This window comes from Mucilaginibacter sp. OK283, from assembly GCF_900110415.1.
GTDB lineage: Bacteria > Bacteroidota > Bacteroidia > Sphingobacteriales > Sphingobacteriaceae > Mucilaginibacter.
This window is the reverse complement of the sequence record NZ_FODR01000012.1, coordinates 173014-230684: the sequence shown is the minus strand read 5'-3', so window position 1 is coordinate 230684 and position 57671 is coordinate 173014. Positions and strand designations below refer to the sequence as shown.

At 43.3% G+C, this 57671-nt stretch carries 52 protein-coding genes (2 of these 52 only partly in view); 30 read left to right on the top strand and 22 right to left on the bottom strand.

Features of this window, described 5'->3' with window-relative positions:
* From recQ to murF, 3 genes are all read left to right on the top strand, one after another.
* Positions 1 to 1441 carry the 3' portion of a DNA helicase RecQ gene (recQ, locus tag BMX56_RS23950; RefSeq protein ID WP_090652222.1) on the top strand. It extends 731 nt beyond the left edge of the window, so the window shows 1441 of its 2172 coding nt (coding positions 732-2172); its start codon lies off the left edge, out of view; its stop codon occupies positions 1439 to 1441.
* A 189-nt stretch (positions 1442 to 1630) separates the two neighbouring features.
* Positions 1631 to 2041, top strand: a complete 411-nt coding sequence (locus BMX56_RS23945) for a putative quinol monooxygenase (RefSeq protein ID WP_218152481.1) — start codon at positions 1631 to 1633, stop codon at positions 2039 to 2041.
* Positions 2042 to 2197: 156 nt separating this feature from the next.
* Positions 2198 to 3580: a UDP-N-acetylmuramoyl-tripeptide--D-alanyl-D-alanine ligase gene (gene murF, locus BMX56_RS23940; RefSeq protein WP_369829650.1), complete on the top strand. Its 1383-nt coding sequence runs from the start codon at positions 2198 to 2200 to the stop codon at positions 3578 to 3580.
* A gap of 960 nt (positions 3581 to 4540) precedes the next feature.
* On the opposite strand, the gene BMX56_RS23935 is transcribed toward murF, so the two are convergent.
* From BMX56_RS23935 to BMX56_RS23915, 5 genes are all read right to left on the bottom strand, one after another.
* Positions 4541 to 5365: an HNH endonuclease gene (locus tag BMX56_RS23935; protein WP_090652221.1), complete on the bottom strand. Its 825-nt coding sequence runs from the start codon at positions 5363 to 5365 to the stop codon at positions 4541 to 4543.
* A 26-nt stretch (positions 5366 to 5391) separates the two neighbouring features.
* A complete protein-coding gene (locus BMX56_RS23930; protein ID WP_143065518.1) occupies positions 5392 to 6945 on the bottom strand; it encodes a response regulator receiver domain in 1554 nt (517 codons plus the stop codon).
* 55 nt (positions 6946 to 7000) lie between these two features.
* Positions 7001 to 9907, bottom strand: a complete 2907-nt coding sequence (locus BMX56_RS23925) for an ATP-binding protein (protein WP_090652219.1) — start codon at positions 9905 to 9907, stop codon at positions 7001 to 7003.
* Positions 9894 to 10970: a DNA cytosine methyltransferase gene (locus BMX56_RS23920; RefSeq protein ID WP_218152480.1), complete on the bottom strand. Its 1077-nt coding sequence runs from the start codon at positions 10968 to 10970 to the stop codon at positions 9894 to 9896. Before BMX56_RS23920 ends, BMX56_RS23925 begins: the two co-directional genes overlap by 14 nt.
* A gap of 102 nt (positions 10971 to 11072) precedes the next feature.
* On the bottom strand, positions 11073 to 11489 hold the full coding sequence (locus BMX56_RS23915; protein ID WP_090652218.1) for a very short patch repair endonuclease: 417 nt from the start codon (positions 11487 to 11489) through the stop codon (positions 11073 to 11075).
* Positions 11490 to 11631: 142 nt separating this feature from the next.
* Between BMX56_RS23915 and BMX56_RS23910 the strand changes: the two genes are divergently transcribed.
* The 4 genes from BMX56_RS23910 to BMX56_RS23885 all read left to right on the top strand — a co-directional run bounded on the left by BMX56_RS23910 (position 11632) and on the right by BMX56_RS23885 (position 14725).
* Positions 11632 to 12408 (top strand): HNH endonuclease, encoded by a 777-nt coding sequence (locus tag BMX56_RS23910; RefSeq protein WP_090652217.1) that lies wholly within the window; start codon positions 11632 to 11634, stop codon positions 12406 to 12408.
* A gap of 69 nt (positions 12409 to 12477) precedes the next feature.
* Positions 12478 to 12720, top strand: coding sequence for a hypothetical protein (locus BMX56_RS23905; protein ID WP_090652216.1), 243 nt, complete (start codon positions 12478 to 12480; stop codon positions 12718 to 12720).
* Between the two features lie 52 nt (positions 12721 to 12772).
* Positions 12773 to 13072: a hypothetical protein gene (locus BMX56_RS23900; protein WP_090652215.1), complete on the top strand. Its 300-nt coding sequence runs from the start codon at positions 12773 to 12775 to the stop codon at positions 13070 to 13072.
* A gap of 1413 nt (positions 13073 to 14485) precedes the next feature.
* Positions 14486 to 14725, top strand: coding sequence for a YtxH domain-containing protein (locus BMX56_RS23885; protein WP_090652212.1), 240 nt, complete (start codon positions 14486 to 14488; stop codon positions 14723 to 14725).
* Between the two features lie 226 nt (positions 14726 to 14951).
* Here BMX56_RS23885 and BMX56_RS23880 read toward each other — a convergent pair whose 3' ends face one another.
* Positions 14952 to 16520 carry a M28 family metallopeptidase gene (locus tag BMX56_RS23880; protein ID WP_090652211.1) on the bottom strand — a complete coding sequence of 523 codons (1569 nt, stop codon included), beginning with the start codon at positions 16518 to 16520 and terminating at the stop codon, positions 14952 to 14954.
* Between the two features lie 145 nt (positions 16521 to 16665).
* Here BMX56_RS23880 and BMX56_RS23875 point away from each other — a divergent pair, with 145 nt between their 5' ends.
* Complete coding sequence (locus BMX56_RS23875) at positions 16666 to 17022, top strand: VOC family protein (protein WP_090652210.1); 357 nt, start codon at positions 16666 to 16668, stop codon at positions 17020 to 17022.
* A gap of 14 nt (positions 17023 to 17036) precedes the next feature.
* Here BMX56_RS23875 and BMX56_RS23870 read toward each other — a convergent pair whose 3' ends face one another.
* On the bottom strand, positions 17037 to 17879 hold the full coding sequence (locus BMX56_RS23870) for an isoaspartyl peptidase/L-asparaginase (protein WP_090652209.1): 843 nt from the start codon (positions 17877 to 17879) through the stop codon (positions 17037 to 17039).
* Between the two features lie 156 nt (positions 17880 to 18035).
* Positions 18036 to 18956: a cyanophycinase gene (locus BMX56_RS23865; RefSeq protein ID WP_090652208.1), complete on the bottom strand. Its 921-nt coding sequence runs from the start codon at positions 18954 to 18956 to the stop codon at positions 18036 to 18038.
* Positions 18957 to 19211: 255 nt separating this feature from the next.
* Here BMX56_RS23865 and cphA point away from each other — a divergent pair, with 255 nt between their 5' ends.
* The gene (gene cphA, locus BMX56_RS23860; RefSeq protein WP_090652207.1) at positions 19212 to 21839 is read left to right on the top strand and encodes a cyanophycin synthetase; all 2628 of its coding nucleotides are present in this window, start codon (positions 19212 to 19214) and stop codon (positions 21837 to 21839) included.
* A 140-nt stretch (positions 21840 to 21979) separates the two neighbouring features.
* Positions 21980 to 22747 carry a non-homologous end joining protein Ku gene (locus BMX56_RS23855; protein WP_090652206.1) on the top strand — a complete coding sequence of 256 codons (768 nt, stop codon included), beginning with the start codon at positions 21980 to 21982 and terminating at the stop codon, positions 22745 to 22747.
* Positions 22748 to 22866: 119 nt separating this feature from the next.
* Here BMX56_RS23855 and pfkA read toward each other — a convergent pair whose 3' ends face one another.
* The 4 genes from pfkA to BMX56_RS23835 all read right to left on the bottom strand — a co-directional run bounded on the left by pfkA (position 22867) and on the right by BMX56_RS23835 (position 26999).
* A complete protein-coding gene (gene pfkA / locus BMX56_RS23850) occupies positions 22867 to 23844 on the bottom strand; it encodes a 6-phosphofructokinase (RefSeq protein WP_090652205.1) in 978 nt (325 codons plus the stop codon).
* 143 nt (positions 23845 to 23987) lie between these two features.
* The gene (locus tag BMX56_RS23845; protein ID WP_090652204.1) at positions 23988 to 25751 is read right to left on the bottom strand and encodes a protein-disulfide reductase DsbD family protein; all 1764 of its coding nucleotides are present in this window, start codon (positions 25749 to 25751) and stop codon (positions 23988 to 23990) included.
* 18 nt (positions 25752 to 25769) lie between these two features.
* Positions 25770 to 26222: a protein-disulfide reductase DsbD domain-containing protein gene (locus BMX56_RS23840; RefSeq protein ID WP_090652203.1), complete on the bottom strand. Its 453-nt coding sequence runs from the start codon at positions 26220 to 26222 to the stop codon at positions 25770 to 25772.
* A 3-nt stretch (positions 26223 to 26225) separates the two neighbouring features.
* On the bottom strand, positions 26226 to 26999 hold the full coding sequence (locus tag BMX56_RS23835; RefSeq protein ID WP_090652254.1) for a biotin--[acetyl-CoA-carboxylase] ligase: 774 nt from the start codon (positions 26997 to 26999) through the stop codon (positions 26226 to 26228).
* 47 nt (positions 27000 to 27046) lie between these two features.
* Between BMX56_RS23835 and rsfS the strand changes: the two genes are divergently transcribed.
* The 7 genes from rsfS (at position 27047) to BMX56_RS23795 (ending at position 34639) form a co-directional block, all read left to right on the top strand.
* Positions 27047 to 27421, top strand: a complete 375-nt coding sequence (gene rsfS / locus BMX56_RS23830) for a ribosome silencing factor (protein ID WP_090652202.1) — start codon at positions 27047 to 27049, stop codon at positions 27419 to 27421.
* A 90-nt stretch (positions 27422 to 27511) separates the two neighbouring features.
* Entirely contained in the window at positions 27512 to 29608 is a 2097-nt protein-coding gene (gene ftsH, locus BMX56_RS23825) for an ATP-dependent zinc metalloprotease FtsH (RefSeq protein WP_090652201.1), read from the top strand.
* A 56-nt stretch (positions 29609 to 29664) separates the two neighbouring features.
* Positions 29665 to 30315: a LutC/YkgG family protein gene (locus BMX56_RS23820; protein ID WP_090652200.1), complete on the top strand. Its 651-nt coding sequence runs from the start codon at positions 29665 to 29667 to the stop codon at positions 30313 to 30315.
* Positions 30316 to 30553: 238 nt separating this feature from the next.
* A complete protein-coding gene (locus BMX56_RS23815; protein ID WP_090652199.1) occupies positions 30554 to 30907 on the top strand; it encodes a hypothetical protein in 354 nt (117 codons plus the stop codon).
* Positions 30908 to 32098: 1191 nt separating this feature from the next.
* The gene (locus BMX56_RS23805; protein ID WP_090652197.1) at positions 32099 to 32932 is read left to right on the top strand and encodes a sensor histidine kinase; all 834 of its coding nucleotides are present in this window, start codon (positions 32099 to 32101) and stop codon (positions 32930 to 32932) included.
* Positions 32895 to 33539, top strand: coding sequence for a response regulator (locus tag BMX56_RS23800; RefSeq protein ID WP_090652196.1), 645 nt, complete (start codon positions 32895 to 32897; stop codon positions 33537 to 33539). Before BMX56_RS23805 ends, BMX56_RS23800 begins: the two co-directional genes overlap by 38 nt.
* A gap of 29 nt (positions 33540 to 33568) precedes the next feature.
* Positions 33569 to 34639, top strand: coding sequence for a PA0069 family radical SAM protein (locus BMX56_RS23795; RefSeq protein WP_090652195.1), 1071 nt, complete (start codon positions 33569 to 33571; stop codon positions 34637 to 34639).
* Position 34640: 1 nt separating this feature from the next.
* On the opposite strand, the gene BMX56_RS23790 is transcribed toward BMX56_RS23795, so the two are convergent.
* From BMX56_RS23790 to BMX56_RS23780, 3 genes are all read right to left on the bottom strand, one after another.
* Positions 34641 to 35015, bottom strand: a complete 375-nt coding sequence (locus BMX56_RS23790; protein WP_090652194.1) for a ribosomal maturation YjgA family protein — start codon at positions 35013 to 35015, stop codon at positions 34641 to 34643.
* Positions 35016 to 35082: 67 nt separating this feature from the next.
* On the bottom strand, positions 35083 to 35826 hold the full coding sequence (locus tag BMX56_RS23785; protein WP_090652193.1) for a zinc ribbon domain-containing protein: 744 nt from the start codon (positions 35824 to 35826) through the stop codon (positions 35083 to 35085).
* The gene (locus tag BMX56_RS23780; RefSeq protein ID WP_090652192.1) at positions 35826 to 36923 is read right to left on the bottom strand and encodes a Nif3-like dinuclear metal center hexameric protein; all 1098 of its coding nucleotides are present in this window, start codon (positions 36921 to 36923) and stop codon (positions 35826 to 35828) included. Before BMX56_RS23780 ends, BMX56_RS23785 begins: the two co-directional genes overlap by 1 nt.
* Positions 36924 to 36983: 60 nt before the next feature.
* On the opposite strand from BMX56_RS23780, the gene BMX56_RS23775 reads away from it, so the two are divergent.
* Positions 36984 to 37181, top strand: a complete 198-nt coding sequence (locus BMX56_RS23775) for a DUF2683 family protein (RefSeq protein ID WP_090652191.1) — start codon at positions 36984 to 36986, stop codon at positions 37179 to 37181.
* Between the two features lie 23 nt (positions 37182 to 37204).
* On the opposite strand, the gene BMX56_RS23770 is transcribed toward BMX56_RS23775, so the two are convergent.
* Positions 37205 to 37567 (bottom strand): TM2 domain-containing protein, encoded by a 363-nt coding sequence (locus BMX56_RS23770; RefSeq protein ID WP_090652190.1) that lies wholly within the window; start codon positions 37565 to 37567, stop codon positions 37205 to 37207.
* Between the two features lie 243 nt (positions 37568 to 37810).
* Here BMX56_RS23770 and BMX56_RS23765 point away from each other — a divergent pair, with 243 nt between their 5' ends.
* From BMX56_RS23765 to BMX56_RS23740, 6 genes are all read left to right on the top strand, one after another.
* A complete protein-coding gene (locus BMX56_RS23765) occupies positions 37811 to 39469 on the top strand; it encodes a glutamine--tRNA ligase/YqeY domain fusion protein (RefSeq protein WP_090652189.1) in 1659 nt (552 codons plus the stop codon).
* Between the two features lie 130 nt (positions 39470 to 39599).
* On the top strand, positions 39600 to 40313 hold the full coding sequence (locus tag BMX56_RS23760; protein ID WP_090652188.1) for a DUF4397 domain-containing protein: 714 nt from the start codon (positions 39600 to 39602) through the stop codon (positions 40311 to 40313).
* Positions 40314 to 40829: 516 nt separating this feature from the next.
* Positions 40830 to 41315 carry a YbhB/YbcL family Raf kinase inhibitor-like protein gene (locus BMX56_RS23755; protein ID WP_218152479.1) on the top strand — a complete coding sequence of 162 codons (486 nt, stop codon included), beginning with the start codon at positions 40830 to 40832 and terminating at the stop codon, positions 41313 to 41315.
* 11 nt (positions 41316 to 41326) lie between these two features.
* The gene (locus BMX56_RS23750) at positions 41327 to 42148 is read left to right on the top strand and encodes a helix-turn-helix domain-containing protein (RefSeq protein WP_090652186.1); all 822 of its coding nucleotides are present in this window, start codon (positions 41327 to 41329) and stop codon (positions 42146 to 42148) included.
* Between the two features lie 5 nt (positions 42149 to 42153).
* A complete protein-coding gene (locus BMX56_RS23745) occupies positions 42154 to 42657 on the top strand; it encodes a DinB family protein (RefSeq protein WP_090652185.1) in 504 nt (167 codons plus the stop codon).
* Between the two features lie 446 nt (positions 42658 to 43103).
* Entirely contained in the window at positions 43104 to 44207 is a 1104-nt protein-coding gene (locus BMX56_RS23740; protein ID WP_090652184.1) for a WD40/YVTN/BNR-like repeat-containing protein, read from the top strand.
* Between the two features lie 156 nt (positions 44208 to 44363).
* Here BMX56_RS23740 and BMX56_RS23735 read toward each other — a convergent pair whose 3' ends face one another.
* Positions 44364 to 46766 (bottom strand): ABC transporter permease, encoded by a 2403-nt coding sequence (locus tag BMX56_RS23735; RefSeq protein ID WP_090652183.1) that lies wholly within the window; start codon positions 46764 to 46766, stop codon positions 44364 to 44366.
* Positions 46767 to 47152: 386 nt separating this feature from the next.
* On the opposite strand from BMX56_RS23735, the gene BMX56_RS23730 reads away from it, so the two are divergent.
* A complete protein-coding gene (locus BMX56_RS23730) occupies positions 47153 to 47599 on the top strand; it encodes an AAA family ATPase (RefSeq protein WP_090652182.1) in 447 nt (148 codons plus the stop codon).
* Positions 47589 to 48362, top strand: a complete 774-nt coding sequence (locus tag BMX56_RS23725; protein WP_090652181.1) for a tRNA(His) guanylyltransferase Thg1 family protein — start codon at positions 47589 to 47591, stop codon at positions 48360 to 48362. Before BMX56_RS23730 ends, BMX56_RS23725 begins: the two co-directional genes overlap by 11 nt.
* 174 nt (positions 48363 to 48536) lie before the next feature.
* Here BMX56_RS23725 and BMX56_RS23720 read toward each other — a convergent pair whose 3' ends face one another.
* Positions 48537 to 49649 (bottom strand): DUF2911 domain-containing protein, encoded by a 1113-nt coding sequence (locus BMX56_RS23720; RefSeq protein WP_090652180.1) that lies wholly within the window; start codon positions 49647 to 49649, stop codon positions 48537 to 48539.
* Between the two features lie 217 nt (positions 49650 to 49866).
* Between BMX56_RS23720 and BMX56_RS23715 the strand changes: the two genes are divergently transcribed.
* Together BMX56_RS23715 and BMX56_RS23710 are read left to right on the top strand one after the other, a co-directional pair.
* On the top strand, positions 49867 to 50883 hold the full coding sequence (locus BMX56_RS23715) for a sensor histidine kinase (protein WP_143065517.1): 1017 nt from the start codon (positions 49867 to 49869) through the stop codon (positions 50881 to 50883).
* Entirely contained in the window at positions 50880 to 51590 is a 711-nt protein-coding gene (locus BMX56_RS23710; protein ID WP_090652178.1) for a LytR/AlgR family response regulator transcription factor, read from the top strand. Before BMX56_RS23715 ends, BMX56_RS23710 begins: the two co-directional genes overlap by 4 nt.
* Positions 51591 to 51618: 28 nt before the next feature.
* Here BMX56_RS23710 and BMX56_RS23705 read toward each other — a convergent pair whose 3' ends face one another.
* The gene (locus tag BMX56_RS23705) at positions 51619 to 52560 is read right to left on the bottom strand and encodes a tetratricopeptide repeat protein (protein ID WP_090652177.1); all 942 of its coding nucleotides are present in this window, start codon (positions 52558 to 52560) and stop codon (positions 51619 to 51621) included.
* Between the two features lie 112 nt (positions 52561 to 52672).
* On the opposite strand from BMX56_RS23705, the gene BMX56_RS23700 reads away from it, so the two are divergent.
* Entirely contained in the window at positions 52673 to 53491 is an 819-nt protein-coding gene (locus BMX56_RS23700) for a helix-turn-helix domain-containing protein (RefSeq protein ID WP_090652176.1), read from the top strand.
* A gap of 25 nt (positions 53492 to 53516) precedes the next feature.
* Positions 53517 to 54002, top strand: a complete 486-nt coding sequence (locus tag BMX56_RS23695; RefSeq protein ID WP_090652175.1) for a cupin domain-containing protein — start codon at positions 53517 to 53519, stop codon at positions 54000 to 54002.
* A gap of 201 nt (positions 54003 to 54203) precedes the next feature.
* Here the strand turns inward: BMX56_RS23695 and BMX56_RS23690 are convergent, their stop codons facing one another.
* The 3 genes from BMX56_RS23690 to BMX56_RS23680 all read right to left on the bottom strand — a co-directional run.
* On the bottom strand, positions 54204 to 54665 hold the full coding sequence (locus BMX56_RS23690; RefSeq protein WP_090652174.1) for a MaoC family dehydratase: 462 nt from the start codon (positions 54663 to 54665) through the stop codon (positions 54204 to 54206).
* Between the two features lie 373 nt (positions 54666 to 55038).
* Positions 55039 to 56655, bottom strand: coding sequence for an ATP-dependent DNA ligase (locus BMX56_RS23685; protein WP_090652173.1), 1617 nt, complete (start codon positions 56653 to 56655; stop codon positions 55039 to 55041).
* Positions 56652 to 57671: the 3' portion of a ligase-associated DNA damage response exonuclease gene (locus tag BMX56_RS23680; RefSeq protein ID WP_369829649.1), read on the bottom strand. 183 nt of this gene lie beyond the right edge of the window; 1020 of the gene's 1203 nt are visible here — the last part of the coding sequence; its start codon lies off the right edge, out of view; its stop codon occupies positions 56652 to 56654. The genes BMX56_RS23685 and BMX56_RS23680 overlap by 4 nt, the downstream gene beginning before the upstream one ends.

Sequence of the window (57671 nt, the reverse complement as noted above, 5' to 3'; positions counted from 1 at the left end):
GGCCGACGACCTGAAAGCCGCCGGCTTTGCTGCCGAAGCCTACAACGCCGGCCTTAGCAACGAAACCAAAGTGCGCAACCAGGAAGCCTTTTTACGCGATGAGGTGAAGATCATTGTGGCCACCATCGCCTTTGGCATGGGCATCAATAAATCAAACGTGCGCTACGTGGTGCATATCGACCTGCCTAAAAACATCGAGGGCTATTACCAGGAAACCGGCCGTGCAGGGCGCGACGGCCTGGCATCCGAGGCACTCCTATTGTATTCGCCGGGCGATGCGGGTAAACTGCAGCATTTTGCACGCATAGAGGGTAACGAGGCCCAAAGCCGCATTATGCTGAACAAGCTGAACGATATGGTACGCTACTGCCAGCTGCAAAGCTGCCGCCGCCAGTATCTGATGAACTATTTTGACGAAGCCTTCCCGCCCAATTGCGGCTCATGCGATGTTTGCCTTACCGAATTTAAACGCTTTGATGGTACGCTGATAGCCCAAAAAGCCCTCTCGGCCGTGGCCCGGCTCAACGAGCGTTTCGGCATCAACTATGTGATTGATTTTTTACGCGGATCCAAATCCGAGAAGATCCGCGACGAACATAAACACCTTAAAACCTACGGCATCGGTGCCGATATCAGCAAGCCCGACTGGCAGCGCTACATTCGCGAGCTGCTTACTATGGGCTACCTGCAAATGGGCGGCGACGAATACCCCATTGTAAAACTAACCGACCAAAGCGCCGCCGTACTAAAAGGCCTGCAAAAGGTTGAATTTATTGAAAGCGAAACCGTTGAAGAAACCCACACCCACGTACAGGCGCCACCGCATGAAGCCGAATTGCTAAGCCGCATCAAACGCGTACGTAACGATATTGCCCAACATGAAAACGTGCCGGCCTACATCATTGTATCTGATGCTACCCTGGTAGAGATGGCCACCTACCTGCCGCAAAGCCTCGACGAGTTGCGCCTGATCTCGGGTTTTGGCGACGTAAAACTGGCCCGCTACGGGCGCGAGCTGTTGCAGCCCGTGAAAGATTACGCCAAAGAAAAAGGCCTCGAGTCAAAAATTGCCTATAAATCGCCCAAGCGGGAACGCAAGGCGGCGTCCGTCCGTCCGGCACAACCCGTTAAGGCCCGCAAAACAAACGATACCCGTACCGAGTCGCTCAGGCTTTACCAAACCGGCAAAACCGTTGCAGAAATTGCCGCCGAGCGCAGCCTCTCGCCCATGACCATCGAAAGCCACCTCAGCTTCTTTGTACAATCGGGCCAGCTGGAGGTAGAAGCCTTGGTACCCGCCCAAAAAATCCCCGCCATTAAAGATGCCGTTGAAAGCTACGGCTCCCAAATGCTCTCGCCCCTCAAACAAATCCTCGGCGATAACTACAGTTACGGCGAAATTAAAGCGGTAATAAGCTGGATGAGCAGGGTTAACGTATAGATAAACGACCTTACAAAAAGGCAGTTTGAACCATGTTTTTCCAATTCCCCTCTCGAGAGGGGGCGCGCCGGCCTGTGTCGCTGCAGGGGTGTGTTAACCCGCGTTCGCCACCATGCAAACCCACCATCCAATAATCCTGTCCCCCTAACCAATTTTATCCCTAAATTTAACCAACCAATTCAAACTAACATGAAAGCAAACACAGGCTTAATCCGCGCGTTACTATTGGCGGCAATTACTGCTATATTCATGCTTGGCATAACCAACACCACCATGGCACAGCAAAAAAATCAAATGGTAAGGCTGGCAAAAATCCAGATCGACCCGGCGCAGTTAAATCAATACAATGCCGCCCTCAAACAGCAAATGACCACCGCCGTAAGTGTCGAGCCTGGTGTATTAACTTATTACGCCGTGGCCGATAAAACCAATCCCGCGCACATCACCATCCTGGAGATATACGCCGATACCGCCGCCTACCAGGCACATATCCAAACCCCGCACTTTAAAAAATATAAAGAAACCGTTCAGCACATGGTAAAGGCATTGGAGCTGGTTGATGTCAACATGATAGGCTTTGCCAAAAAACCGGGTATGTAGCTTCAGCCAAATCCTCCCCGGCAGGGAGGACTTAAAAAACAACGCCGCTTCAAAAAAAGTCTCCCCTTCCGGGGGAGATTATTCATGTGTTTGTTTTTATTGAATTCATGATTGCTTTCGCAATTTAAAGGGGGCTTTGTTAACTTTACATCACGTATGATTACTACTCAGCAACTTTACCAGCTATACCTGCAGCACCCTGTTATCAGCACCGATACCCGTAAAATAGCGGCCGGCAGCCTGTTTTTTGCCCTTAAGGGCGATAAGTTTGATGCCAACACCTTTGCCCAACAGGCCATTGCCGCAGGCGCAGCCTACGCCGTAATTGATAATCCCGCGTACCAGTTTGGCGATAATTATTTGCTGGTGGCCGATGTGCTTACCGCCCTGCAGGATCTGGCCCGCCACCACCGCCGCCAGTTAAGCATCCCAGTTATTGGCCTTACCGGTACCAACGGCAAAACCACCACTAAAGAGCTTATCAACGCCGTATTAGCCCGACACTTTAAAACCCAGGCCACCCAGGGCAATTTAAACAACCATATAGGCGTACCCCTCAGTATTTTAACCATCGACGCCAGCCACCAGATGGCCGTTATCGAAATGGGGGCCAATCACCAAAAAGAAATCGAACTGCTTTGCACCATCGCCCAGCCATCGCATGGTTTAATAACCAACGTAGGCAAAGCGCACCTGGAAGGTTTTGGCGGGGTAGAGGGCGTGAAGAAAGGCAAAGGGGAGTTGTATGATTATTTTGCAAAGTCCGGAAGTCCGGAAGTCGGGAAGTCCGCAAGTTTGGCAGGCCAACAGGTAGCAAACGCGGTATTTATTAATAGCGACGATCAAACATTGCTTGATATGGCCGCTGCCCGTAAGCTGGGCAACGTGGTGTATTACGGCACCAATACCATCGACGATTTGGTGAGCGGCCAGCTGGTGGAAAACTCGCCCCTGCTAACTTTGGAGTATACCAACAATAAAACCGGCCAAAGCTACACCGTAAAAACCCAGCTCACCGGCGCTTATAACCTGCATAATATTTTGGCAGCCATAGCCATCGGCAGCTATTTTAATATCCCTGCCGAGCAGATAAACGCCGGTATTGAAGGCTATCAGCCTAAAAACAACCGCTCGCAAATTGTGAAAACGGAAAGCAATACCCTTATTTGCGATTACTATAACGCCAACCCCAGCAGCATGCTTGTAGCCATCGAAAACGTTGGCAAACTGCAGGCCCCACGCAAAGTACTCATCCTGGGCGACATGTTCGAGATGGGCCCCGAGTCGGCGGCCGAGCATGCCTCCGTGATCCAAAAAGCGCTGGATACCCCGGTTGACGAACGCATTTTTATCGGGAAAGACTTTGCCGCAGCTGCGCAGTCCATCGACCATGGACTATGGACCATGGGCCAAAACACCTGTTACGCCACTGCCGAAGATGCCATTGCTGCGTTAAAGGCCAGCCCCATCACCCATTCAACCATCCTCATCAAAGGATCGCGCGGCATGGCCCTGGAGCGGTTTGTGGAGTTGTTTTAACGAGGGTGATTATCATATTTAAGTACAATAACCTTTCAAAAAAAGGGCTGTCATGGTGAGCCTGTCGAACCATAGCGGGCAAAGGCCTCTCCGCGCGACCCTTCGACAGGCTCAGGATGACAGGCCTACGCACCTCGAACGTAAAACAACTGTCATCCTGAATTGCACAAGTTTCGCGAATAACCTTTCAAAAAAAGGGCTGTCATGGTGAGCCCGTCGAACCATAGCGGGCAAAGGCCTCTCCGCGCGACCCTTCGACAGGCTCAGGATGACAGGCCTACGCACCTCGAAAGTAAAAATAACTGTCATCCTGAATTGCAAAAATTTCGCGAATGACCTCGTAAAAAGGGCTGTCATGGTGAGCCCGTCGAACCATAGCGGGCAAAGGCCTCTCCGCGCGACCCTTCGAAAGGCTCAGGGTGACAGGCCTACGCACTTCGAAAGTAAAACAACTATCATCCTGAGTTGTAAAGTTTCGCGAATGACCTCGTAAAAAGGGCTGTCATGGTGAGCCCGTCGAACCATAGCGGGCAAAGGCCTCTCCGCGCGACCCTTCGACAGGCTCAGGGTGACAGGCCTACGCACCTCGAAAGTAAAAATAACTGTCATCCTGAATTGCAAAAATTTCGCGAATGACCTCGTAAAAAGGGCTGTCATGGTGAGCCTGTCGAACCATTGCGGGCAAAGGCCTCTCCGCACGACCCTTCGACAAGCTCAGGGTGACAGGCCCACGTAGCTCGAAAGTAAAACAACTATCGTCCTGAATCTATCCCAACAATGCAATAGCAATCCCTTCCCCAAAAAAGTCTTAACTCTTGATTCTTGACTCTTGCCTCTATTCCGTGCGTTCGCCGCTGGTAGAAGCGTCGCCGGGCTTTACATTCATACGCCTGCAAGGCCTTAGGCTCGGGCCGGTATCCATTTCAATCCCTAACGCGAAAAGGGGGGAACATTAGAAATTTATTCATACCACTTAAAATAAAAGTTAGATGTTTCAATATCTTTTCTTCCTTTCTTTAAGTTACAAATAGCGCATAACAATTGAATGTTAGAAACATCATTTATCCCACCATAGAACAATGGTACCATATGATCAAAATGCCTTTTATTATTAGATCTTAAAAGAGCCGTAATATCAGTTCCGCATAAACAACACCGACCTTTTTCTCTAAAATATACCGCTTCCTTACACCAATTAGGAATTGCAACCCTTTTAAGCATTCCCGGTGACTTAAAAAGATTGCCCAAATTACAATCATGTTCCTCGTCAAAAAACCCGCCATCGAGCCCGGTTACATGATCAGCCACTATTTGATTGAACCTTATCAGTAGGTCTCTGTTATTAAAAAGTATGTAAAAAACTTCATGGCTAATTTTCTCACAAAGCTCTTCCAAGTATCCAGCAAGCATTAAATCGTCGTGATATCTTTCTATCTTTAAATAATTTATGGGAGCAGTCTCTTCAAACTCATCAAAACTATACCCAATACCGTACTCATCTAATAACCGTTCTGCATACAGTCTCGGAAGTTTGCCATCTATTTTAAACAACTCAAATACCTTTTCATCATGATTGGTCATGTCTTCATACAGAAATCTGAAGATAATATATTGTATAAATTGATGAAGTGCGCTAAATTTTTGAAATGGCTTTAAAAACTCATAATTATCATTGAAAAAGTCAGATATAAACCCAATTAGCTCAACATCTCCAGTAAGGATATTATCAATGACATTACTGTAATAGTAGGTGTTAATGTATTTGTTTTCCCAAAAACCGTACATTGTCAATTATAGCTGATAACCAATAATTATTTTTTTACAAAATCTACACCTACCCTTATAGGATGCGCAAATGCGTGATTTGCAATTCGCTGAGCATATTGCTGGCGTAAGGTAAATTTATACGTAAGTGTTATTGGTTTAGGTTCACCTTCAAACCAATCTAAAACAGATAGCGTAGAATTTATAATGTTATTGTTAGGTATATACAACTGAAGTGGTTTGACATATATCGGTTTGTGTTTATCTTGTTTTGTAGATTTACCAATACCGGCCCACGATATACAGGTAGCCTCATCGACATATGATATAAATGCTTCGTCACCAAGCGCAATAGGTTCTTGAATCGTTGAGAATTTTTGGCCTTTTACAAAATAAAATTTATTTTTTATATTGTCGTTAGGGTACAAACAATCACAAAGCGGAGTTATACACATTAAGTATGTAGTATTTTCATAATGAAATATGTCTCCAAAATTTATTGTCCTGTCTTCAGATAATATAGAGCCATTATAGAATGTATTAATCTTGGCAATCTCTGAATCACTTGCTTTTGGCTTTTTCGGGGAAATAGACGTTAAAAACGTACTATCTAAAATTGACAACTTCTCACTCCGTAAATTTAACTTTGCGTGTGCCAATAATAGTTCTTTCATAAAGATTTCAAATGGCAAATCTCCGTGAGCGCCTGACATTTGACTGCGATGGTATAAAAATGTTTCAAGAGAAACATTCAGTAAATTAGCGTCAATAAATGAACCTTTTTTCGCAAAAACGTTTTGCATTTCAATACCCAAAAGTTGAGTAAAACTGTTTTGTGATATTGAAACTTGACTTGATAATCTTCGAATTAAATTTTCAGGATCTTTATTGTGATTCTTCTTTATTAAAGTTATGATAGTGTTATTTATGACAATTATTTGATTATTTCTATCTACAATGTCGGGTTGTAAATTTTCAATTTCAGATTTGATTAAATCGCTAAACGCTATTTTTGCATATTTTAAAGCACGAGGTAAATCATTAATGCCCGTTGCTGCTTTTATCTCGCCAATCAGACCCCTGTCTAAATTATTTAGCTCAGGAATAACTCTTGAATTTTTGGAAAGATCGTATAAATCCACCCTATTAAGCACTTTCCTTAGGCCATCTTCGTGCTCTGACAAAGCATCACGGATTTCCTCAAATTGCACAGATGTTCTACCAGAAAAAAAAGAGATTATATTATCGAATACATCAGCGTCCCTAATCGTGGATGTGTATATGGCGCAAAAATGAAGGTGAGATGTGGATACGACATCCGATAATAGCTTTAACGAATATCCTTTACCTACAACGTAGTCCTGATCAAGTTCCCAGTCAAGCAGAACTAAATCTCTATTATCAAAGAGATATTTTTTTAATTCAACATTGCTTATATCGCTGGAATTGAATTTATGAACGGCGAGTGAGGCTCCTCTTTTTTTAAATCTATTTAACAAATTGATTGATAGTCTTTCTTCCGGTTCAAGCACCTTCGGTATTTTCTTATAAAACTCAAGCGCCTTCTCATCGATAAATACAACGGATTTAATCGAATCCATTATAATTTTATTTGCTGTTTGATGATATAACCGGGATGCCATAAATGTGATATATTTAAAAGGTAATAGGTTTAAGTACAAAACAAGCTCCATTTAGCCTATTATATTCGGGGTCATTGGTTGCATAAATATCAAAATAATTATCTGCCAAACTTTGTTTTGACAAATACAATCCGATGCCACGTCCGCCAGGTCTGTTCGAATAAAAAAGGTCGAAAATCTTTTCTATTCGTCGTTCTTCGATTTTTAAACCGGAATTCATAATCAAAATCTCTCCAGTTGCTTTTATATAGTCAAAGAAAATTAACTTCTCGTCTACTGCTCTTAACCAGTAAATCGCATTATTTACAAGGTTAATAAACACTGTATGAATGACAGGCTCTTTGATTTCCAAACTATGATTTAGAAACGCTTTTGAAGCGGAAAAATTGATTGCCTCTTCGTGAATTTTTCTTTCAAAAAAATCCTCAAGGTATTCAAAAAGTGATTTACAAGTTATAGTTTTTGCACTAACGCCCGATATTCGATATAGCGGCGATAATAATCCATATTTATCCTCAAGACTTTTGAAAGACCGTTTTAGATTATTAAAAAGAGAATTTGCTTTTTGAGGCATCTCAGAATCTAATTTGTCTATTACCGAATTGATCTGAGAATAAAGGACATTAAATTCATGATCTATAATCTCTACTGCTATTCCCAATTGCGCTGCATCTCTAGTTTGTTCCCATTGATATTTAATATTTTCATATTCAGCTCGATATGCACCTTGAACTAGCTCTTCATCTATGTCAAATGAAAGCCTCCTTACGTGTTCAACTAACGGAGTAATCTCTGAATTGATCCGCTCAAGAAGAACATCAAATTTTTCTTTGATATTTAGCGAATTGTTAATCACATCTTCTTTCGTCGTTATCGAACGTTCTAAATTTTCTTTACTAAATTTTAAATCGTCTAAAATAGATAATGACTTATTTTCGAATTCTCGAGAAATTGATCGGAATTTATCATCTAAATACCCCTTATTACTATATAGCGCAGCTTCAAGCTCAGCTTGATACCTACTGCACTGTTTAACAAATTCTATTTTTAACTCCTTAATCTGAAGTTCCTTTTGAACCTTTGCTAATAAGCTTTCACTTTCTTTTTTTACTGTATCGTTAAAGTTAACGAGTTCGTCCTCATATTTGTAAAGTCTATCCAGTTGCAGATCCGTTGGCTTATAGGCTTTAGATATCTGAGGAATTAAGTTTTTAAATTCAAGATCAAGCTTTTGAAGCTCCTCCAAAAGATGTTCTAACTCCTGATAGACTATTTTGGAATTATTCAGCTTTAATTGTAGATCTTGAAGCAACCCTTTATAACGTTGCTGATATTCTTTAAATCTATTGGGATATTCTTTTAAGCTCCTTGAGAATGCCTTTTTTGCTTCTGTTTCTCGTTTTTTATCTTTTTTTATTGCTTCAGATTGATCTTTTAACTCGTTTTTCTTATTCAGAAATACATTTTTTTTTGCTTCTGAACTGAAATACTCTTTCGCAAGATCAATAAAGAACGCTTCTAAATCATTTTTGAAAGCACGGTATGGAGCATTATTGATTAGGCCTTCTCTACTAGATTTATCCTTCAAGTATTCGTTTTTATTTCTTTCCAACTCGATGAACCCGAACATGCGTCTGTGGCTAAAAAACCATGTACCGGCTCGCATTGATCTTCTTTTCTCAAATTCTAAAAAATCATATTCTGTCCTACCATATGGTAATATCCTAAATCCATCTCTATAAAGATATAGAGCGCCGTATCGATCAACTTTACTGCTTATTTTGTCATATAATATTCTGTCAAGTTTTGATTCGTTAAAGTTACCTTGCGAATATCCTAACTTAATAGGAAATGCTCCATAATAACTTCTACTATCTTTTTTTCTCGAATTGGAGAACTTGTAAGGAATCGTTTCATTATAAATTTTTAAATTTCCTATGAAGCCACCATTGCCATCAAAGTCACCTTCAATTATGATATCGGCTAAATTGTAATCGTCAGGAGTGAAAAAGTTGCCTTTCTGATTAAGAAAATCCGTATCGTTTCCAACTTCCCTATGAATAGGGAAGAAAGTGTTTATTGGCAACCTTTCACTTTTATCTTTAAATTGATTAGTAAAGCCAGCTAAACTAGTTTGAACAAATGCATTATCATTATTATCGTTAAGATTTATAAGATTAAGAATCTGTTCTTCAGGTTGAAATATTACAAATTTTGTTCCGTGATCATCAACAAGGTCAATAATATCATGCAAGAGCTCTTCCTCAAAAAAATTCGGTAAATTAATTTTTTTAGTATCAGTAACAATAGTATCCCGTAAATCAGTTTGAGCTTTTTCCCATATCAAATTACCATCAGAGTCTTTTGTTTTTTCAAAATTTTTTAAGAATTCTTTCTTCAACGAATCGAATTTTATTCTTAGCTCGTCTATGGTACTTATTTCAAAAACCGGTATTTGTATATCATCGAGGAACAGGTTGAAATTTTCAAGCAGTCGCCAGTCAAAATACATCGCCTGGAGTTTGTACCCTATTTTTTTTGTAAGCATCAACATTGGTGATCCTAAAAAAGCAACTGAAAGTCTTCCTATACCTTTTTCGCCAGCCTTAATTCTTGGTTTTTTCCATAATGTATCAGCTCCCTGTTCGTCGGTGCCACCCGTTCTACTTTTCGAATCTGTACCGAGGACCAACCATTTGTCAAATATGTCTTTATTGGACATACCCTTTCCATCGTCGGTCATTACAAATATCGGCTCAATTAAATCTTTATACCCCTTTAGATAAATTTCAGCGGTTAGGTTGTCTGCATATGCATCAAACCCATTTTTCCATAATTCTGTAATTGCCGTAGGTAAATCGGCTATCTGCCCTTTTCCAAGTAAATCTACAGCTCTCGCTTTGGTCCTAAAGGGTGGCATAGGAATTTTTTTTAATCGCTGATCCTATTGATTGTGCATAAATGGGCGGTACAGCATTGCCAATAATTCTTGCGATAGAATCAATTCCTTTTCCGAAAAATTTATAACCCATCGGAAAAGACTGCAAAACCGCCCCCTCTCTCAAAGAAAGCGCGCGATCTTCTTGTGGATGAACAAAGCGTCCATTCGATATATTGTAAAATTTTGTTGTGATTGTCGGCGATGGTCGATCCCACCATAATCGGCCGAATGTATCTCTAAACGAATCATCTCTTCCCACAAAACAAGGTAGCTGTAAATGAGGGATTCCGGCAAAACCAAATCTATTTCCACCATCTTTTTCCACAAGTAATAATCGTTCCCGATTGATTTCGCCCAACTTCATAACGGAATGCAAAAAAGGAGTAGTATCTGTATGACCAGGTTTGATTTCCGGAAAGCCATTTTCCGGACCTAATACATCTCGTACTGTTCTTTTTTTCCCATCAAGCTTTAATGGTTGAATCTCTTTATCAGTGACTCTATTAGCTATAAGTGTAAACCTCTTTCTGCTCTGTGGAACGCCAAAATCATTTACATTATGCACATTGAAATGTACTTTATAGCCATTTTCTTCTCTTTCAAGCCACTCAATAAAGTCCTGTAATCCACTTTCTTCCTTTTTACGTAACACGCCTGGAACATTTTCGACAACAACGTATCCCGGATTAAAGTATTTAACAAATCTTGTAAATTCTTTCAAAAGATTTTTGGACTTTTCAGATTTGGTTTTTTCTGTATTAATAATGCTCCAAAATTGACAAGGACTGCAGCCAATAAGAATTAACTCGTCGTCATTTTTCTTTAAATTTAATCTTTTTTCAAGATCTTCTTCTTTCAAATCAAAAACGTCTGCTGCAATAAATTCAGCACCAGTAATATTTGCTTCGTATGTTTCTTTACATTTCAATTCATAGTCGATTCCTGCTATTACTTTTATGCCCGCTTGAAGCATTCCATAGCTCATACCCCCGCCTCCGCAGAAAAAATCGACCGCCTTTAAGTTACTATCTTTTTGAGACACAGTTCAGGTTATCTTAAATTTTATACCAAAGTATGGAAAAAGTAAACAAAAATCTATAAATGTATAAAATTTTACATAAATAGCCCCAATAAAAAATTGACTTTAGTGTAAAATTTTTTCTATCAAATTATTTAACGTATTATGAATCAAGGAGCTTTTCAATTCGCATCCCCATACGTCAACGATTTTCCATCCTGATTTTTTTAATGTATCTCGAACCAATCTATCGTTAAAAATATTGCCGTTAATCTTTTTTATCCACCATTCTGTTCGCGTTTTTGGAATAGTGTAATATTTACAGCTTTCATGCCCGTGCCAAAAACAACCGTTAACAAATATTACCGTTTTATATTTTGGAAGAATAATATCAGGCTTTCCCGGAAGCTTTTTGTCGTGTAACCGATAACGATAGCCTTTCGAAAAAAGAAACCTTCGAACTAATAGCTCAGGCTTGGTATTTTTGTTCTTAACCCGAGACATATTATAACTTCTAACTTGAGCTGAATGTATATCGGTCATAAAATAAAAATGAGCTTATTTTAGCGAATGAGTCCCCAATTTATAATGTAATTTATCATATAATGTTTTCACTTACGCAGATTCTCATTGAAATATGTAAATCATAAACAAACATGTATTTTCGAACAGAAGATAACCAACCATGAAAGAAGGCCAAACGCTCTGGACAAAAGAAGAACTAACTTTAGCAATCAACTTATACAGCAAGTTGCTTTTCGGTCAAATACACCAGGGCAATCCACAGGTTAAAGCGTTGGCAGATTTAATTGGCAGAAAACCCGGAGCCGTGGCCCTGAAGCTTGTGAACTTTGCCAGTTTAGACCCTGTTTTACAACAGCGCGGCATTAAAGGCATGGGCAATGCCAGCAAACTGGATAAAGTTGTTTGGAATGAATATTTGCAAAACTGGGACGAGAAATATATGGAGGGGGAAGTTCTGCTCGCCCAAAAAACTCATACGACAGTCGAAAAAATTTACAATATCAATTTAGATGATTACGAGGAAACCGAAGGTCGGGAAACAACCAGGACGGTTAAGGTGCGGTTAAATCAATCCATTTTCAGGGACGTGGTATTATCAAACTATAATAACCAATGCTGCATAACCGGGCTTAGCATACCCGGCCTTTTGGTGGCCAGCCATATTGCGCCTTGGAGCAAGGATAAAAATAACAGGCTAAATCCTCAAAACGGCTTCGCGTTAAATGCCTTGCACGACAAAGCATTTGATAAGTACATGATTACCGTTACCGAGGATTTCAAGATCAAAATCGCCGCATCGTTCTATACCTATAAAGATGTATCGTCCATCAAACAAAACTTTATAGATTACGATGGCAAGCCACTTATTGAGCCGCGTAAGTTTTACCCTAAAACCGAGTTTTTGAGACTGCATAACGAAATTTTCGCAAGCAAATAAAAGGGGAAAAACAACAAATATTCTCTGTAAAAAGCTTGACTATCAAACATATTCATCTTATATTTATGCATGGGCTATCTAAAAAACTTCGGTATCAATTACCAATCATTAACAGAATTGTCAGAGGCTGAATTGATTGCGTTGGTTAACAAAATGTCGCGCAACGACTTGATTGAATGGCTGTCATGGAATGATCCAAACGGCATCTATCATGATGAACCATCTTTAAAAGAATTAGGCGGTATCATGTCGCTTGAAGAAGGGCAAGAAATTTTGCTGCGACAGGTCAGGGAAAGCCGGGTTTTGGCCTAAAAGTTCACTTATCTCCGATTGCCCAATCAAAGTCATCGGCCTAAATTGCCGCATGGCAAACATCCAATTCAACTACCTGTACCGCGATGGCGGCAACTATAAAAAATACGGTTCGGTAGTGTTTGCCAACCCGGGCTATGTGGGCATTCAGGAACTCGCCGCCCTCATCCAATCCAAACTGATCGACCAAACCTGGTTTTACCACCACCACTGGCACCTGCCCGATTTGCGCCCCCCAACGTTCGATACCACCATCGACCCCACCTGGCACGAGTTCGAAAATGTGGCCTGCACCAGCCAGCCGGCGGATATGGCCGTCACGCTGGCCGGTTTTCTGGCTTTGCTGGGGTAGGGTTGTTAGCTGTTCGGAACACTTTTTTAATTCCCTCACCACGGGCTACCGTGTGTACACATCTTTAAAACAAAAGAAAATGTCACGAACGAGGTACGAGGAGAAATCTTCGCCTTGCATCCCCAAAAGCCTATCGAATTGCAGGGCGTTTAAGATTTTTCGCTACGCTCAAGAGATCGTTTCTCCTCTCGCCAACGCTCAAAGTCCACCCCAGTTCGTTCGTAATGACATTTTTCTATTTATTGATAAGTTTCCAAAACATGTGTACACACAGTAGCACCACGGGAGGGGTGCGGCTGGCAATGTGCGCAAAAGCAGGGAGGGGTTTCACCGCGCGACTAAAACTTGCACCTGAACGCCTGATTTAACCCCTACCTCCCCCTTCCCCAAGGAAGGAATCGCACATTCCCCGCTTTTTTATTTCTTCCGAACACCTATGGGGTAAGCTTGTTAGGTGGTAGGGCAGTGTTTGCATATTGCCCCTCCTTCGCAGCTTGCGCCATAGGCGCTACCCGTTTGTAGCCCCGATAACAAAATGATTTGTGCGCCGTAGGTGCTACCTGTACCCCTCTGTAGGTTACCCGCATGTTGGAAGGTAGCCCGCTACGGGGCAAAAAAACGTGGTGGTATGTTGTTGCTACAAACGGGTAGCACCGATGGTGCATAAAACCAGAATTTCGGGCGGGCAGATCATATTGCCGGTGCCGGTAAATTGATGGCGGTAACAATTGAACCAACCCGGCGTTGCACTGATCTGCTAAAACATTTTAGCAAAAAGCGCCTGAAAATTGCTCCGGGGGAACACAAGCCGGTTGGCAGGGCGGGCTTCGGTGCGGCGCCCATCAGAAACCCGGATACCATATCCAAACAATACCCTTACCCTCCCATTTTTTAGGAGCCCGTAAGGGTACAGAAAGTAACCGGCGGTGTTCGGAGCGGGGGCTGACAAGGGTTCGCAGCGCAAAAGTAAGCGTCGACAGGTAGTATCCCTGTTGGCACACACCTGTACTTTTTTTCAAAAACCGGCGCTTTTTTTAAACTTTATCGAATATAAATTGATGATTTGTTATCATTTGCCTGCAAATAATTGCAGTGTTTTTGTCGGCGGGTATAACGCAAGTACCGGCCCTGGTTGGGATTACCGCGCTGTTACATTTTGGTGTTAGCCGCCATACAACAATTGCTATAGGTAAGGGGGGCCAAAGTCACCACGGATTGGGCTTTGGGGGCTGTGCCGCTAATTGGCTTTTGATTTTGAAGGGTTGTCGTTTGGGTTAATTTTCTAATTAATAATTATGCTTTTTATACTTGTTTCTATAAAAAAACAGCGAAATGGCCTTGCTTTTTAATTAAAATAAAACATTCAGCGCTGCGTATTGTTGCCAACACATACACCATACCGGATAAAATGCTATGAAAAACCCATTCAAAACCCAAAAAAATAATGTGCTGGTCCCTGTAGTTATCGGATTAGCCGCTGCCGGAGCCATTGTCTACCTGCTGCTTGCCGATGATACCGCCGATTTGCGTGGCAAAATAACCGACAACCTGGATAAAAGCTGGCGAACCGTCAAAGAAAAAGTACCCGCAGGCACCAAAGCCATTAACAACCTGAAAGACAAAGTGGTAGAAAAGGTTACCAACCTAACCTAAAGCACTCTAATACTCGCAACAAACCATGTTCGCCACACCATACACCCCGAACACCAAAAAAGAGTTAAGTTGCTGATAATGAGCTAATGTAATTTTTAGCGCTTATTACATCCGAACACTTAACTATCTGAAAAACAAAACATTACACTAAAAGCCCCGAACACCCCGTCCATCCCCTACCAAAACCGAACAGCAGTGCCGGGGGCTTTTAAAAAATATCTATCTGCTAAAATCCTCTTGCCGGTTGCGGCTTAGGGAGTTCCTTGCGTGGTATCATTTCCTGGCGCTGGCTGGTGTTGTACACAAATGATGCTATGATGGTAGCGGCTTGTTTCAGGTCATCTTCAATCAGGCGGTCGTAAGTATCCTGGTTGCTGTGGTGGGTGCGCGAGCCGTAGTCAATAGCATCCTGTATAAACTGGAAGCCCGGAATACCAACAGCATCAAACGATTGGTGATCGGTACCGCCTGTGTTGCCAACGGTAACTGTAGTGGCGCCCAGGTCTTTAAACGGCTCCAGGTATGCCTTAAATATGGGCCCGGCGGCTGAGTCGCCCTGTAAATAGATACCGCGTATTTTGCCTGTACCGTTATCAAGGTTGTAATAGGCCGATAGTTTGGCCTGCTCCGGCTTCAGTTCCATGGTTTTAGGATCGCCAAAGTGGTTAAGCACATATCCCCGTGAGCCAAACAGCCCCTGCTCCTCCGAACTCCATAAGGCTATACGGATGGTGCGTTTTGGCTTAAAGCCGATAGCTTTTAATATCCGCATAGCTTCCAGCATTACCGCGCTGCCTGCCGCATTATCTGTTGCGCCTGTCCCGGCGTGCCATGAATCCAGGTGGCCACCTATCATTACTACCTGGTCTTTCAACTTTTTGTCGGTACCAGGTATCTCGCCAACTACGTCGTAACCTTGCAGGTCATCGGTAAAAAATTGGGTTTTAATATCAGCTTCAAGTTGTACTGGTTTACCTGCATTTACAAGGCGTAAAATACGTTGAAAATCCTCGCTGCTGGTTTCCAGTTCGGGCGCAACGGCTTTTGCGGTATCTGCATATGATGCACCGTTGGTGGTAAATACGGTACCATCGGTGCCGCGGGCCTGGCTAAGTACCAGGGCAACCTTCTCGTCCTGCAAAAATGTCCCTAACATGGTCCTGAACGCCCGCTGTTTACGCATTGCTGCAAACTGCGGCGAGTTTGGATCAAATGCCGTACGCTGGCGGGTGGGCGCCATGGTAGCTTTTTCCATTTTATCAAGCTCTTCATCGGTGTAACGGGCAGCATCTGATTTAAATGTACGTTCGGTAAGTGGTTTGGTGTCAAATATCACAATTTTACCGGCCAACTTGCCTTTGTATTTTTCCAGCTCGGCGGCTGAATCTGCCTTTAATACCATTATATCGCCTTTTATCAAACCACCCGTACCTGGTGTCCAGGCTTTAGGGATGGCTATAATGGCATGATAGTAGGGAACTGTAATAGCTGCATAGTTTTTTTGAACTTCCCAGCCTTTACCAAATTTACCCCATGATTCCAATTTGGCGTTGGCTATACCCCAGGTTTTCAATTGTTCAACAGCCCAGTTCTGAGCCCTTTTTAAACCTGGCGAACCCGACAGGCGCGGACCGGAGACATCTGTTAAGTAAAAGGCGGTTTCCATTACTTTAGAATGGTTAAGACCCTCTTCGCGGATTTTTTGAACCATTACAGGGTCAACGGTTTCCTGCGCGGACAGCTGTGCGCCTATGCCCGCAGAAAGCAGGCATGAAAAAAGTAGTTTTAGTTTCATAGTTAATAATTAATAAGATCAGTTAATAACAAACCTATTTATTAATCAACAAAAAAACGTAGCCACGCTTTAACAAAGTTGTTACATGCAAAATTTTTTGAGGTATATTTGAGTTTTTCTCCTGAATTAAGTCAATTTTTAAGCCATGTTACAAAAAGCCATCCCCATCCTGGCATCACTGAATGCCGCAGAAACCATACAATTTTATACCGAAAAGCTAAACTTTATATTGGTGGCTAACTGGGATGGCTATGTTATTTTTAACCGGGACGAAATCACCATTCACCTTTGGCCTACCGATGATCCTGAAGTTCCTAAAAATACCGGTTGTTACATCAATGTGACTGAGGTTGACATGCTATATGCAGAATATACGCCTCAAGGCGTAGTTCACCCCAACGGCAAGCTTAAAAACATGCCCTGGAAAAGGCGCCAGTTTAGCATTCTGGATAACAACGGTAATATTATCCATTTTGGAGAGGATACTTCGGGCGGAGTATAAAAGCAGGCTGAACGTTAATCAAAAACCTCGACATCATCGTCATGCAGCGCCCAAACCATATAGGGATGGGTATCAGCGTGATAAATATGGCCATCTGCCGAAATACCGATAATGCCGGCAAAACCATCGTAGGGCTTCATTTCATCTAACGTTTTCTCGGCAGCAACCGAAATTGGCAAACCATCAGTAACCCGCGTAACAATCTTTGAGGCTACCGAGCCACTCACAATGTCTTCGCCAACACCTGTGCAGGATACTGCTGCAAAACCATTGGCGTAATTGCCCGCTGTAGTAGCCGAATCGCTCACCCGGCCAGGCATTTCAAAGCCTTTCCCCCCTGTTGATGTTGCCGCCGCAAGGTTGCCATAAAGGTCGAGCGCTACGCAGCCAACGGTCCCCAACCTGATGGAGTCGCTCAGCTTTTTCTCATACTCATGCCTGCGCTGTGGTGTTTCGGGATTGTAATAAGTTACGCCATTATTGGTGGCAAACTCCTTGGCACCTTTGCCGCTCAAAACACGATCATCAAAAGCCATTAATTTTTCGGCTATGCAAATGGGGTTTTTTACATCTTCGATATTAATAACGCCCGAAAATTTCTGCGTTTTTCCGTCCATTAACGATGCGCTTAAACGGATTTTGCCATCGCTCTGAATCTGCGATCCGGTACCGGCGTTAAACAAATCGCAATCTTCCAGCAGTCTAACGGTATAAACAACGGTTTCCAACGCGGTATGGCTTAACAGGTATTTATGACCGGCCTGCACAATATCTTTTAAAGCCTGTTGCTTGGCCTGTTTTACTTCCTGGTTAGTTTGCGATTCGCTAAAAAAACCGCCATGGATAATGATCTTCATTTCATAGCCCCCTCAGCCCCCTCTAAATCTCCCCCGGTAGGGGAGACTTTAAATTAGGCCTTTTTTCTGTTCCTGCATAATTACAGAAATTTTATCTTTAACCGTTATGCCCCATTTTCTTCAAGTCCTCCCTACCGGGGAGGATTTAGGTGGGGCCTATTGCAAAAGATCGCTGTCGGGCGCGTTTATGAACACGCCCTCTTCAACCTTAACTGTCTTTTTTATCATTAAACGATGCGCTGCCAAATCATATTTATCGTAGATAGACATAACATGTACCTTTAAATTTTCGATAGAAACCGGTGAGCCAATTTCTACATCATAAATATTGGTTGCTACAATATTCCTGCCATCAACCAAAATAATCAGCCCCGAACCGATGGCCTCCATTACACTGCCTTCGGTTATCAGCAAGCCGGCATCTTCGCCCAGGCCGATACCCAAAATGCCGGGGTTTGTTGCTACGGCGTACATTAATCTACCAATGCGGCCACGTTGCACAAAGTGTGTATCAACAATAACAGAATCAACAAAACCCAATCCCGCTGTTATCTGTACCTCTCCCTTAATGAGCGCTTCGTTACTTTGCCCACGGTAAATCATGTGGGTTGATGCAGCAGCTGCGCCGGCCGAGGTACCTGCTATTACAAAATCTTCAAACTGATATCTCTTTTTTAGGATCTGTAAAAACTCAGTACCTCCAAAAATCGCGGTCAGCCTCAATTGGTCGCCCCCGCTAAACATAACTACATCTGCTTTGCGGATGCGGTCTAAATATTCTTTTTTTGCGGCATCTTCCCGGCTTTTAATGTGCAATACATTAACATGGGTAACATTAAGCTGCCCAAATGCTTTAACATATTCTTCGCCCACCAACTCCGGAATTTGCGATGCAGTGGTAATCACTTCAATTAATGAGCCATTGTGCTTTGCCGATTCGGTAATGATCCGCTTTAAAATGCCCTGTTCAAAAAATTTAATATAATCAGGCTGTAAAATGTGTTCCTGTATGGTTACGTTACTACCCATATCAACCGCGCCGCCTATAATAATTAGTTTTCCTTTCGGGACAATCATTTCTTTTAAGTTTTGCGTTGATTGGGTTGGATTAGGTTGATTAGTTTAGTTTGCCCAAAAACAAAAGCAACCACTCTCTCAATCAACCTAATCCAACCCAATCAACTAATAAAACCACAAATTACGATAAAATGAACCAAAAACTCAGTCTGTTATAAACAAATAATGCCTTTTTAGCCTTAAATGTTTTATTTACACTATTAAGTTTTATAGTTTTAAAGAAATTAAGCCCTTAAAGAATTTTGTAACAAGCCTATGAAGATTGAGAATATACAAGTGTTGCGCGGCCCGAACATCTGGAGCATAAACCGCAAAAAGTTAATACAGATGCGGCTTGACCTGCAGGAAATGGAACATAAGCCAACTAACGAGATTGATGGCTTTTATGAGCGTTTAGAAAAACTACTTCCCTCGTTATACGCACACCGCTGTTCGCCCGGAGTACCCGGCGGCTTTTTTCAGCGGGTTATTGCCGGCACCTGGATGGGGCACGTTATTGAGCACATAGCGCTTGAAATACAAACCCTTGCCGGCATGGATACAGGCTTTGGCCGTACCCGTGAAACTAAAACCAAAGGCGTTTACAATGTTGTTTTTGCTTATATTGAAGAGAAGGTGGGCGCCTTTGCGGCAGAATCGGCCGTGCGGATTGCTGAGGCCCTGATAAAAGGCGAAGACTATAACCTGGAAGCCGATATACAGGAGATGCGCGAAATCCGCGAGAATACCCGTTTAGGGCCAAGTACAGGATCAATTGTGGAAGAGGCCATTGCAAGGGATATCCCCTGGATCAGGCTTAACAATCAATCGCTGGTACAGTTAGGTTATGGCAAAAACCAGGTGCGTTTCCGCGCTACCATGACCGAGAAAACCAGCAGCATAGCTGTTGATATTGCCAGCAATAAGGATGAAACCAAGCGCATGCTGCAGGAGCAGGCTATCCCGGTTGCCAAAGGCATCACTATATCATCTGTTGCAGGCGTAGCCGAAGCCATTCGCAAGGTTGGCTTCCCATTGGTATTTAAACCGCTGGATGGTAACCACGGCCGGGGCATTTCTATCAATATCCGTACAGAAGAAGAAGCTATTGCCGCCTATGAGCATGCCGCCAAAATATCGCGAAGGGTTATTGTGGAACGCTTTATTACCGGTTATGATTTCCGTGTGCTGGTAATTGATAATAAAATGGTTGCCGCCGCCCTGCGCGATCCGGCTCATGTCATGGGCGATGGTGTATCAACCATACAACAACTGATAGACAAGGAAAATGCCGATCCCCGCCGTGGCTACGGGCACGAGAATGTATTGACACTGATCTCGATTGATCGCGACACCATCGACCTGCTTGAAAAAAAGGGCTATACTCTTGATACAGTACCGGCTAAAGACGAAAAAGTATTTGTAAAATCCACCGCCAACTTAAGTACCGGCGGTACATCTGTCGACGTTACCGACCACGTACACCCCCAAAACGTTTTCATCTGCGAACGAATCTCTAAAATAATCGGCCTTGATATTTGCGGCATTGATATTATGGCCGAAAACCTGCACGAGCCACTTACCGAAAATGGCGGCGTAATACTGGAGGTTAACGCGGCGCCGGGCTTCCGGATGCACATTGCACCAAGCGAAGGGCTGCCACGCAACGTCGCCGGCCATGTATTGGATATGCTATACCCTCCGGGCAAGTCGGCACGCATCCCTATTATTGCCATCACTGGTACTAATGGAAAAACCACCACCACCCGCCTGATAGCGCATATTGTAAGAAATAACGGGCACCGGGTGGGCTTTACCACATCTGATGGTATTTATGTGCAAAACACCATGATGCTGAAAGGCGATACTACCGGACCGGTAAGTTCGGAGTTTATCCTGAAAGATCCTACCGTTGATTTTGCCGTATTGGAAACCGCCCGCGGCGGCATCCTGCGCTCGGGGCTGGGATTTGGCTTTTGCGATATTGGCGTAATTACCAACATCCAGGCAGATCACCTTGGCCTGGCCGATATCCATACGCTGGATGACCTGGCAAGGGTAAAAGGCACCGTGTTAAACTCGGTAAAAAAAGATGGCTGGGGTGTATTAAATGCCGATAATGAATATTGTGTGCGTTTAGGAAACAAGGCCGATTGTAACATAGCCTATTTTAGCCGCAATGAAAACAATCCCATCATCAAAGCACATTGCCGCAAAGGTGGGATAGCTGCCATTTGCGAGAATGGCTTTATCACCATCCAAAAAGGCGATTGGAAAATCCGCGTACAGCGTACTATCCTTATCCCGTTAACGTTTGGCGGCACTGTGCCGTTTATGATTGAGAATGTGCTGGCGGCCACGCTGGCTACTTTCTTGTGGGGCTTCAAAACCGAGGATATCAAAATGTCTCTTGAAACCTTTATTCCATCGGCAGCGCAAACTCCTGGCCGCATGAATATTTTTGATTTCAAGGATTTCCGCTTTATGATTGATTTTGCCCATAACCCTGATGGCTTTAACGGCATCAAGGAATTTTTAAGGCATATCGATTCGCCATTGAAAATCGGTATCATTGCCGGCACGGGCGACAGGCGCGACGATGACATCCGCGAGGTTGGCAAAATAGCCGCCGAAATGTTTGATTACATTATCCTGCGGCAGGAAAAACACCTGCGCGGCCGTACCGAAGAAAATATATTAAACCTGCTTAAAGAAGGCATTTTTTCTGTCGACCCGAATAAACCTTGCGAAGTAGTATCAAAAGAGATTGACGCCATTAAACACGCCATGAGCCTGGCCAAGCCTGGCAGCTTTATTACTGCCCTTAGCGATGTTGTTGACAATGCCATTGAAACGGTTCAAAACTACCAGGAGCAGGAGCGGAACGGGCTGTTTAATGCCTAACCCTTTGTCCCCTGAAAGAGAAAAAACTTTCGTTTGGCGTTAATTTAAAGGCATAATGTTGGAAATGTTTGGGCGGAAAGCGGAATCTGCCGTCCAAACATTTTGACTGCATTTTAAGTTATATAGGGAAACGCTTTGATATGAGATCTATCTGGAAAGGTTCAATTGGTTTTGGATTGGTTAGCATCCCGGTTAAGCTGTATTCGGCCGTGCAAACAAGTTCGCTTGATTTGGATATGCTGGATAGCCGCGATCATTCACGGATCAGGTATCAGCGGGTAAACGAGAAAACGCACAAGGAAGTACCCTACGATAAAATTGTGAAAGGCTACAAGCTGGCCAATGACGATTATGTGATTGTAGAAGACCAGGATTTTGAGGATGCCGCCCCCGAAAAAAGTAAAATCATCGAGATTGAAAGCTTTGTGGATATTGCCGACGTAAACCCTATGTTTTACGAAACATCCTACTATACCGAGCCGGATACTAAAAGCAACAAGGCCTATGCCCTTTTGTTGAAAGCCCTCATCCAGTCAAAAAAAGCGGGACTGGCGCGCTTTGTACTGCGCAGTACCGAAAGCCTTTGCATTGTACACCCTGTTGATCATGCGCTGGTAGTTACCCGCATTCGTTTTGCGCAGGAAATACGTAGTGCCGAAGACCTGGACATAGCCAAAGATGTAACCGTAAGTAAAAAAGAGCTTGACGTTGGCCTTGCCCTTATTAACCAATATGCCGAGGATTTTGACGTATCTAAATTCAAGGATGAATACAACGACGAGTTGCTAAAAATTATCAAGGCCAAATCAAAAGGGAAAAGGGCTACGGTTAAAAAACTTAAACCACGTGAAACCGATAGCGATGATCTGTACGATCAGTTGATGAGCAGTTTGAAAAAGAAAGCCTGACGAATTTTTAGGGGATACAAAGCAGAAAGACACCTGCTGTAATGGCCGGATTTGTTTTTTAGATTAATAGAGACACAACAATTTGTGCCTCTATATATAATATGTTTGTTTCAGTAAAATTACATCGATAAAATCTCAACCAGTTTCAACAGGTTGGGATTAATCTCTACATGATGTTTAATGGCGTGCTCAAACGGCGTATAGGCAATTTCGTTGTGGATGATACCAATCATCTCGTTGCGGTGGCCGTCTCTTAAAGCTTCAACAGCGGCTGCGCCTACCCGGCTGGCCAATACCCTATCCATACAGCTTGGGGCGCCACCACGTTGGATGTGACCCAATATAGATATACGGGTGTCATAATTAGGGAAACGCTCCTGTACCAGGCGCCCAACCTCAAATGCGCCACCGGCTTCCTCGCCTTCAGCAACAATTACAATACGCGATGTTTTATCTTTACGGCCATGCTCAAGGCGGTTAAATAAGCCTTCCATGCCACCTTTGTGTTCGGGGATAAGTATAGCTTCGGCTCCTGCGGCAATACCCGTACGCAAAGCGATCAGGCCCGAGTCGCGGCCCATTACCTCAACTATAAACAGGCGGTCATGTGATTCTGCTGTATCACGAATTTTATCCACAGCCTCAACAACCGTATTAATGGCGGTATCATAACCTATGGTAAAATCGGTACCCATTAAATCATTATCAATAGTACCTGGCAGGCCAATGATAGGCATATCATATTCGGCACCAAAAACCTTGGCCCCGGTAAATGTACCATCGCCACCAATACCTACAAGGGCATCAATGTTATTCTTTTTAAGATGGTCATATGCTTGCTGACGACCTTCGGGCGTGCGGAAGTTATCGCAGCGTGCGGTTTTTAGTATAGTACCGCCGCGTTGAATAATGTTTGAAACCGATTTGCGGTTCATGGGTACAAAATCGCCCTTGGTCATGCCTTCATAACCACGGCGAATGCCCATCACCTCGATACCATAATATATAGCCGTACGTACAACCGCCCTGATGGCAGCGTTCATGCCCGGCGAATCTCCGCCCGAAGTATAAAGTCCTATTTTTTTAATCTGCGTCATTTTTTATCCTGATATGGCCTTTTAAACCCTACCTTAAAAAATTGAATAATTTAATTAGTGGCTTTTAAACAACCCCGTAACCAAAAAACGCGGCAAACTTTTAAAAGTTGCCGCGAATTTACACTTAATTTGTTAACGCTGTATCACTTTTTATAAGCGGCTATACCACTATCTAAAAATTTGATGTAATTGCTAATGCTAAAATCGGCTCCTTTAGGTGGTACAAGTACGTTGCCATCACTGTCCAAAATAACGTAGTAAGGCTGCGAATTAGTGTTGAACTTGGTAGTTTCGTAATCAGAATTTTTAGCACCGATGCCTGTTATCTTTTTAAAGCTAAAAGATGATGTGTACACCTCCGAGGCTGGAAGGTCTGTTTTCTCATCTACATAAAGTTCTAGTAAAACAAAATCGTTTTGCATGCGCTTGCGTACTTCCGGATCTGGCCAAACCTCGTTCTCCATTTTGCGGCAATTCGCGCAATTCCAGCCAGTAAAATCAATTAGAATCGGTTTTTTTAATTCTTTAGATACCTGTATTGCCTGGTTGTAATCATACCACTCATTCAAACCCTGGTGTTTCCCCCGGGCAAAAATGCTTTCGTATTTTTTTTCTTTGATAGATACCTTTTGCTCAGGTGTCGCGCTCCCCCCACTACTCAGGCGGGTAAGGTCGAAATCCTGTGTAGCCGGTGGTGGCAAAAAGCCACTTACTACTTTTAGCGGGGCGCCCCACAAGCCAGGTATCAGGTAAATAGTAAACGCCAAAAAGCCTACTGCAATAAAAGTACGGGTAACCGAAAGATAAGGCAAATCACTGTCGTGAGAGAATTTTATCTTACCAATTAGATACAGTGTGATCAATAATCCGATGGCTATCCATATAGATAAAAACACCTCGCGGTCAAAGAAGTTCCAGTGATAGGCAAGGTCAACATTGGATAGGAACTTTAAAGAAAATGCCAGTTCAATAAAACCTAAAACCACTTTGACGCTATTTAGCCAGCCGCCAGATTTTGGCAAGCTTTTTAATGCTGACGGGAAAAGTGCAAATAAGGTAAATGGTAAGGCAAGTGCCAGCGAAAAGCCAAACATGCCAACGGCGGGGCCAAGGCGATCTCCTTTTGTAGCTGCTGCTGCTAACAATCCACCAACCAACGGGCCTGTACAAGAAAACGAAACGACAACAAGAGTTGCCGCCATAAAGAAGATCCCAATCATGCCACCCTTATCAGAGTTTTGATCGAGTTTATTAGCCAGAGAACTTGGTAGGTTTATTTCAAATGCCCCTAAAAACGACACGCCGAAAACAACCAGCAACAAGAAGAAGAAAATATTAAATATACCATTTGTAGCCAAAGCATTTAATGCATCGGGACCAAAAATGAGGGTGATAACAACACCCAGTGTTACATAAATAATGATAATAGATAGTCCGTACAGCAATGAATGGCCAATGCCCTTTGCTCTCGACCCGGATTTTTTTGTAAAAAAACTTACCGTTAACGGCAACAGAGGATAAATACAAGGCATTGTTACAGCCAATAAGCCGCCAACAAACCCTGCTATGAATATGGCCCAAAGTGATTCGGGCATGGCGTTTGCCGCGGTGGATTTAGAAGCTTTGACGGATGACCCGGCAGTTTGTTTTGTTACTGAATCTGCCTGCGGTGTTGATTGGTTGGCCTGTTGTGCCGCGGCTTCCATTGCAGCCTTTTTACGAATGGCAATACTATCGGCCGCCGTAGGGATACTGGTAAACTGTATATCGGCAGGAGCAGCTGTTGTATCTTTGCCGCCTTTTTGAGCCGCGTAAACCGGTTTTGGCGCGTTTAAGCCAAATATAATAAGCAGGGTTACTACAGCTATTGACGTTGGTAACCAGTTGATCTTTTTAAATAGGTTCATCTTATTATTCCCTGGTAATTATTTGCCTAAAGGAATGGTGAAATCTACATCATCTGGTGGAAGACATTTTTTATCGTTACAGGTCATGTAAGTAAGTTTACCTGTTACACTACCGGCCGTTGCCGACTTTAAGCTTATTTTTTGCGAAAAAACAACCTCTTTCTCAAAATAAGTAACATTCATTTTGAATGATTCCTCGTATTTAGATAAAGGTTTTGGTTCGGTGGTTTTGCCAACCGGTGCATAATCTTTCGATTTTGAAAATACAAACGAAGTAGCTATCGGGCCGCTATCGCCAACATTCAGCGAGTAAATATGCCAGCCGGGTTGTATGGTTGCTTTTAAATATACAACAGCCTCTTTACTGTTCAATTTTTTTGCCGCGTATGCCCAGCGTACCGGTGTTTCAATTTGTGCATAGGCCCCGGCGCAAATAACCAGCGCCACCATCAATAACAATAACTTTTTCATGTATTATTTATTTAAAAATTCAATTTGTTTTAAGCTAAACTCGCGGGTGCCAAAATTATTATGTTCAACCAAAAGTAACCCTTCATCTTTCACCCCAACAATGGTCCCCCTAAACGTTTCACCATCTGACCGGAAATCCCTTACTTCGTTTAACCAGTATAGTCGGTTTAAATAAGCGTTCCTTACAAACAAAAATTTACCGGCCTTAAGCTTAAGATAGTATCCTTCAATATGCCCGCAAATTTCTAATAATAAAGCTCGTAAATCATAATCCTTTTGTAATATCTGCTTTACAGAAATGGCATTGCCGGCGCCCGCCTCAAAGTGCTCCTGGTTTATATTAAGGCCTATACCAATAATGGCATCTTTTATCCTGTCGCCCTGCAGGTGTGTTTCAATCAAAATACCGCCAAGTTTGTGGTCGTCATAATAAATGTCGTTTGGCCATTTTATTTTTAAGCGGTCGCCCAGCAGCGGATCAAGGGCCTCAATTACACCCAGGCTTATCGCCCGTGTCAGATCAAACTGTTGCAAAACGGGTAAAAATGAGGGCGTTAGCAAAATGCTGAAAGTTAAGTTTTTGCCAGGTTCGCTATGCCATTTGTTTTGTTGCTGCCCCCGGCCGGCAAATTGGCTTTCTGCCATAATGGCTGTACCTTCGGGCACTGGCTTGGAATTTGACAGTAATGTTTTAAGGTAAGTGTTGGTTGAATCAACTTCTTTAATTGTTACTAAATTTTGACCAACAAATAATGCCGAAAATATGTTATTTTGCAAAGTGTAATAATTTTTAACCAAAAAACGTTCAAAACTAATTCTTTTTGATGGTAAAAAATAAAAAGGTAGGGCAGTCAACCTATATTTCTGAACTTGCGATACATGGTATCCAGGAAAAAAAAGGTAATGAAATTGTAAGGTTAGACCTTCGTAACCTAAATAGTTCGGTAACAGATTACTTTGTAGTTTGCCATGCCGATTCAAGCACGCAGGTAAAAGCGATAGCCAACAGCATTGAAGATGAAATTTTTAAAGCAACCCAAACCGAGCCCTGGCGCAAAGAAGGTTTGGAATATGGCGAGTGGATACTACTTGATTATGTGGATGTTGTGGTCCACGTTTTCCGTACAGACAAGCGTGAATTTTATGGTGTAGAAGAATTATGGGGTGATGCCGAAATAAAATATTACAAAAGCGCTTAAGCCATAGTCACATAAAGGCTTGCAATGGCGTCATGGTAATAACCTTGTTTTTTAAATTATAGATTGTAAGTTTGAGCTCGTAACAAAGAGATGAAAGATAAAGATAATAAATCAGAAAGTCCGAAACCGATCAGGAAGATCCTGAATAAAAAAACACCGCCTAAGCCGCCTAAGTTTAATATTATGTGGATTTATGGCATCATTGTTTTAGCATTCCTGCTTGCAACAACCTTATTAAGCAATGATACTGGTAAACGTATAACCTACCAGGAATTTGAAACCAAAATGCTTAAGCAGCATGATGTTGAAAAAATTATAGCCTATAAAAGCGGCGATTTGATCATTGGCGAAGTATATATTAAAAAACAAAGCCTTGATACCAAACCCGAATACAGTGCCCTTGGTAAAGAGCAACACATGTTTGCAGGAAGCAGCGGCCCCCAGTATACTTTTACCGATGACTCGTTCGAAAGCCTGAAAAAATCAATTGCCGCTGCACAAGCTGCCGACCCCTCTTTAAGTGATGTTTCGCTTGAATTGCAGCAGGGCCGCGAAAGCTTTTTATCAAACTGGCTTGTACAGGGTGTAATTATGGTGATATTGTTTGCCGCAGTGTGGATATTTATCATGCGCCGTATGAGTGGAGGTTCGGGCGGTGGCCCGGGCGGCCAGATATTCAATATCGGCAAATCAAAAGCAACCTTGTTTGATAAAGAGGCCCAGGTAACCGTTACATTTAATGATGTAGCCGGTTTAGAGGAAGCCAAGCAAGAGGTGATGGAAATTGTAGATTTCCTTAAAAATCCTAAAAAATACACCAACCTGGGTGGTAAAATCCCTAAAGGCGCATTGCTTGTAGGCTCGCCGGGTACAGGTAAAACCTTATTGGCAAAAGCCGTTGCCGGCGAAGCCCACGTTCCGTTCTTCTCCCTTTCAGGATCTGATTTTGTGGAAATGTTTGTGGGCGTAGGTGCATCACGTGTGCGCGACTTGTTCCGCCAGGCAAAAGATAAAGCGCCATGTATTATATTCATTGACGAGATTGACGCCATTGGACGTGCCCGTGGTAAAAACAATATTGTTGGCGGTAATGATGAGCGCGAAAATACATTGAACCAGCTGTTGGTAGAGATGGATGGTTTTGGTACCGATTCGGGTATCATCATTCTTGCTGCAACTAACCGCCCCGATGTATTGGATTCGGCTTTATTACGTCCCGGACGTTTTGACAGGCAGGTATCTATTGATAAACCCGATTTGAATGGCCGCGAGCAGATTTTCAAAGTTCACTTAAAACCGCTTAAATTATCTGATGATGTTGATGCCAAAAAATTATCGGCACAAACACCAGGTTTTGCAGGCGCCGAAATTGCCAACGTTTGTAACGAAGCGGCCCTTATAGCTGCCCGTAAAAACAAAGAGGCGGTTGACATGTCGGATTTTCAGGATGCCGTTGACCGTGTGATTGGTGGTTTAGAGAAAAAGAACACGCTGATCTCGCCCGAAGAAAAACGTGTGGTAGCTTACCACGAAGCCGGCCATGCAATAGCCGGATGGTTTTTAGAGCATACCGATCCGCTGGTTAAAGTTTCTATCGTACCACGCGGCGTTGCCGCTTTAGGATACGCCCAGTACCTGCCAAACGAAAGGTTCCTGGTTGCCAAAGAAGAATTGATTGATGATATGATATTATCAATGGGCGGCCGTGTTGCCGAAGATATTACTTTCGGTAAAATCACCACAGGTGCCTTGAGTGATTTGGAACGCATTACCCGCCTGGCCTATGGCATGGTGAAAATATATGGTATGAATGGTAAAGTTGGTAACGTATCGTTTTACGATCCGCAGGGCGAAAACCAGTTTAGCAAACCATACTCTGACGTTACCGCAAACCTCATCGACTCGGAAGTTAGAAGCCTGGTTGAAGACGTGTATGCCAAAACAAAAGAGTTACTGATTAAACATCGCGACGGATTAGAAAAAGTTGCGAAAAAACTATTGGAGAAAGAAGTATTGTTTCAGGCCGACCTGGAAGAGCTTTTGGGCAAACGCCCTTTTGAGCACCGTACAGCTTATGATAAGTTTGTAAACGGCGAACCAACTTTAGTTCCAGATAACAATGCGATACCCGAGAATGTGATCAATCCTGAGTTATCAAGGATGGATGAGCCCGATCCAAAGTTTTAATTAAATACATTATTAAAAAAGCCATCAGCTTAGCTGGTGGCTTTCCTTTTTATACTATGAGGGATATTACTACATCAAAAGAAAAACTGCTAAAGAAGATCCGCAAGGCACTATTGGAGAAAAGGGACAATCCATATCCCCAACTGGAAGACCTGCCGCTTTACGCAACTGATGATGAAATACCTGAAGTTGTTTTTGCCGAGCAATTTACTGCCGTTAACGGCCAGTTTATTTTTTGCGAAGACGAGGTGCAATTTATAGAAACCCTGCTTACCCTGGCCGAAGAACGCAACTGGCACAAAATATACTGCTGGGAGCCTGGTCTGCAGGAAGTACTTGCCCGCTTTGAATACCCCTTTTACGAAACCGATAAAGACTTTGACCTGGCCGAGGTTGGCTTTACCCTGTGTGAGGCTTTAATAGCCCGCAATGGCAGTATTTTGTTATCCAACGGTAATATGGCCGGCCGGCGCTTAAGCATCTATCCGCCGGTACACATTGTGTTGGCTTATACATCGCAAATGGTGATGGATATTAAAGATGGTTTTAAACTGTTGAAAAACAAATACGGCAACCGCCTGCCATCCATGATCACCAATGTAACGGGCCCCAGCCGCACCGCCGATATTGAGAAAACCCTGGTGCTTGGCGCCCACGGCCCCAAAGAGCTTTTCGTTTTTTTATTAGACGACTCGCACGAGGCCTAATATCTCAGATATTTTTGAATTCATATTCCAGCCACACCCTGCAGCGCCGCCTGCATTTATTGTTGGGTGTTAGCTAACGCCTCCCACACATTTTGGCTGCGAATTACCGTAAAAGGTTAAAAAAATATTATTAAAATATCGCTGACTGCCGAATTATAATTAAAATAAATTATACTTGTTTCTATTAACTCAATGCAGTTTAAACACGTATAACCCTAACTAAAAACCCCTTATTAACATGAAGAAAATTGATTTAACCGAAGCAAAAAAAATGGTAGACCACTACCATGCCACCCGTAAAAACGTTATCGACAAAACACATGGTATTAATGATACCAAATCTGTTTGGTTTGATATCGACGCATTTAAAGATTTTGTAAACAAGCTACCGGCACATGCTACAGGCGTGCGGGTGCATTTGGCTGCTCATGATGAAAAGCATCCAACCACACCGGGACAAACGACGGTGATGCTTGCTGGCACCGTTAATAAGGACAGCGGCCATGCTGACGCGTTATCGGATACTAGTTTGCTGGCGGATGGGTTAGATCCGGTGAACAGTGGCAAGGATTGCCCTCCGTACTGTGTCTAATTTCAACGCAGTCGTTAATTTAACATCCAATAATAAAGCAAATCAAAGAAGTACAGGTAAAATATATAGCTTAACTTTGATCCATCTAAAATTATTGGATGTTAAACAGTTTTGTTTAAGCAAGTTTGACTCTCATTATATATTATCGAAGCAGGTAAGAAGCTTGATTTTTTTCTTTCGTATTGATGCTGTGAAGAAAACCTGCGCTTGACACTGAGCGAAGTCAGTTAATCGTTAATGCTCGTTGCTGCTGTGATCTACTTGAAAATTGTTAATGCTCGTACATAGTAACAGCTTTTGAACTTCTTTAGTAAAAAGTCCGGGGTGCAAACAAAATATATAGATATGCCACTATCTTAGCATCTAATTAAAAGCGGTATTAAATGCTATTATTTAAACTTTACATTCTTTCTCTTCCTTTTACATTTGCTGCCTGCCTTTATGCTTATAAATCGCTTGACAATAGTTTTAAACCCTTTTTGCCATATTTTACTTTTGTAATCGTATATGTAACTGCAGACTTTTTTAACCTGCTAATAATTAATCACAGCAATGCTTGGTCTAATAATTTCGAGAACATACTGGATTTTACGATGTTCGCGTATTTTATCATATCGCAGGATAAGAGGTTATTCTATAAGAGAAAAGCATATATATTGGGGGGCGTTGTAATATTACTATCTTTTGTCGATATTTTTTTTATTCAAGGTTTTTGGCATCGGGCAACTATAGCAATTGTGTTGCAGGGATTATTTATTTTAACATTGGTTTGTATTTATTATTACAATCTGCTTGAGGAGGCGTCGGAGCATCTTTTTTTGTTAAGGCATCCACCGTTTTTAGTTGCTACCGGATTGCTTTTCTATTTTCTTTCGCTTACTTTTTACTATTCCTTTTTTAGCTATATGCTATATAAAAACACTTATCACTTTGTTATTTTGGCAGCTACAATACTGGGTATTGCCAACCTAATGCTAAACGCTATTTTGATATATGCTTTCCTTTGCTCAGTTAAAAATAAAGGTATTAAAGGATAGTGGCTATTAGTTGCAACAGAAGTGTTTATTTCTTCACGAGCACTGGTTTTGAATTATATTGCGTATGAAAATCCCTGTTATTTTCTTATTCTTGCAATCACAATCGCGGGAATTTCAAGCCTATTACTAAACCCACTTTTAATATCTGCCTTTTATGCTTTTCAAAGACGAAGAAGTTATCCTTATAATTATAGCAGGTACTGCGTTACTGCTTTTGCTGGGATTTTTTATGGTCGGTTTTTTATTGATGTTTCAAAAAAAACAAAATAAAAATGCCATGGAAAAGGCCGAGCTGAAATCGTCATTTAAACAGGAATTACTAAAAACACGCATAGAGATACAGGAAGAAACCCTGAACTACGTAAGCCGCGAGATGCATGATAATATTACACAGGTATTATCATTTGTAAAACTCAATATGGGCCTGCTGGCCAACAAACTCGGTGGCGAGGAAAAGGTAAAGTTGAATGATAGCCGCGAACTTATAGCGCAAACCATTACAGATTTGCGTAACCTGTCAAAAAGTTTAAGCTTTGAACATATCAACTCATTAGGCCTGGTGAAAACGCTGGAACTGGAAGCGATAAGGGTGAACAAAAGCGGCCTTATTAATATGGATTTAAACGTTGAGGGCGAAATGTATTCCCTTGGCGAGCAGCGCGAACTGGTATTGTTCAGGATATTCCAGGAGGCGCTTAATAATGCGTTGAAACATGCGGATGCAGCAAACATTAAAATCGGTTTGTATTATAATGCACAAATGTTTAATTTGACCATCGAAGATGATGGCGCAGGTTTCCAACCCGAATTGCTGACCGACAAAAGCGGATCGGGATTGCGTAACATGAAAAATAGGGCGGGTTTGATTGGGGCAGAGGCTGTTATAACCAGTTCGCTCAAACAAGGCTGTACTATTAAGTTATCACTTAACCCCCTGGTTGAAGAAAATTATGCTAACGAAACCCATTCAAATAGCCCTGGTAGATGATCATCGCCTTTTCAGGAGTGGCATTGCAGCGCTCATTGATAGCTTTGGCGGCTATAATATACTATTTGAAGCCGCGCACGGGCAGGAATTAATACGAAGTATCGATTCTGGCATGGTTCCCGATATTATTTTGCTTGATATTAATATGCCTGTGATGGACGGTATATCTACCGCCCAGTGGCTACGCAAATATCACCCATCTATCCGCATTATTATCCTATCTATGTTTGAAGATGCCGAGAAGGTATTGTTAATGGTAAGGGCCGGCGTAAAAGGATATTTACTAAAAGATGCCGAACCGGATGAATTTGAACGGGCGCTGATTAAAGTAAGCGAAGGCGACTTGTTTTACCCGGATTTTGTTACCCGCCACCTGTTAAATAATTTCAATATTGATAAGGAAGCCCAGGTACAGCTAAACCCCCGCGAAATTGAATTTCTGCGCCTTACAAGCACCGAACTTACCTATAAGGAGATTGCCGACACCATGAATATCAGCGTGCGTACGGTTGATAGTTTCCGCGATCATCTTTTTGAAAAACTACAGATAAAAAGCCGGGTGGGACTGGTTTTATACAGCATTAAAAACAAGCTGATAGATTTGTAAATTGCTAATTTATTTAGCAAATTTGCCTTATGGCGCATGAGGATAACCCCATTTTTTTTAAGGGCAGAGGGGCACAGGTTAATACCCACAACAAATTTTTGAAAAGCAAATATGTGGCCGAGCATGTGGAAGGGCTTGACGAGCCATTGCTTGAAAATAGCGCCACGCAGCTTTTTGAAGAAACCCCCAAAAAGATTGTAAGCGAATCAAATAGTCCCGATTTAAGCCACATGTACTCCATAAACCCCTACCAGGGCTGCGAACATGGTTGTATTTACTGTTATGCCCGTAACACGCATGAGTACTACGGCTTTAGCGCGGGTCTTGATTTTGAACGTAAGATTATAGTAAAGCGCAACGCTCCTGAATTGCTTGAGCAATATTTTAATAAAAAGAATTATAAGCCCGTATGCATACTGCTATCGGGCAATACCGATTGTTATCAGCCCATTGAACGCGATTTGAAAATTACCCGGAGGTTGCTGGAGGTTTTCCTGAAATACAAAAACCCGGTAGCCATCATCACCAAAAACAACCTGGTACTGCGCGATCTGGATATTTTAACCGAACTGGCAGCCATGAACCTGGTTCATGTTAACGTATCAATTACTTCCCTTGACGAACAGCTTCGCCAAAAACTGGAGCCAAGAACGGTTACCGCGACCGGTAGGCTGGCCGTTGTTCAAAAGCTCTCAGAAAAAGGCATTCCGGTAAGGGTAATGGCAGCGCCTATTATTCCGGGGCTGAATAGTAACGAAGTCCCTAACATTATCAAGGCTGCAGCCGATAGGGGCGCTTTGGCTGCCGGATTTACCATAGTGCGCCTTAACGGGAGTATTGCCGATTTATTTAGCGACTGGATCTATAAAGCTTTCCCTAATCGTGCCGAAAAGGTGTTGAACATGATTCGCTCCTGCCACGACGGCAACCTGAACGATAGCGACTTTGGCCGGCGAATGAGCGGCGAGGGAAAGGTAGCCGAATCCATCCACCAGATGTTCAGGATGGCCTGTAACCGCTTTTTGGATGGCCGGGAGATGCCGGAGTATGACTATACCTTATTTGTGCCGAGGAAGGGCAAGCAGACGAGTATGTTTTAAGCTATTTTGGAGTTTTTTCAAGTATGTAAAAGTCAAAAATACAGCCTATCCCCACACCAACTACATAACACAGCAAATCGCTCCATAAAAAGCCTGCGCCTAAAACAAGCTTACCAAACAGCGTATGCCTCAAATCATTTATCCAGGGCGCTTTATAAAGCTGGCTGAACTCTATAGCGAAGCAAAACAACAGGCTGGCAATAACCACTACTTTTATAGGCTTATTGATAAACAGGAAGCTCACGATAAAATAAACCATTAGCGCCCAAAGGATATCGCCAATAAACAGCGGGATGCTTTTAAAATGCCGGGAAAGCAGGCCAATAATTATTGTAGCTATAATGAGTATAAAATAAAGCAGCCTTGATCTTCTCATAAAAATTCAGTTAACAAAAAAAGGCACCCCTAAGATGCCTTTTATATTAATTTTATAAGTGGTTTGCTTATACAGTTTCGGCTTCTAAGGCCATCTGCTCATCAACCAGGATACGTCCGCAATGTTCGCAAACGATGATCTTTTTGCGCTGACGGATATCCGACTGGCGCTGAGGCGGGATTTGGTTAAAACAACCAGAGCATGAATCGCGCTGAATGGTTACTACCGCTAAACCATTTTTTGCATTTTGGCGCAAGCGGGTATAAGCTGTAAATAAACGCTCTTCAATATTCGGGATAGCCTTTTCTGCCTGGGCAACAAGATCGTTCTCTTCTTTCTCAGTTTCGGCGGTAATAACACCTAACTCATCTTTTTTGGCATCAAGATCGTTCTTGCGTGCTTCCAGATCGGCAAGGGCTTTTTCGTATACCTGGGTTTTTGAAGTTATCTCGAAACCATACTCCCTTATCTTCTTCTCGCTTACCTGTATATCTAATCCTTGTATCTCAATTTCTTTTGATATCGCATCATACTCACGGTTGTTCTTAACTTCGTTAAGCTGCGCTTCGTATTTTTTGATGTTGGCCTGAGCATCTTTGATCAGGTTTTTGCGGGTTACAATCTCATCCTCTACATCATCCAGCTCATATTTGATTTTCTGTATGCGGGTTTCAAGGCCTGCAACATCATCTTCCAGATCGGCAACTTCCATTGGCAGCTCGCCACGTACCTGGCGTATTCTGTCAATTTTGGTGTGGATGGTTTGGAGTTCGTATAAAGCTTTAAGCTTCTGTTCTACGGTTTGTTCCATTAAATAAAATATTTGACGGGGTTTGTATTTACTTCTGTTAAACGGACGGCAAAGATAGGGAATTTTTTTCTAATTATTTCATACAATAATTGCACCGTAAATTGTTCACTCTCAAAGTGTCCGATATCGGCAATCACTATCTTTCCTTCGGCGTCAAAAAACTCGTGATACTTGTAGTCAGAGGTGATGAAAATGTCGGCTCCGGCGGCTATGGCATGCTTCAGTAAAAAGCCTCCCGAGCCCCCGCAAACAGCCACTTTTTTGATGGGTTTGTGGGTAAAAGCGGTATGCCTTATTACGTGCGTGCGCATCTTATCTTTTACATGAAACAAAAAGGATTCCTGGTTGGTGGGCACTTCCAGCTCGCCAATCATACCTGAACCTACCTGTTGGTTTTGGTTGGTTAAGCTGTACAGGTCATAAGCCACCTCTTCGTAGGGGTGGGCCAATATCAGCGCCATGATTATTTTACTTTCCAGGTTGGCGGGGTAAACGGTTTGAATGCACACCTCGCTTTCGCGGTGACGTTTGCCCGGCTCGCCTACATGAGGCACCGTTAATTCATTCCCTTTAAATGTGCCTGTTCCCTCGGCGTTAAAGCTAACTTCGCTGTAATTGCCAATATTACCGGCCCCGGCTGCAAATAAGGCTTCGCGCACGGCATCGGCATGGCTGTGGGGTACAAAGGTAACCAGCTTTTTAATCAGGTTATGCTTGGGTAGCAATATACGGCAGTTTTTAAGGCCAAGGGTATCGCATATGCGGCTGTTAACCCCGTGCATTACATTATCAAGGTTGGTATGAATAGCATACAGGGCTATACCCTTGCGAATGGCTTTTTCAACAACACGCTCTACGTATGTTTTACTGTTAAATTTCTTTAATCCCCTGAAAACTATGGGGTGATGGGATATAATTAGCTGGCAGCCTGTAGCAATAGCTTCGTCAACAACCGCTTCAGTACAATCTAAAGATAGCAGCGCCTGGGATATTTCCTGGTCGGGATGGCCTATAATAAGGCCTGCATTATCATAATCCTCCTGGTAAACGAGGGGCGCAAGGCTTTCAAGGTAGGTGGTTAGAGCGGATAGTTTCATATAAATTGATATGCTAATATATCAAATATTCATTCTTAAAATAAAATAGTAAATTGGGTTATGGGAATTTTAATTGCACATCCGGAAAACAAAGAGAAATTAGCAGCACTAAAAGCCTTTATGAAGGCATTAAAGATCCGCTTTGAAGAAGGCGAATCTCCGTATGATCCAGAATTTGTAGAGAAAATTAACCGTAGCAGGGATAATTTTAAGGCCGGTAAATTTAAAGCTATAAAAACCGACGATCTATGGAAATAATATATTGATGCCTCATTTATTATTTACGGCGTCATTAACGCCATCCGGTGGCTGTCATAAGCGGCATCCTTATTATACTTCAATACCAGCGATTTATTGTTTATCAAATCCATAATGGTGCCAACCCAACATAGGCCAAAGGTTAGCAAATAAGCAATACCCATACCAACCTGACCTAAAACAAAGCGGTGTATTCCTCCAAAGCCAACAAATCCCAACAGCGTAAACAACATAATTTCCTGTGCCGATTTCCTTTTGCTGCTGTAAACCATGTAAAAATAATTGGTTTGGCTTTCGTTGAGGTTTGCTGTAGCTTGTTGTAAAAAGGCCATCTCCTCGGGCGTCATATCCTGAAAGTTCATGTAATTGCCTTGTTGCATATTCATTGGGGCGTAGGGTTTGATGTTAGCGGTTTTTCAAATTTAATGTTTTTCTGCTAAAAACAATAGGCTATCCTGTATCTGCAGGCGATTTAATATCGAACGCCAAATATCCAATACCGTATAATGGAGGAAAAATTCGGCGTTGGATATCCTAAATTCGTTATTCGATATTTCCTTCCATTCGTATTTTATTTAAGTTCCCCCTTGAGGGGGCTTAGGGGGCTTTTTTTTATTATTTTTGCCCTCATGAGCGAAGAAAGATCACTGAACTTTATAGAAGAAATTGTTGAAGAAGATATAGCCAACGGCAAGCACGGCGGCAGGGTATTAACCCGTTTCCCGCCCGAGCCTAATGGTTACCTGCATATTGGCCACGCCAAATCTATTTGCCTTAACTTTGGTTTGGCCCAAAAATACAATGGCAAAACCAACCTGCGTTTTGATGATACCAACCCTGTTAAAGAGGATGTGGAATACGTTGACAGCATTAAGGAAGATGTTAAATGGCTGGGCTTTAACTGGGCCGAAGAGCTGTACGCTTCCGACTACTTCGACCAGCTATATGAGTTTGCGGTAACGCTTATTAAAGCCAACCTGGCCTATGTTGACGACAGCACAGCCGAAGAAATTGCCCATCAAAAAGGCACCCCTACCGAGCCCGGCGTACCCAACCAGTACCGCAGCCGCTCTGTTGAGGAAAATTTGGAGCTGTTTGCCGATATGAAAGCCGGCAAATACCCCGATGGAGCCAAGGTGCTGCGCGCCAAGGTTGACCTTGCCGCACCCAACATGCACCTGCGCGACCCTTTGATGTACCGCATTAAACACGCCCATCACCACCGTACCGGCGATGCCTGGTGCATATACCCCATGTACGATTTTGCCCACGGCCAATCAGATGCTATTGAGCAGATAACCCACTCTATTTGTACGCTTGAGTTTATCCCTCACCGTGCTTTATATGATTGGTTTATCGAAAAGCTAAGCATCTTCCCATCTAAACAATACGAGTTTGCCCGCCTTAACCTCAACTATACCGTAATGAGCAAGCGCAAGCTGCTGCAACTGGTGGTTGAAAAGCATGTTGACGGCTGGGACGACCCACGCATGCCTACCATTAGCGGCCTGCGCCGCCGGGGGTATACGCCTGCCAGTATCCGCGAGTTTTGCGAACGCATCGGCGTAGCCAAACGCGAAAATATGATTGATGTTGGCCTGCTGGAATTCTGTATCCGCGAAGACCTGAACAAAACCGCATGGCGCCGTATGGCCGTGCTCGACCCTATAAAGTGTATCCTGACCAACTACCCCGAAGGCGAGGTGGAGATTATGCATGGCGAAAACAACCCCGAGGCCGAAGATGGCGACGGCAGCCGCGAGTTTCCATTCAGCCGCGAACTTTGGATTGAGCGGGAAGACTTTATGGAAGTGCCGCCCAAGAAATTCTTCCGCCTGGGCCTGGGGCTAATGGTGAGGCTCAAAAATGCCTACATTATCCGTTGCGATAGTTTTGTGAAGGATGCAGACGGCAACATAACCGAAATTCATTGCAGCTACCTGCCCGAGTCAAAATCGGGTAACGATACCAGCGGCATCAACGTGAAGGGCACCATTCACTGGGTGAGCGTACCCCACGCCAAAACCGCAGAAGTAAGGCTGTACGACCGCCTTTTCCAGGTAGAAAACCCACAAAGCGAAGAAGGCGACTTTAAGGATTACATTAACCCAAACAGCCTGCACATTATCCCAACCGCCTACATCGAACCCGACCTGGCCAACGCCACACCCGGCACCGCCGTACAGTTCATGCGCAAAGGATATTTTACACTGGATAAATACTCAACCAGTGATAAACTGGTATTTAACAGAACGGTTACTCTAAAAGATGGCTGGGTGAAGAAATAAAGACAACGGAAAGGTTAAAGATGGCCGAAGCCATCTTTTGCCTTTCCGCTTTAACCTCAAATCTATACCGCTTGTAGCGTTTGCAAAAAAACATCCGTAATGGTTTTATATATATTTACTAACCATTACTATGAAGCAAATTTTTACACAAAGGGCAGGCATGATCGGGATGATATGTTTGCTTGCGGTTTCTTTAACATCGTGCCTTAAAAACGACGACAATCACCAATACATCGCGCCTAAAGTGGCTTTGGTTTCGGCAATCAACGCTTCGCCCGATGCCCAGCCGGTTGATTTTTTCCTTGACCAAAACCGGGCCAACAATTTTTACATCAAAAGCGGCGAGAGCCTCGATTATATTAACGCCTATACCGGCAAACGTACCATCACATTTTATGTAGGCGCCAGCAATCAGAAAATAATAAGCGATACCGCCACTTTCAAGGCCAATAAACTTTACTCGGTATTTCTGGCCAACGTAGTAAGTACCCCCAATATATTGGTTATCCCCGATTCGGTAGGCGTACCGGATGAAGGCAAGGCCGGCGTGCGCTTTGTTAATCTGAGCCCCGATAACCAGGCGCTCGACCTGGTTGTTAAAGCAGGCGCTACCCTGGCTTCGGCAAAAAGCTACAAACAGTACAGCCCTTTTGTTACCGTTAACGGCGGCAATACCTACACCTTCGAAATCCATAAGGCAGGTACAGCTATGGTGTTGTATACCCTAACCGATGTACAAATCAAAAACAAAACGCTCAACACCATCTGGGTGCAGGGCCTCTCGGCAGCTACCGATTCAAAAAAGCTGACCGCTCATGCGCAGGAGAATGTGTATTATTATTAGGGATTAGGTGAGTGAGTGGTTGAATAGGTTAAAGAGACGTTAATAACCGGTTGATTGAGTGAATGGTTGATTGGGTTAACAGGCGTTAAAGAATAAGCCTCGCTTTTCAACTTAATCAACCACTCACCCAATCCAACCACTCACCAAACAAGGGCGTTGCCCCATTGATAGAAATGGGGCCGGGCTGTACGCTCATACGCCTGCAGGCATTATGCTCATGGGCCTGTATCCGCTGCCATCCCTAACGCGAACGCCGGGTAAGCTATTGGTGAAAATAAAAATCGTTTTAGCATAACGTTTACCTGCTGGCGGGGGTATTGTGAGGCCATTGATACATTTGCTAATCCGTTTTAGCATGTCGTTCATCTGCCAGCTTGGTACACCCTACGCGCACGGACAATCTGGGAAAAAATACGAATAAAATTGAACGTTTAACGATACTTTTTGAACGTTTCCCTCTGAGATTACTTGTAGCTACCGCCTACCTTTGACTTATCAGATAAAAGGATTCAAGCAATGGCAACATTTACATTAAAGAGCAAAGAGCTGGGCGGGCAATTAAACATCGAACAATACGCAGATAGTATGGGTTTTACCGGGCAAAACCGATCGCCGCAGCTTTATTGGGAGAACGCGCCCAAAGAAACAAGGGCTTTCGCACTGACCATATACGACCAGGACGCGCCAACAGGCAGTGGCTTCTGGCATTGGATTGTTTTTAATATCCCTGCCGGGGTAACTGAATTGCCGGCGAATGCAGGCGACATCAGTAAAAACTTATTACCCAAAGGTACCATACAAAGCAACACCGATATGGGTTTTGCTGGTTATGCCGGTGCTGCACCGCCCGAAGGACCGGCGCACCGTTACCTGATTACCGTTTATGCACTGGGGCAAAAACTGCAATTAGATCAAAACGCTACGCCAGCGTACGTGGGATTCAACCTACATTATGCAACGCTTGCCAAAGCTTCGCTGCTGGTTTATGGACAAAAGCATTAAATTAGCCTGGAATGAAACAAGCAGAACCGATCAGGATTTTTAGTTACCAGGCCGAGGGAGCCAGTATCAGGAACAGGATCACGCTGCAACAAAATCTTTTTAGTTTCCTGTTGGAAGGCGAAAAGACTGTTCATTATGCAGGCAAAATAGTGAGCATTATACCCGGGCAGTTTTTGCTGCTTGCTGCCGGCAATTGCCTGATGAGCGAAAAAATAGTTGCGCCGGGCGGCAATTACCGAAGTATTCTGATCGCTTTTGATAATCGCGTACTGGCTGATTTTTTTATCCGGCACCAGGAACTGCTAAGGGCGACCGCCAGTCAACTACAGGAGGAGCCTATCCTGCGCTTCCAACAGGATGCCTTTATCCAAAACTTCATTAGTTCTTTGGGGCATATGCTTGCTGAAAATCAAGCCATCTCGCCAAATATGCAGCAATTAAAACTGTATGAGCTACTGCTTTACCTGGGCGAAAGTTATCCTGGAATTCTACAAAAGCTGCGCGGCATGAGCCATGAAGCAGCCGACGATATCGTCATCAGGCAGGCGGTAAATGCCCATATCGATCAGCCGGTGAGTGTAGAAGAACTGGCCTTTTTATGCAACGCAAGTTTATCAACTTTTAAGCGGCGCTTCGCCAGGCTTTACGGCACCTCGCCCAGCAAATGGCTGCTGGAAAAAAGAATGGAGAAAGCCGCTCGGCTACTTAAGCAGGGCGGACACAAAGCCAGTGATATCTATTATGAACTGGGTTATGAGAACCTATCCAGCTTTATACAATCTTTTAAACAGGTACACGGCATAACGCCCAAACAGTACCAACTAAATAATTAAAAAAAATGACCAAGCAATATTTTACGGCCTTAGCTGCTTATAACAGCTGGGCGAATGATAAAGCTATGGATTGGCTAAGCCAGGTTAGCGATGAACAATGGGAACAAACGCTTATAAGCAGTTTTGGTAGTGTAAGGCAAACGGCAGTACATATTGCCAGCGCGGAAAAGATTTGGATAGATTTCTGGATAAAAGCGCCAGCGCCCGCCTACCTTACATCCCATTTTGAGGGCCCAAAAAACGAACTGATTGATATTTGGAAAACTGCTTCCGCCGGGATGCACAATTTTATAAAAAACTGGCCGGAAGAAAATTATACCGATGCCGTCACCTTTGTTTATCCCAGGGGAGGATCAGGGCAATTGCCTTACTGGCAAACATTTGCGCATAGTATCAACCATTCAACCTATCATCGCGGGCAATTGATAACACTATTAAGGCAGGCAGGTTTTGACAAACTCTCATCACTCGACCAGGCTACTTATTACCTTACCCATGTAAATAGTTAAGTGTAATTTATTGCGATAGCGAATTTTTTTATTATCATCGGGCAGTGACTTTTGTAGGTTTGAGAATAAAAAAAATCTTACCATTAATATACTAATAGTTGGTAAATAAGGGCAAGTTATCTATCTCTCATAATAACATTATGCTTCTGTTGGAGTAAGCTTTTAGAAATGTGTTTTGCATTACTATTTGGCGCCGGTGATGCTGAATGCCGCGCAGACTACAGATATAAGTGAGAGTAATATAAATCCACACAGATATTTGCTCTTCTGGGTGAGGAGATTTCGGGTATCAAGCATAGTTTCAGGTTTTTATTTACAAAGTTTACACTTTTATTTACAATCCAAATTCCCCGCGCCGAAATATATCAAAGTAATTTTGCTGCATCAATTCTGATAGGATCATAAAATAGATGATGAAACATTTGTTTTACTTAAAATTTTAAAAAATGAAAAGATTAATTGTATTTGTTCCGGCTATCTTCCTGGTATTATTTCTACTAAATTCTTTTGTGCTAAAAGAAAAGGTAGCAAAAAAGAAATCAATAAAAGAAGGCAAATCATCGGCTATTGTCAACATCATTTTTAAATCTGCCGATGGCGGGCAAACATGGCAGGACATTAGCGAAGGGCTGCCTGAAAATTTGCAGAGAGAAGGTGTATGGAGAGATGGTTTATTTGCAAATGACCGTGGGCTATACTTACGTGCCGGAAATGGGGTTTATCACAGTGAACCAAATTCCACAACTCCTTTTTGGACAAAAGAAATTTTCCCGGGTACACAACGTAACATTGCCCCTGGCAAAAATGGGATACTTGCGTATGATTTCAGGGGGCAATTTCTACAAAAAATAAACGGAACGAATAAATGGTCGCCTATGTACACGAATTTTCAAGACCAAGCCGTACACATAGACAGAACGATAGATTGGATGTACAAGAATTATAAAGAGAGAGAAGTACGCTCCGTTTTTGAAACTGCCGGAGGCACAGTTTTCATTGGCTCCAACAACTGCCTTTTTAGATCTACTAACAGTGGAAAAACCTGGAAACGAGTGCATGTTGGAGACGGTAGAATGAAATTGGCAGAGTCAAACGGTGTACTTCTGTCTACCAGCAAAGATGGAATATTAAGATCGACCGATGATGGTGAAAACTGGGATAGTGTGATTAGTGAAGGGGGTGCTGGCATCGCTGTAGAACGTATAGACGGAGGATTTGCCGCTATAGTATACAATACAATAACCCAAACAAACAGCTTACACATTTCACTGGATAGCGGAAAAACCTGGAATGCCATAGGCGAAGAACTTCAACCTTCCTGGAGTAGTTTATTAATGAAACAGATAGGCTTACTTAAATCTTCATCGGATATTTTATCAATTAAACAAATGGGTAAATATTTAATATGCGGCCGCTCAGATGGTATATTCCGGTCAGCTGACATGGGCAAAACATGGAAAAAACTGTTACTTCCTGTTATAGAAAATTATGGTTTCAATTTATCAGTTTCGGGCAACGTGATTTATGCCGTACCAAATAAAGGATGTTAAAAAAATCCAAACTCAAAATAATGTGTGTTGCTGATTTAAATCATTTGGTAATTCTTGGAATTCCTTGGTGTTTGATTGTTATTCGGGCTGATTCATTTTAAGTATTAAAGCCTTGCCGGCTGCAAAACCGGCAAGGCCGAAAATCCTGACTTAAACTTACTCCGATCTCAAACTCTTTACCGGGTTCGCCAATGCGGCTTTTATGGCAGTGTAGCCTACCGTGAGCCAGGCTATAATCAGTGAGCCCCCTATAGTTGCGGCAAAAAACCACACACCTATCATTATCCGGTAGGCGTAGTGCTGCAGCCATTGGTTCATAAAATACCAGGCTACAGGGGTTGCAATTAAAAATGCGATGGCGATAAGGATGGTGAACTCTTTTGATAGCATCACCAAAATATCTTTTACAGGCGCACCCAGCACCTTGCGGATACCGATCTCCTTTTTACGCTGCACAGCCATAAATGAAATAAGGCCGTATAAACCCAGGCAGGAAATAAAAATTGCTATGCCCGAAAATATTTTATAAAGCAGCGAAAGCTGGTTTTCCTGCTGATAAGTTGCAGCAATGGACTGATCTAAAAAGTTGTATCCAAATATGTAATCCGGGAAATACTGGCTCCATAACTTTTCCATCGCCGGGATAATGGTTGTTGTATGGCCAAGGTTTATTTTGAGGCTCACCATGCCATATCCTTTTTTCATCGTAGTCATTACCACCGGCACCATGGGATCCCGTAACGAATTAACATGAAAATCCTTTAAAACGCCTACTATCGGTAACATTTTTCCGGCAACTTTTATCTTTTTTCCAATGGCAGCCTGCGCATTTGGTAAGCCAAGCCCTCGTACTACGGTTTCATTCACCACAAACTCGCGCATCGTATCCGACGCATGGTAAATGCGGCCCGCTGCAAGCTGTAAATGGTATAAGTTAAAAAATGAGGTATCTGCTTCATTCATGTTCGTAATCATATTGGGTTCGGTAGCGTGATTTTCGGGCGTGCGCAAATCGGTATAATATCCGCCCCCCGCCGGCGATGCCATGCTCAGGCTAAAATCACGTATGCCTGGCAGTTTTAGCAAGTCATTGCGTAGCACTTCCATTTTCCTCGCGCCAAGACTATCGTTCGGGAAACCGGCGTTAATAACGGCATCTTTGTTAAATCCTAAATCGGCCATGCGGAAGTAATCCATTTGCGATGTAACGATCAATGTTGCAATGATGAGCGTTTGGGCAATTACAAATTGAAATACAACCAAACACCGGCGAAGGGAAATTCCTTTTTGACGCTCAGCCCCGGAAGATGATCCTTTTAGTACGGTAACTGAATTAAAGCCCGATAATACCAGCGCCGGGTAAAAGCCAGAAAAGGCGGTTACCAGTACCAATGCCAGCAGCATAAATAAAAGCACATTGCTGCTATATAATATAGTTGTGGCAATGTGAATGCTAAGCAGGTTATTGATATAAGGAATGCAAAACAAGGTTATGCCGGTTGCTACTATTAGCGCAAGTAAACAGGTTATGCCTGTTTCGCCAAAAAACTGCATCATTAACTGCGGGCGGCTGCCACCCAGCACTTTCCGAACGCCCACCTCTTTACCCCGGTTCATGGCCTGCGCGGTAGTAAGGTTAATAAAATTTACACAGGCAATAACCAACAGGAAAATGCCTATTGCACCTAAAGCGTAGGTCAGATCTTTACTGAAGGTATGCCCGTTATAATTATTAAACCGCGAATCGGAATGTATTTGGTTCAATGGCTGCAAAACAAGATCGTATCCGGCATTACCAGGCGTGGTGTGTTTGCCCATAAATCCGTTCAATAAATGGTCGAAATGTTCTTTTGTCTCGTTCGGTGCCAGCTGTACAAAACAATAATCCGCATCATTTATACTTCCCCAGCTATTAAAATCGGCATACTTACGCATGGTTTCGTAGGACAATACACCTTTTATAGGAAAATCTGTATTCGGCGGAATATCATTAAGGATACCGGTGATCTTAATGTCCTGGCCATCCATTTTTAATGTTTTGCCTACGGCTGCTTTCCAGTCGCCAAAATATTTATTGGCTAATTCTTTAGTGAAAAGGGCGGTGTTCGGTTCAGTAAGCGCGTCTTTTATATTGCCTATAGCAAGGCTAAAATCAAACATCTTAAAAAACTGCGGCTCGGTAAAAAACAACCCGTTTCCCTCATTAAACTTTTTGGCAACTGATCCATTAGCCGATGGTACTAAAACCTGCACGTTATAGTCGGCCGCGATAGCCGCAACATTAGATAATTGCGGAAAATCAGACCGCAAGGCAAAGGTAGTAGGCACAGTTACCCCCGTCCGGTAAGCGTCGTCGGCCCGGTTTTTGGCAGCGCGCACTACCCTGTAAATGCTGTTCTTTTTTGTGTGAAAAGTATCGAAGCTTTGCTCATATTGGATTACCAGGAATATCAGCAGGAAAGCCGCGAAACCAACGGCCAGGCCGGAAATATTGACAAATGAATTAGCTTTCCGTCGGCCCAGGTTTCTGAGCGCAGTTTTAAGATAGTTTTTTATCATGCCTTTTTGTTCATTTCATTAGTGTCTGAATCAGGAAGCAAGCAGATTAATTTGTCAGTTCTTAAATCCTGACTCATGTAAAATATTCTCCAAGAAAATGCCAAACAGTTAAATTTCTGTATATCAATAATTTAAGTAATGGCCATGCTGCTTGTTCGTCCGGTTTTGATACACCGTATGTTCGTTTATGGGTTTGCCTGTTCTCACACATCAAAAGATCGTCGGAGTTATCACTGCACCCGCTAAAGTTTGTAGTTTACTATGCTTTAGTTGCAAACCCAATATAATACAGGGGCTTACCTGAGCCAACCGAATTCAATGTAATTTGGGATAGGACTTATTTTAATATAGATTTGTTTACCACGCTCTGATGAGCCTTTATAAAAATGGAAGCAGTAATATTTTGCGGTATTCAGGCAACAGGAAAAAGTACCTTTTTTAAAGAGAGGTTTTTTAATACGCATATGCGTATTTCTTTAGATCAGCTAAACACAAGAAATAAAGAACTTAGGTTTATTGAAACTTGTATCCTCACATTTCAGCCTTTTGTGATAGACAACACCAATCCTTCTCCGGAAGAAAGGGCAAAATATATTGCCATAGCAAAAGCAAATAAGTTTAAAGTAATTGGTTATTATTTTCAATCTAAAGTGGCTGTTGCTTTAGCCCGTAATAACCAACGGACTGGTAAAGAAAAGGTTCCCGAAATTGGTATAAAAGGAACTTACAAACGGCTGAATCTGCCACAGATGGATGAAGGATTCGACGAACTATATTATGTAACAGCCGAGAATAATATGTTCACGGTAAATGAATGGTCAGATGAAATTTGATGATCTGGATGTTAAAATGAGGGTTTATGAAACCTCTCAGGACCGCTGCGTTTTGCCCGGTATGTACATGGTAGCCAGAATTGATGGACGAGGCTTCACCCGGCTGACTAAGGAAGTGCACCGTTTTGAGGCCCCTTTTGACGAAAAATTTCGCGACTTAATGGTCGAAACGGTAAAACACCTGATGAATTGCGGTTTTAATGTAATTTACGGCTATACAGAAAGTGATGAAATATCGTTGCTCTTTCATCCTAATGAAAGCCTTTTTGGGCGAAAGACCAGAAAATACATTTCCATACTGGCGGGCGAAGCGAGTGCAAAATTTTCCTCACTCCTGGGAAACGTAGGAGCCTTTGACTGTCGCCTATCAGAACTTCCCAACATACACTTAGTAGGAGATTATTTCAGATGGCGTAATGAAGATGCACACAGAAATGCATTAAATGCGCATTGTTACTGGCGTTTAAGGCAAGATAACTTTAATGCGCGGGAAGCTACCTCAAAAATTGAAGGGATGAGTATTGCAGCCAAGAACGAATTACTGTTTCAATACGGTATTAATTTCAATAATGTTCCTGCATGGCAAAAAAGAGGAATAGGTATTTATTGGAAAGATTTGAAAAAGGAAGGATTTAACCCAAAGAACAACGAGCATGTGTTGGTTGACAGGCGAACGCTGCATACTGATTTTACGCTGCCCATGCGGGATGAATATGACGTATTTATACATGATCTGGTAAAAAAGCACGAGGACCAAGGCTAAGTTGGAGACAACGCTATAAGCGTTCGGAAGAAATAAAAAAAGCGGAGGAGCACTGTGCGATTCCTTCCCCAAGGAACGAATTGCACAGTGCCCACTTTTTTATTTCTTCCGAACCCACAACAACACTTTTCATTCTGCCAATTCCCAAATTCTGAAAATTCTGATTCTGACGGCCTACTTCGCCGCCTGCAAAGTGGTTACCATTTTATCAATAGTATCTTTATTTATTTTGCCAACTACCTGCTTTTGGGCTTTCAGGGCGTAGGGCAGAGCTTTTTTGTTATCGCCTACGGCCATGTACCCGCGGGCCATGCCGGTGTTGGTTAAAAACTCGTCGGGGTGTTTTTGGTAATCCAGCTTAAATACCTCAAGTGCTTCCTGGCCTTTGTTTTCGGCAATAAGGCTTTTGCCGTAAAAATATAGGTCGTTAACATCGGCAAATGGCAGGGCAGTTTTCATGGTGGCCGTTGCTTCGGCGTTGCGGCCCAAATTGCTCAATATTGCCGCTTTGGTTTTCCAGGTCTGAAATACCTGGTTGCCACCAAAATTTACGCTGGTTGCGGTATCGGCCCATAGCAGGCCCTCTTCCAGGTTGGTTTTGTTTTGGGCGCAAAAGGCAGCGGCCTGTTCCCAGCTTTCCCAGTTAAAGCCTTTGTTGGTACGCAGTTCTTTCCTGAATACGGCAAGCTGTGTGGCCGGCAGATCAACATCAACCTTAAACGGAATTACTAATTTTTCCCATTGTAACTGAATTACGGCGCTGGTTGGCGTTTGGTCGGCAAACTCGTATTTAAGCCATTCCACACTGGCGGTTGCCGGTACCGGTTTTACTTTTACGCGCAACACATCCTCGGCCTGGTTATAAAAAAAACTGCCCCACGAGGTAGCGTTTTTTGAAAATATCAGCGTACTCTCATCGGCGCCATAGGCAATAAAAAAACCATACTTACCGGCAGCTAAGGGCTGCCCTTCTACCTTTACATCGGTTGAAAATTCGATGGTGGTGTTTTCATTGGCGCCGGCCCGCCATGGTGCTGCTTTTGAGGTGCCAAAACCCAGGTCGGCATAGCCGTTGTAAACAAGCTCGCCCCAAATATGTCCGTCGCGCTTGTTCACATGCGGGCGGCTATAGTTAATGGTTACATCGGTAATACCTATCATTTCGGTAACGGATGCTTTTTTATTGCCCCCGCTTGGTGTTGATGTAAGCAGTTGCGCGTGGGCCAGGTCGGTAAAGCAAAACTGGATAACAACCGCCACAAAGGCGGCAATCAGTAATTTTTTCATTGTATAAGCTTTAAAGGTGTGGTTGAAAAATTGAATAATTAAAGCTTGGTTTTATTAACAACAAGGGCAAATGATTTCAACCCTTGCCCCGTTATTTTTAATGCTTGCCCTTAATATCTCAACCGCCGCAGTATGAGCACGCAAGTAATTGGTTGAATATTGGGGCCTTTTGGTTGAAAATCATCTGCCCAAAACAAAAAGCTTTGTACATTTAAAAATGAATTTCATTAAAAACATGCCCACGCTTACACGCCTGCAATGGGTGATATGGATAGCGGTGTTTTTTATCATCTTTTTTTCGATACTGCCGGTTGATGGGTTTAACCATGCCAGCGTTTTTACGGTGATTAGTGTGGCGTTTTACCTGCTGGTTATTTATGGCAACATTAAGTTTCTGTATCCCCGCTTTTATGAAAAAGGGCACCGCGTGCAGTATGTAATTTATGTGGTGCTGTTACTGGTTATTGGCGGTGTGGCGCGTGGCTTTTTAATCATGTACTCTTACAACACGTTTTTTGCCAGCCGCCCCGAAAAAATGACTTTTAGCATGATGCTTAATTTTGTGGTGGCCGGGTTCATGACCTATTTACTCAGTTTTATTTTCAGGATAGCGCTGGCTTACTTCGAAATTAAACAACAATCAGAAAAAATACTGGTGCAAAAAAGCCAGGCCGAGCTAAACTTGCTTAAATCGCAGGTGCAGCCGCATTTCCTGTTCAATACCCTCAATAATATTTATTACGAGGCTTATGTCGATTCGCCCCGCACGGCCAAACTGGTAGAGCAGCTATCAAACATTATGCGCTATTTTGTGGATGAAAGCCCTAAAGACGAAGTGTCTATCAATACCGAGATCCAGTTTTTGGAAAACTACGTCGCACTGGAAAAAATCCGGATCAGGCATGAGATAGACATCAGTTTTATACAGGATTGCAGCCCGCATCTGCAAATACCACCCATGCTGCTCATGACCTTTGTCGAAAATATTTTCAAGCACGGCATTGATAAGGCCAGCATCGACAATAAAATTGAACTGGCGCTGGTACAGCAAGGCCGCTACCTTACATTTGAAACCAAAAACCGTATTTTTAATCAAAAAGCTGATGCCGCCGGCGGTTTCGGGATCCAGAATTTGCGCAAACGGCTTGAGCTGTTATACGGCAATAAATTTGAACTCACCATCATCAATGGCGAAGAAACGTTCACAGCCTTTTTAAAAATTCCATTAGCATGAATTTAAGCTGCATAATTATCGACGATGAGCCAAACGCAGTTAAGCTGCTGGAAATAATGGTTGGCCAGTACACCAAATGGGGGCTGCTGGCCAAATGCTACGATGCTTTGGAAGCTATGGCTTTTTTAAAGGAACAAAAGGCCGATTTTATTTTCCTGGATATCAACATGCCACAGCTTACCGGAATGGAGCTGGCCGGCCTGCTATCAAAAGACACCAAAATTGTTTTCACCACCGCCTACTCGCAGTACGCTGCCGAAAGTTATACCTTCCAAACCATCGATTATTTATTGAAGCCGATAACGCTTGAACGTTTTTTGGCCGCGCAGTTAAAAATCGAGGCCTATTTTACAAAAAACCAGGGCAACGAAAAAGCACCACCCGCCGTTGGCAATGAATACTTTTTTGTAAAATCGGGCAAGGAGCTGCGCAAAATTCTGCTGGATGATATTCAGTATTTTGAGGGGCAAAAGGAGTATGTACGCCTGGTAACCAGTACCGAACAGCTGCTTATATACCGCCGCATAAAAGATATTGACGAACAGCTATCGCCGCCATTTGTACGCGTTCACAACTCCTACATTGTAAACACCCGCCAGCTTAACAAAATAATGGACAACCACATTTATATAGCCGGCAAGCAAATCCCCATCAGCGAGAAATTTAAAGATGCTTTTATGGGAGTGATACAGCAGCGGATATTTTAGGAGGGGTGCATCTAACCCGTTTAGCGCCTTACATTTTGCCTTTTTTTATCCGGATATAGGTAAAATCATAGGCAGTAACCCATGTTTTGCCACCATCGGCCGATGTTTCATTAAATTGCCGCACTTTGTCGGCTCCAAGATTGTAAAATATAAACCGGCCGGTAAGCGGATGCCCCTGCGCATCTGTAGTAGTAAACGTAAAACGCATGGCACCATCAGCATATTGGCCATTAACAAACTCCTGTATTCCGTTAGCATAGTTACCAACCCAGGTCTGTTTCCATTTGCCGTTGGCTTCATCAATAAAATTTAGGCTTTTGCCGCTACTTGAACCGTTGGTGGCCTCCCAGTTTTCTAACAAAGCGCAACCGCCAGATACCATTTGCACCAGGCTGTGGCCGGCAAGGGTATTTGTGCCTGTTGGATACACATTCCATTCGCCAACCCAAAAGTCAAACTGCCGCGCCTGCGCGTTTGCCATGCAGGGGTTTAAAGTGAAATAAACTTTTTGGCGTATTTGCTTAAAGCCGGGATTATTCCTCAATGAGCCGAAATCATTTAAAGTATCCATTTCGGCCAGGTTACTATAGCCATAAGCCGTGGCACTGTCAAGATCATTAACCGAAATGGCGATTTTACCTTGCAGCGCATAAACCTTGGCCCTGCGCGAATAAACGATGGCCTTAAGCGGTGCGGCGGGTTTGCCCATCAGGGCCTTTTGATAAGCCCCGATCGCGGCCTGATAATTGCCCAGGTTATATTCGCAAAATCCCAAGCGATTCCAGGCGAGTCCATTATGCGATGTATCGGCTAAAACCAGCCTATACTGCTTTTGAGCACCCGTCCAGTTTTGTGCAAAAAAAAGCGAATCGGCTTTTTTTATTCCCCCGGAAGTAAACTGCGCTTTGGCGTTAAAAACGGATAGCAACAATGATGGCAGCACCGTTAAGAGTAAGGCAAATTTTTTCATGTATGCTTATTGATAGTATAAAAATCGGCTAAAAGAATGTGAAAAAATTGTACAAATGCGAAATTTGAAGATGGGCGCGTAACAACCACAGAATTTGAGCATCTTTATGTAAATGCAGTTTCAAAAAAAATACCCGGCGGCGGCTTTGACTTCTTTTGTGAGGCATTATTGGTATTTTGAAATTGACGAAGACGAACTGCCGTTTTCGCAATTAAGCTTTCCGTACGGTGCTTTTGAACTTATTTGTTACCTGCAAAACCCCAACGCAATGCGTTGGGTTAGTAGCGCAAATGATTTTATTGAGCCCGTTATTTTTTACGCCGGGCAGCTTACCCAACCGTTTATAATGACGTTTAACAAAAAATGTGTTTGCGTGGGGGCAAGCATGCAGCCATGGGCCGGTAATCTTTTATATGGCATCCCATCGGGCGAGCTCACAAATGAACTTGTACCACTGGACGAACTTGAGCCAAACGATGGCTTGTATGAACGGTTAAAAAACTGTACCGGTAAGGATGCTTTATTTAAGTGCCTCGAAACTTACCTGTTTGCGCGCCTGTTAAATCGACAGATCGACCCGTTAATTTTTAACATAGCCACCCATATTGTAAACAACCCAACGCGCGAAGCATTAACGCCCTATATTGCCGGTGTAGGTTTATCGCGCCGCAGGATAGAACAGCGGTTTATAAATGCCACGGGCTTATCTATGGGCTTGTTTACACGCAAGGTACGCTTTCAAAAAACAGTTTATTTGCTAAAACAATCTTACTTTGGTTTAAACCTGAATGCTATTGGCCTGCAGGTTGGTTATTATGACCAATCGCACTTTATTGATGATTTTAAAACGTTTTCGGGGATGTGTCCCGGAGATTTTGTTGCCCAAAACACCGAATTAAAAGGAGTACTACAAGAACTGGTGCTGGCTTAGCATCGTTTTAACACGATAATTAAATATGGAAAACAACGCCGCATACTGGATCAACAAACTAAACCTGATGCCACACCCCGAGGGTGGTTTTTACAAAGAAGTTTTCCGGTCGGAGATTGAAGTTGGGGTGGCTTATAGCGACAAGCTAAAACAGGCCATTACGTCTATTTATTACCTGTTGGAGGGAAATGATTATTCGGGTTTCCACAGGCTAAAGTCCGACGAGATCTGGTATTTTCACAAGGGGGCGCCATTGCATATCCATGTACTGACTAATGCCGGATTGCTCCAAAGCATCGAGCTTTCTGACCTTGAAACCGGCCGCCTATCCGTGGTGATCCCGGCGGGTTTATGGTTTGCGGCCGAAATTCCATCCAAACAAGGCTATTGCCTGGCCAGCTGCGCCGTTGCACCAGGTTTTGATTTCAGCGAATTTGAAATGGCCGAAAAGGATGCGCTATGCCAGGGTTATCCACAATATGCCGACTTGATAACCAGGCTTTGCCGCTAAGGATAATGGGGTGAGGCACGAAGGACCTATCAGCTGTGCATTACCGATAGAAAAGTTTACGAATAGATGCTTCGTTCCTCAGCATGACAGTTTTTTATTTTTGAATGTTATTCCCGCCATTAGAAACATTCTAAATTTTACAACTCAGGGTGAAAATCTATTTATTTGGATGAACTAAACCCTTCTACAGAAACCAAGTTACTACGCGTTGAAGTGGTATACAAAAACTATCTCACCGGAAAAGGCCGGTTTCTTTTGATCTTTAATTTCCAGGGTGGTTATCATGGTGGCTTTAATTGGTCCGCGCAGGTTTACCAGGCCGCCAAGCTTTACTTTTAAGCGCACTTCCGAATCAACCAGTACAGCCTGTCCAAAACGGAAGTTTTCAATGCCGTAGTTAATCTCCATCTTCAGGTTCTCAACTTTCACAATCTCTTTCCATAAATAAGGCACAAGCGATAGGGTAAGGTAGCCATGCGCAATAGTTGCACCAAACTGGCTTTCGGTTTTAGCCCGTTCCGGATCGGTGTGGATCCATTGGTGGTCTAATGTAGCATCGGCAAATTTGTTGATCTGTTCCTGGGTAATTTTGTACCATGACGAAACGCCAAGCTCGTTCCCTATTTGCGCTTCAAATTCAGCGAAGTTATTGATGGTTAACATTGATGATCAGTTTATTGATTAAAAGTTGGCGAAGTTACAAAAATTTAACAATCTCGATTTCTATATCTCGGGAGTAAAACAGGACAAATGCATCTAATTGGGTTAACATAACTTAACACATTTTAGATAAAATATTTTCAAGCATTTGACAATCAATATTTTATATTTTATCATGGTTAACACTGAACTTATCGCGCAATATAGGTGCATCCAAATAGTTGTGCCTGTTGTTGGCCAATAGAAAGTCCCTTCGGCAGCCGGATCATTTAACCACGATCAGCCAATAAAAACAAGATGTCGTTTGGTGCTTATATTGCCCATTCCATAGCTATTTAGATGCGTTTGTTCCGGGTGTAAGCGCGTCACAGGGGTCTCAGTCGCCCAGCAATGCTTTCAAACTTTCCAGCGTATCGGCTTCTTCTTTCGGCTTATCATGCCGCCAGCGCAGTATCCGCGGAAAACGCAGTGCGATCCCTGATTTATGACGGGTTGATTTGTTGATGCCTTCAAATCCTATTTCGAACACCAGCTCGGGCTTTACCGTACGCACGGGGCCAAATTTTTCGATGGTGTTGCGTTTAATAAAATAATCAACCTTATTAATCTCGGCATCGGTAAGCCCCGAATAGGCTTTAGCAAAGGGTACCAGCTTATCGCCATCCCAAACGGCAAAGGTATAATCGGTATATAAATCGGCCCGCCGTCCATGTCCTTTTTGGGCGTAAATCATCACCGCATCTACCGATAGCGGATCAATTTTCCATTTCCACCAGTCGCCGCGGCGACGCCCCACCTGGTAGGCGGCGCTTTTGCGTTTCAGCATTACACCCTCGGCTATCATGGCGCGCGACTGTTGTCTTATAGCGCCCAGCTGCTCCCAGCTATCAAATTTGATCAACTCCGAAATCCGGAACAATTCGGCAAAGGGTATTGCAGCCTGCAATGTTTCTAAAATCACCCGCCTTTCGCTTTGCGTTTTCGGGCGGATGTCCTCACCGTTATATTCCAGGCAGTCATAAGCAATAACCGCTACGGGGCTCTCTTCCAATATCTTTTTGCTCAGGTTTTTTCGCCCTATGCGGGTTTGCAGCACGTTAAATGGCATGGGCAAACCGTTCTGAAAGCTCAGTATCTCGCCATCTATTACCGTGCCATCAGGCAGGGCATTTAAAAAGGGGTGCAGCTCGGGAAATTTTTCGGTCGCCAGGTCTTCACCGCGGCTCCAGATAAAAATTTCGCCGCCCCGTTTTATCAACTGCGCACGGATGCCATCCCATTTCCACTCGGCCTGCCAGTCACCGGCCTGGCCAAGCGAGGCACCCACCTCATCAGGTGTTTTTTGTTTTTCGGAGGTCTCCTGTATGGGGTAGGCCAGGAAAAAAGGGTAGGGCCTGGAAATGTTGGCCGCTGCGTCCTGTTCTTCCATCAACTGGGCAAACTGTAATGTTTCGGGCATCCAGCTACCCATAATGCGGTGGGTAAGTACGGCAGCTTCCAGGCCCGAGATATCGGCCAGCGCCTTGATGACCAAATTTTGCGATACGCCAATCCTAAAACTGCCGGTTAGCAACTTGTTAAACACAAAACGTTCCTGGCTATCCAGCATACCCCAGGAATTTAGCAGCCACTCCTTTTTCTGTTCTTCGGTTTTATCGCCAAGGGCATTTATCTCGGCTATCCATTCTGTAAGGGTTTTGCTGCTGCTTTGGTTACTTAGGGGCATCAGCAGGGCCATGGTTTCTGCAAGGTCACCTACTACGTAGTAGCTTTCTTCAAACAGCCAGGCCGGGATGTTTGAAGCTTGAATAGCCCAGTTGCGCACCAGGGTGGAGTTAATTTGCCGCTTAGGTTTCCGGCCTGTTAAAAGCGCCAGCATGTGCATTTTATCGGTATCGGGCACAGCAGTGAAATATTCCTTTAAAACCTTAACCTTCTCGCCGGTTTTATTAGTTTCATCTAACGATAGAAAAAGTTGGGCAAATGCTTTCATGGGTTAAGCCCTCCAAAAGCCTCACCTAAATCCTCTCCCAAGGATAGGACTTTATTCGCAGGTTCAATATTATTTCCCTCATCTCGATTTTCAAGCTCGCTCTCCTTTAGCGAGGGCTGGGCTGAGGCTTCTTCTTCCCCTCCATATAAGGTATGTACCTCATGCGCATCAAATCCTATCCCGTTTAAATACCTTGCAAAGGTGGCGGTGTAGCCGTGGGTTAAATAAACGCTTTCGCAGCCTGTGGCATCGATGGCACTGATGAGGCCATTCCAATCGGCATGGTCCGACAGAACAAATCCGCGGTCGGCGGCGCGGCGGCGTTTTGCACCGCGAATGGCCATCCATCCCGAGCAATACCCAAAACTATAAGGTTGGAATTTACGCATCCACGGCGTACCTACCGATGATGGCGGGGCAATGATGATGCCTTTACGTACCTCCTCTTTCACCGAATCGGCGGTGATGCGTTCTGTGGGGTTTAAAATTACACCATTGCGCCGAAGGGCTTCGTTGGTGTTTTCAATTACGCCGTGGGTATAAACCGTGCCGTTAAATAAATCGAGGTTTTGCAATATGCGCTGGGCCTTGCCAAGGGAGTATCCTACCAAAACTGTAGCCACGCCATTATGCAGGTTGCCTCGCCACCAATTGTTAATGTCGTCAAAAATCTGCTCCTGCGGTTTCCAGGTGTATACCGGCATGCCAAACGTACATTCAGATATAAAGTGATGGCAGCGCACCGGCTCAAAGGGTGTAGAGATGCCATCGTCTTCAACCTTGTAATCGCCCGAAACCACCCAGACTTCGCCCTTGTACTCTATCCTGATCTGCGCCGAACCGATGACGTGGCCGGCCGGGTAAAGCGATACGGCAACGCCGTTTTTCATAACCGTTTCGCCATACTCCACAGTTTGTAGTTGAATTTGGCCAAGCCTGTAAAACAACACTTCGCGGGATAAATGGTGGGCCAGGTAATGCTTATGCCCCACATAGGCATGATCTGCATGGGCGTG

What these genes read in the sequence shown, in the direction of transcription:
- BMX56_RS23930 (WP_143065518.1), bottom strand. Translation starts at nt 6,945, where the DNA reads ATGGATTCGATTAAATCCGTTGTATTTATCGATGAGAAGGCGCTTGAG.
- BMX56_RS23775 (WP_090652191.1), top strand. Translation starts at nt 36,984, where the DNA reads ATGGGAATTTTAATTGCACATCCGGAAAACAAAGAGAAATTAGCAGCA.
- BMX56_RS23885 (WP_090652212.1), top strand. Translation starts at nt 14,486, where the DNA reads ATGAAAAACCCATTCAAAACCCAAAAAAATAATGTGCTGGTCCCTGTA.
- BMX56_RS23700 (WP_090652176.1), top strand. Translation starts at nt 52,673, where the DNA reads ATGCAGTTTCAAAAAAAATACCCGGCGGCGGCTTTGACTTCTTTTGTG.
- BMX56_RS23750 (WP_090652186.1), top strand. Translation starts at nt 41,327, where the DNA reads ATGAAACAAGCAGAACCGATCAGGATTTTTAGTTACCAGGCCGAGGGA.
- BMX56_RS23695 (WP_090652175.1), top strand. Translation starts at nt 53,517, where the DNA reads ATGGAAAACAACGCCGCATACTGGATCAACAAACTAAACCTGATGCCA.
- BMX56_RS23820 (WP_090652200.1), top strand. Translation starts at nt 29,665, where the DNA reads ATGAGGGATATTACTACATCAAAAGAAAAACTGCTAAAGAAGATCCGC.
- BMX56_RS23685 (WP_090652173.1), bottom strand. Translation starts at nt 56,655, where the DNA reads ATGAAAGCATTTGCCCAACTTTTTCTATCGTTAGATGAAACTAATAAA.
- BMX56_RS23785 (WP_090652193.1), bottom strand. Translation starts at nt 35,826, where the DNA reads ATGGAACAAACCGTAGAACAGAAGCTTAAAGCTTTATACGAACTCCAA.
- BMX56_RS23735 (WP_090652183.1), bottom strand. Translation starts at nt 46,766, where the DNA reads ATGATAAAAAACTATCTTAAAACTGCGCTCAGAAACCTGGGCCGACGG.
- BMX56_RS23880 (WP_090652211.1), bottom strand. Translation starts at nt 16,520, where the DNA reads ATGAAACTAAAACTACTTTTTTCATGCCTGCTTTCTGCGGGCATAGGC.
- BMX56_RS23900 (WP_090652215.1), top strand. Translation starts at nt 12,773, where the DNA reads ATGGCAAACATCCAATTCAACTACCTGTACCGCGATGGCGGCAACTAT.
- BMX56_RS23805 (WP_090652197.1), top strand. Translation starts at nt 32,099, where the DNA reads ATGCTTTTCAAAGACGAAGAAGTTATCCTTATAATTATAGCAGGTACT.
- BMX56_RS23905 (WP_090652216.1), top strand. Translation starts at nt 12,478, where the DNA reads ATGGGCTATCTAAAAAACTTCGGTATCAATTACCAATCATTAACAGAA.
- BMX56_RS23925 (WP_090652219.1), bottom strand. Translation starts at nt 9,907, where the DNA reads ATGCCACCCTTTAGGACCAAAGCGAGAGCTGTAGATTTACTTGGAAAA.
- BMX56_RS23720 (WP_090652180.1), bottom strand. Translation starts at nt 49,649, where the DNA reads ATGAAAAAATTACTGATTGCCGCCTTTGTGGCGGTTGTTATCCAGTTT.
- BMX56_RS23790 (WP_090652194.1), bottom strand. Translation starts at nt 35,015, where the DNA reads ATGAGAAGATCAAGGCTGCTTTATTTTATACTCATTATAGCTACAATA.
- BMX56_RS23935 (WP_090652221.1), bottom strand. Translation starts at nt 5,365, where the DNA reads ATGTACGGTTTTTGGGAAAACAAATACATTAACACCTACTATTACAGT.
- BMX56_RS23730 (WP_090652182.1), top strand. Translation starts at nt 47,153, where the DNA reads ATGGAAGCAGTAATATTTTGCGGTATTCAGGCAACAGGAAAAAGTACC.
- BMX56_RS23765 (WP_090652189.1), top strand. Translation starts at nt 37,811, where the DNA reads ATGAGCGAAGAAAGATCACTGAACTTTATAGAAGAAATTGTTGAAGAA.
- BMX56_RS23815 (WP_090652199.1), top strand. Translation starts at nt 30,554, where the DNA reads ATGAAGAAAATTGATTTAACCGAAGCAAAAAAAATGGTAGACCACTAC.
- BMX56_RS23690 (WP_090652174.1), bottom strand. Translation starts at nt 54,665, where the DNA reads ATGTTAACCATCAATAACTTCGCTGAATTTGAAGCGCAAATAGGGAAC.
- BMX56_RS23725 (WP_090652181.1), top strand. Translation starts at nt 47,589, where the DNA reads ATGAAATTTGATGATCTGGATGTTAAAATGAGGGTTTATGAAACCTCT.
- BMX56_RS23915 (WP_090652218.1), bottom strand. Translation starts at nt 11,489, where the DNA reads ATGACCGATATACATTCAGCTCAAGTTAGAAGTTATAATATGTCTCGG.
- BMX56_RS23755 (WP_218152479.1), top strand. Translation starts at nt 40,830, where the DNA reads ATGGCAACATTTACATTAAAGAGCAAAGAGCTGGGCGGGCAATTAAAC.
- BMX56_RS23705 (WP_090652177.1), bottom strand. Translation starts at nt 52,560, where the DNA reads ATGAAAAAATTTGCCTTACTCTTAACGGTGCTGCCATCATTGTTGCTA.
- cphA (WP_090652207.1), top strand. Translation starts at nt 19,212, where the DNA reads ATGAAGATTGAGAATATACAAGTGTTGCGCGGCCCGAACATCTGGAGC.
- pfkA (WP_090652205.1), bottom strand. Translation starts at nt 23,844, where the DNA reads ATGACGCAGATTAAAAAAATAGGACTTTATACTTCGGGCGGAGATTCG.
- BMX56_RS23800 (WP_090652196.1), top strand. Translation starts at nt 32,895, where the DNA reads ATGCTAACGAAACCCATTCAAATAGCCCTGGTAGATGATCATCGCCTT.
- rsfS (WP_090652202.1), top strand. Translation starts at nt 27,047, where the DNA reads ATGGTAAAAAATAAAAAGGTAGGGCAGTCAACCTATATTTCTGAACTT.
- BMX56_RS23710 (WP_090652178.1), top strand. Translation starts at nt 50,880, where the DNA reads ATGAATTTAAGCTGCATAATTATCGACGATGAGCCAAACGCAGTTAAG.
- BMX56_RS23875 (WP_090652210.1), top strand. Translation starts at nt 16,666, where the DNA reads ATGTTACAAAAAGCCATCCCCATCCTGGCATCACTGAATGCCGCAGAA.
- BMX56_RS23760 (WP_090652188.1), top strand. Translation starts at nt 39,600, where the DNA reads ATGAAGCAAATTTTTACACAAAGGGCAGGCATGATCGGGATGATATGT.
- BMX56_RS23845 (WP_090652204.1), bottom strand. Translation starts at nt 25,751, where the DNA reads ATGAACCTATTTAAAAAGATCAACTGGTTACCAACGTCAATAGCTGTA.
- BMX56_RS23840 (WP_090652203.1), bottom strand. Translation starts at nt 26,222, where the DNA reads ATGAAAAAGTTATTGTTATTGATGGTGGCGCTGGTTATTTGCGCCGGG.
- BMX56_RS23855 (WP_090652206.1), top strand. Translation starts at nt 21,980, where the DNA reads ATGAGATCTATCTGGAAAGGTTCAATTGGTTTTGGATTGGTTAGCATC.
- BMX56_RS23945 (WP_218152481.1), top strand. Translation starts at nt 1,631, where the DNA reads ATGAAAGCAAACACAGGCTTAATCCGCGCGTTACTATTGGCGGCAATT.
- BMX56_RS23910 (WP_090652217.1), top strand. Translation starts at nt 11,632, where the DNA reads ATGAAAGAAGGCCAAACGCTCTGGACAAAAGAAGAACTAACTTTAGCA.
- BMX56_RS23740 (WP_090652184.1), top strand. Translation starts at nt 43,104, where the DNA reads ATGAAAAGATTAATTGTATTTGTTCCGGCTATCTTCCTGGTATTATTT.
- BMX56_RS23770 (WP_090652190.1), bottom strand. Translation starts at nt 37,567, where the DNA reads ATGAATATGCAACAAGGCAATTACATGAACTTTCAGGATATGACGCCC.
- BMX56_RS23780 (WP_090652192.1), bottom strand. Translation starts at nt 36,923, where the DNA reads ATGAAACTATCCGCTCTAACCACCTACCTTGAAAGCCTTGCGCCCCTC.
- ftsH (WP_090652201.1), top strand. Translation starts at nt 27,512, where the DNA reads ATGAAAGATAAAGATAATAAATCAGAAAGTCCGAAACCGATCAGGAAG.
- BMX56_RS23745 (WP_090652185.1), top strand. Translation starts at nt 42,154, where the DNA reads ATGACCAAGCAATATTTTACGGCCTTAGCTGCTTATAACAGCTGGGCG.
- BMX56_RS23865 (WP_090652208.1), bottom strand. Translation starts at nt 18,956, where the DNA reads ATGATTGTCCCGAAAGGAAAACTAATTATTATAGGCGGCGCGGTTGAT.
- BMX56_RS23870 (WP_090652209.1), bottom strand. Translation starts at nt 17,879, where the DNA reads ATGAAGATCATTATCCATGGCGGTTTTTTTAGCGAATCGCAAACTAAC.
- BMX56_RS23795 (WP_090652195.1), top strand. Translation starts at nt 33,569, where the DNA reads ATGGCGCATGAGGATAACCCCATTTTTTTTAAGGGCAGAGGGGCACAG.
- murF (WP_369829650.1), top strand. Translation starts at nt 2,198, where the DNA reads ATGATTACTACTCAGCAACTTTACCAGCTATACCTGCAGCACCCTGTT.
- BMX56_RS23715 (WP_143065517.1), top strand. Translation starts at nt 49,867, where the DNA reads ATGAATTTCATTAAAAACATGCCCACGCTTACACGCCTGCAATGGGTG.